Source organism: Streptomyces acidicola, from assembly GCF_009377235.1.
Taxonomy (GTDB): Bacteria; Actinomycetota; Actinomycetes; order Streptomycetales; family Streptomycetaceae; genus Streptomyces; species Streptomyces acidicola.
The window spans coordinates 1-55805 of sequence record NZ_VMNX01000006.1 but is presented as its reverse complement, the minus strand read 5'-3'; the positions used below and the strand labels follow the sequence as shown (position 1 = coordinate 55805).

52 protein-coding genes, 8 pseudogenes and 1 riboswitch (1 of these 61 running past the window's edge) are annotated in these 55805 nt (G+C 70.1%); of the genes and pseudogenes, 34 read left to right on the top strand and 26 right to left on the bottom strand.

Annotation, left to right across the window (positions count from 1 at the left end):
* From FPZ41_RS04075 to FPZ41_RS04065, 3 genes and pseudogenes are all read left to right on the top strand, one after another.
* Positions 1-279, top strand: partial view of an ABC transporter ATP-binding protein gene (locus FPZ41_RS04075; RefSeq protein ID WP_152859159.1) — the end only. Its footprint begins 432 nt before the window's first position; the window shows 279 of its 711 coding nt (coding positions 433-711); its start codon lies off the left edge, out of view; it ends in the stop codon at positions 277-279.
* The gene (locus FPZ41_RS04070) at positions 276-1556 is read left to right on the top strand and encodes an ABC transporter permease (protein WP_152859158.1); all 1281 of its coding nucleotides are present in this window, start codon (positions 276-278) and stop codon (positions 1554-1556) included. Before FPZ41_RS04075 ends, FPZ41_RS04070 begins: the two co-directional genes overlap by 4 nt.
* Positions 1557-1822: 266 nt before the next feature.
* A pseudogene (locus FPZ41_RS04065) lies at positions 1823-1951 on the top strand (IS5/IS1182 family transposase); the annotation flags it as partial.
* 114 nt (positions 1952-2065) lie between these two features.
* Here the strand turns inward: FPZ41_RS04065 and FPZ41_RS04060 are convergent.
* On the bottom strand, positions 2066-3106 hold the full coding sequence (locus tag FPZ41_RS04060; RefSeq protein ID WP_152859155.1) for an MFS transporter: 1041 nt from the start codon (positions 3104-3106) through the stop codon (positions 2066-2068).
* A gap of 20 nt (positions 3107-3126) precedes the next feature.
* Here FPZ41_RS04060 and FPZ41_RS04055 point away from each other — a divergent pair, with 20 nt between their 5' ends.
* A complete protein-coding gene (locus FPZ41_RS04055) occupies positions 3127-3336 on the top strand; it encodes a hypothetical protein (protein ID WP_152859152.1) in 210 nt (69 codons plus the stop codon).
* 345 nt (positions 3337-3681) lie between these two features.
* Here the strand turns inward: FPZ41_RS04055 and FPZ41_RS04050 are convergent, their stop codons facing one another.
* Positions 3682-4122 (bottom strand): MarR family winged helix-turn-helix transcriptional regulator, encoded by a 441-nt coding sequence (locus FPZ41_RS04050; RefSeq protein ID WP_322619802.1) that lies wholly within the window; start codon positions 4120-4122, stop codon positions 3682-3684.
* 294 nt (positions 4123-4416) lie between these two features.
* Here FPZ41_RS04050 and FPZ41_RS04045 point away from each other — a divergent pair, with 294 nt between their 5' ends.
* The 5 genes and pseudogenes from FPZ41_RS04045 to FPZ41_RS47895 form a co-directional block, all read left to right on the top strand.
* Positions 4417-5073, top strand: a complete 657-nt coding sequence (locus tag FPZ41_RS04045; RefSeq protein ID WP_152859150.1) for an NAD(P)-dependent oxidoreductase — start codon at positions 4417-4419, stop codon at positions 5071-5073.
* A gap of 7 nt (positions 5074-5080) precedes the next feature.
* A complete protein-coding gene (locus FPZ41_RS04040; RefSeq protein WP_152859148.1) occupies positions 5081-5908 on the top strand; it encodes an SDR family NAD(P)-dependent oxidoreductase in 828 nt (275 codons plus the stop codon).
* A gap of 138 nt (positions 5909-6046) precedes the next feature.
* Positions 6047-6658 (top strand): annotated as a pseudogene (locus tag FPZ41_RS04035) (LuxR C-terminal-related transcriptional regulator).
* 77 nt (positions 6659-6735) lie between these two features.
* The gene (locus tag FPZ41_RS04030) at positions 6736-7692 is read left to right on the top strand and encodes a CPBP family intramembrane glutamic endopeptidase (protein WP_152859146.1); all 957 of its coding nucleotides are present in this window, start codon (positions 6736-6738) and stop codon (positions 7690-7692) included.
* 94 nt (positions 7693-7786) lie between these two features.
* Positions 7787-7933 (top strand): annotated as a pseudogene (locus FPZ41_RS47895) (aldo/keto reductase); the annotation flags it as partial.
* Positions 7934-8467: 534 nt separating this feature from the next.
* Here FPZ41_RS47895 and FPZ41_RS04020 read toward each other — a convergent pair.
* Positions 8468-9418 (bottom strand): alpha/beta hydrolase, encoded by a 951-nt coding sequence (locus FPZ41_RS04020; RefSeq protein ID WP_152859144.1) that lies wholly within the window; start codon positions 9416-9418, stop codon positions 8468-8470.
* Between the two features lie 404 nt (positions 9419-9822).
* Between FPZ41_RS04020 and FPZ41_RS04015 the strand changes: the two genes are divergently transcribed.
* The 4 genes from FPZ41_RS04015 (at position 9823) to FPZ41_RS04000 (ending at position 14404) form a co-directional block, all read left to right on the top strand.
* Positions 9823-10890 (top strand): alpha/beta hydrolase, encoded by a 1068-nt coding sequence (locus tag FPZ41_RS04015; RefSeq protein ID WP_152859142.1) that lies wholly within the window; start codon positions 9823-9825, stop codon positions 10888-10890.
* A 91-nt stretch (positions 10891-10981) separates the two neighbouring features.
* Positions 10982-11632: a DJ-1/PfpI family protein gene (locus FPZ41_RS04010; protein WP_152859141.1), complete on the top strand. Its 651-nt coding sequence runs from the start codon at positions 10982-10984 to the stop codon at positions 11630-11632.
* 171 nt (positions 11633-11803) lie between these two features.
* Positions 11804-13246 carry a DHA2 family efflux MFS transporter permease subunit gene (locus FPZ41_RS04005; protein WP_322619801.1) on the top strand — a complete coding sequence of 481 codons (1443 nt, stop codon included), beginning with the start codon at positions 11804-11806 and terminating at the stop codon, positions 13244-13246.
* A gap of 165 nt (positions 13247-13411) precedes the next feature.
* Entirely contained in the window at positions 13412-14404 is a 993-nt protein-coding gene (locus FPZ41_RS04000) for a threonine ammonia-lyase (protein ID WP_152859140.1), read from the top strand.
* On the opposite strand, the gene FPZ41_RS03995 is transcribed toward FPZ41_RS04000, so the two are convergent.
* A complete protein-coding gene (locus FPZ41_RS03995; RefSeq protein ID WP_407698746.1) occupies positions 14401-14616 on the bottom strand; it encodes a hypothetical protein in 216 nt (71 codons plus the stop codon). The two genes, FPZ41_RS04000 and FPZ41_RS03995, sit on opposite strands and share 4 nt — an antisense overlap.
* A 64-nt stretch (positions 14617-14680) precedes the next feature.
* The gene (locus FPZ41_RS03990) at positions 14681-15661 is read right to left on the bottom strand and encodes a GlxA family transcriptional regulator (protein WP_152859139.1); all 981 of its coding nucleotides are present in this window, start codon (positions 15659-15661) and stop codon (positions 14681-14683) included.
* Positions 15662-15732: 71 nt separating this feature from the next.
* Here FPZ41_RS03990 and FPZ41_RS03985 point away from each other — a divergent pair, with 71 nt between their 5' ends.
* Positions 15733-16380: an HD domain-containing protein gene (locus tag FPZ41_RS03985; protein ID WP_152859138.1), complete on the top strand. Its 648-nt coding sequence runs from the start codon at positions 15733-15735 to the stop codon at positions 16378-16380.
* An 879-nt stretch (positions 16381-17259) separates the two neighbouring features.
* Here the strand turns inward: FPZ41_RS03985 and FPZ41_RS03975 are convergent.
* Positions 17260-18141 (bottom strand): SDR family NAD(P)-dependent oxidoreductase, encoded by an 882-nt coding sequence (locus FPZ41_RS03975; RefSeq protein ID WP_152859137.1) that lies wholly within the window; start codon positions 18139-18141, stop codon positions 17260-17262.
* 419 nt (positions 18142-18560) lie between these two features.
* Between FPZ41_RS03975 and FPZ41_RS47890 the strand changes: the two genes are divergently transcribed.
* Positions 18561-18701, top strand: a complete 141-nt coding sequence (locus FPZ41_RS47890) for a hypothetical protein (RefSeq protein ID WP_228022435.1) — start codon at positions 18561-18563, stop codon at positions 18699-18701.
* A 30-nt stretch (positions 18702-18731) separates the two neighbouring features.
* Positions 18732-18977 (top strand): annotated as a pseudogene (locus FPZ41_RS50160) (alpha/beta hydrolase fold domain-containing protein); the annotation flags it as partial.
* 62 nt (positions 18978-19039) lie between these two features.
* Here FPZ41_RS50160 and FPZ41_RS03965 read toward each other — a convergent pair.
* Positions 19040-19390 carry a rhodanese-like domain-containing protein gene (locus tag FPZ41_RS03965; protein WP_152859136.1) on the bottom strand — a complete coding sequence of 117 codons (351 nt, stop codon included), beginning with the start codon at positions 19388-19390 and terminating at the stop codon, positions 19040-19042.
* Positions 19391-20313: 923 nt separating this feature from the next.
* On the opposite strand from FPZ41_RS03965, the gene FPZ41_RS50155 reads away from it, so the two are divergent.
* Together FPZ41_RS50155 and FPZ41_RS03955 are read left to right on the top strand one after the other, a co-directional pair.
* Positions 20314-20664: a transposase gene (locus FPZ41_RS50155; protein WP_152859135.1), complete on the top strand. Its 351-nt coding sequence runs from the start codon at positions 20314-20316 to the stop codon at positions 20662-20664.
* On the top strand, positions 20661-21227 hold the full coding sequence (locus FPZ41_RS03955; RefSeq protein WP_322619800.1) for an SMI1/KNR4 family protein: 567 nt from the start codon (positions 20661-20663) through the stop codon (positions 21225-21227). Before FPZ41_RS50155 ends, FPZ41_RS03955 begins: the two co-directional genes overlap by 4 nt.
* A 151-nt stretch (positions 21228-21378) precedes the next feature.
* Here FPZ41_RS03955 and FPZ41_RS03950 read toward each other — a convergent pair whose 3' ends face one another.
* The 7 genes and pseudogenes from FPZ41_RS03950 to FPZ41_RS03920 all read right to left on the bottom strand — a co-directional run.
* Entirely contained in the window at positions 21379-22005 is a 627-nt protein-coding gene (locus FPZ41_RS03950) for a YigZ family protein (RefSeq protein ID WP_152859134.1), read from the bottom strand.
* Between the two features lie 187 nt (positions 22006-22192).
* The gene (locus FPZ41_RS03945; RefSeq protein ID WP_322619812.1) at positions 22193-22414 is read right to left on the bottom strand and encodes a hypothetical protein; all 222 of its coding nucleotides are present in this window, start codon (positions 22412-22414) and stop codon (positions 22193-22195) included.
* Positions 22415-22578: 164 nt separating this feature from the next.
* Positions 22579-23142 carry a SixA phosphatase family protein gene (locus tag FPZ41_RS03940; protein ID WP_152859133.1) on the bottom strand — a complete coding sequence of 188 codons (564 nt, stop codon included), beginning with the start codon at positions 23140-23142 and terminating at the stop codon, positions 22579-22581.
* Positions 23139-23810, bottom strand: coding sequence for a hypothetical protein (locus tag FPZ41_RS03935; RefSeq protein WP_322619799.1), 672 nt, complete (start codon positions 23808-23810; stop codon positions 23139-23141). Before FPZ41_RS03935 ends, FPZ41_RS03940 begins: the two co-directional genes overlap by 4 nt.
* Positions 23811-23993: 183 nt before the next feature.
* A pseudogene (locus FPZ41_RS03930) lies at positions 23994-24347 on the bottom strand (ABC transporter ATP-binding protein); the annotation flags it as partial.
* Positions 24346-24930 (bottom strand): annotated as a pseudogene (locus tag FPZ41_RS03925) (iron chelate uptake ABC transporter family permease subunit); the annotation flags it as partial. The pseudogenes FPZ41_RS03930 and FPZ41_RS03925, both read right to left, overlap by 2 nt.
* Positions 24927-25295 (bottom strand): annotated as a pseudogene (locus FPZ41_RS03920) (ABC transporter substrate-binding protein); the annotation flags it as partial. The pseudogenes FPZ41_RS03920 and FPZ41_RS03925, both read right to left, overlap by 4 nt.
* A 26-nt stretch (positions 25296-25321) precedes the next feature.
* Positions 25322-25507: riboswitch (cobalamin riboswitch) on the bottom strand.
* 222 nt (positions 25508-25729) lie between these two features.
* Here FPZ41_RS03920 and FPZ41_RS03915 point away from each other — a divergent pair.
* From FPZ41_RS03915 to FPZ41_RS47880, 7 genes and pseudogenes are all read left to right on the top strand, one after another.
* A complete protein-coding gene (locus FPZ41_RS03915) occupies positions 25730-26680 on the top strand; it encodes a TIM barrel protein (RefSeq protein ID WP_152859131.1) in 951 nt (316 codons plus the stop codon).
* A 9-nt stretch (positions 26681-26689) separates the two neighbouring features.
* Positions 26690-28132: a sugar porter family MFS transporter gene (locus tag FPZ41_RS03910; RefSeq protein ID WP_152859130.1), complete on the top strand. Its 1443-nt coding sequence runs from the start codon at positions 26690-26692 to the stop codon at positions 28130-28132.
* A 353-nt stretch (positions 28133-28485) separates the two neighbouring features.
* Positions 28486-29505 (top strand): Gfo/Idh/MocA family oxidoreductase, encoded by a 1020-nt coding sequence (locus FPZ41_RS03905; protein ID WP_152859128.1) that lies wholly within the window; start codon positions 28486-28488, stop codon positions 29503-29505.
* Positions 29502-30371 carry a sugar phosphate isomerase/epimerase family protein gene (locus FPZ41_RS03900; RefSeq protein ID WP_322619798.1) on the top strand — a complete coding sequence of 290 codons (870 nt, stop codon included), beginning with the start codon at positions 29502-29504 and terminating at the stop codon, positions 30369-30371. The genes FPZ41_RS03905 and FPZ41_RS03900 overlap by 4 nt, the downstream gene beginning before the upstream one ends.
* Positions 30372-30532: 161 nt before the next feature.
* Positions 30533-30940: a CoA-binding protein gene (locus tag FPZ41_RS03895; RefSeq protein WP_322619797.1), complete on the top strand. Its 408-nt coding sequence runs from the start codon at positions 30533-30535 to the stop codon at positions 30938-30940.
* 365 nt (positions 30941-31305) lie between these two features.
* A pseudogene (locus FPZ41_RS50150) lies at positions 31306-31545 on the top strand (ATP-dependent DNA ligase); the annotation flags it as partial.
* A gap of 82 nt (positions 31546-31627) precedes the next feature.
* A complete protein-coding gene (locus FPZ41_RS47880; RefSeq protein ID WP_228022449.1) occupies positions 31628-32059 on the top strand; it encodes a hypothetical protein in 432 nt (143 codons plus the stop codon).
* Between the two features lie 270 nt (positions 32060-32329).
* On the opposite strand, the gene FPZ41_RS03885 is transcribed toward FPZ41_RS47880, so the two are convergent.
* From FPZ41_RS03885 to FPZ41_RS03870, 4 genes are read right to left on the bottom strand one after another with little or no spacing between them, the layout of a single operon-like run.
* A complete protein-coding gene (locus FPZ41_RS03885; RefSeq protein WP_152859126.1) occupies positions 32330-33148 on the bottom strand; it encodes a fumarylacetoacetate hydrolase family protein in 819 nt (272 codons plus the stop codon).
* On the bottom strand, positions 33145-34680 hold the full coding sequence (locus tag FPZ41_RS03880) for an aldehyde dehydrogenase (NADP(+)) (RefSeq protein ID WP_152859124.1): 1536 nt from the start codon (positions 34678-34680) through the stop codon (positions 33145-33147). The genes FPZ41_RS03885 and FPZ41_RS03880 overlap by 4 nt, the downstream gene beginning before the upstream one ends.
* A gap of 34 nt (positions 34681-34714) precedes the next feature.
* Entirely contained in the window at positions 34715-35212 is a 498-nt protein-coding gene (locus tag FPZ41_RS03875) for a nuclear transport factor 2 family protein (protein ID WP_152859123.1), read from the bottom strand.
* A complete protein-coding gene (locus FPZ41_RS03870; protein ID WP_322619796.1) occupies positions 35209-36003 on the bottom strand; it encodes an RraA family protein in 795 nt (264 codons plus the stop codon). Before FPZ41_RS03870 ends, FPZ41_RS03875 begins: the two co-directional genes overlap by 4 nt.
* 228 nt (positions 36004-36231) lie before the next feature.
* Between FPZ41_RS03870 and FPZ41_RS03865 the strand changes: the two genes are divergently transcribed.
* The 3 genes from FPZ41_RS03865 to FPZ41_RS03855 all read left to right on the top strand — a co-directional run bounded on the left by FPZ41_RS03865 (position 36232) and on the right by FPZ41_RS03855 (position 39791).
* On the top strand, positions 36232-37641 hold the full coding sequence (locus FPZ41_RS03865; protein WP_194235976.1) for an MFS transporter: 1410 nt from the start codon (positions 36232-36234) through the stop codon (positions 37639-37641).
* A 119-nt stretch (positions 37642-37760) separates the two neighbouring features.
* Positions 37761-38894: an L-talarate/galactarate dehydratase gene (locus FPZ41_RS03860; RefSeq protein ID WP_152859259.1), complete on the top strand. Its 1134-nt coding sequence runs from the start codon at positions 37761-37763 to the stop codon at positions 38892-38894.
* Between the two features lie 126 nt (positions 38895-39020).
* A complete protein-coding gene (locus FPZ41_RS03855; RefSeq protein WP_194235975.1) occupies positions 39021-39791 on the top strand; it encodes an IclR family transcriptional regulator in 771 nt (256 codons plus the stop codon).
* 401 nt (positions 39792-40192) lie between these two features.
* Here FPZ41_RS03855 and FPZ41_RS03845 read toward each other — a convergent pair whose 3' ends face one another.
* The 3 genes from FPZ41_RS03845 to FPZ41_RS03835 are packed head-to-tail and all read right to left on the bottom strand — an operon-like array spanning position 40193 to position 43210.
* Positions 40193-41689: a tripartite tricarboxylate transporter permease gene (locus FPZ41_RS03845; RefSeq protein WP_152859116.1), complete on the bottom strand. Its 1497-nt coding sequence runs from the start codon at positions 41687-41689 to the stop codon at positions 40193-40195.
* 1 nt (position 41690) lies between these two features.
* Positions 41691-42230: a tripartite tricarboxylate transporter TctB family protein gene (locus FPZ41_RS03840; RefSeq protein WP_322619795.1), complete on the bottom strand. Its 540-nt coding sequence runs from the start codon at positions 42228-42230 to the stop codon at positions 41691-41693.
* Positions 42227-43210, bottom strand: coding sequence for a Bug family tripartite tricarboxylate transporter substrate binding protein (locus tag FPZ41_RS03835; protein ID WP_322619811.1), 984 nt, complete (start codon positions 43208-43210; stop codon positions 42227-42229). Before FPZ41_RS03835 ends, FPZ41_RS03840 begins: the two co-directional genes overlap by 4 nt.
* Before the next feature lie 292 nt (positions 43211-43502).
* On the opposite strand from FPZ41_RS03835, the gene FPZ41_RS03830 reads away from it, so the two are divergent.
* Positions 43503-45155, top strand: coding sequence for a sensor histidine kinase (locus tag FPZ41_RS03830; RefSeq protein WP_322619794.1), 1653 nt, complete (start codon positions 43503-43505; stop codon positions 45153-45155).
* Positions 45156-45178: 23 nt separating this feature from the next.
* On the top strand, positions 45179-45898 hold the full coding sequence (locus FPZ41_RS03825; RefSeq protein WP_407698748.1) for a response regulator: 720 nt from the start codon (positions 45179-45181) through the stop codon (positions 45896-45898).
* A gap of 33 nt (positions 45899-45931) precedes the next feature.
* Here FPZ41_RS03825 and FPZ41_RS03820 read toward each other — a convergent pair whose 3' ends face one another.
* Positions 45932-48319, bottom strand: a complete 2388-nt coding sequence (locus FPZ41_RS03820) for a phosphoketolase family protein (protein WP_152859110.1) — start codon at positions 48317-48319, stop codon at positions 45932-45934.
* Between the two features lie 39 nt (positions 48320-48358).
* Positions 48359-49264, bottom strand: a complete 906-nt coding sequence (locus FPZ41_RS03815; RefSeq protein ID WP_152859108.1) for a universal stress protein — start codon at positions 49262-49264, stop codon at positions 48359-48361.
* 191 nt (positions 49265-49455) lie between these two features.
* Between FPZ41_RS03815 and FPZ41_RS03810 the strand changes: the two genes are divergently transcribed.
* Together FPZ41_RS03810 and FPZ41_RS03805 are read left to right on the top strand one after the other, a co-directional pair.
* Positions 49456-49914 (top strand): cyclic nucleotide-binding domain-containing protein, encoded by a 459-nt coding sequence (locus tag FPZ41_RS03810; RefSeq protein WP_152859106.1) that lies wholly within the window; start codon positions 49456-49458, stop codon positions 49912-49914.
* A 43-nt stretch (positions 49915-49957) separates the two neighbouring features.
* Positions 49958-50623: a CBS domain-containing protein gene (locus FPZ41_RS03805; RefSeq protein ID WP_322619793.1), complete on the top strand. Its 666-nt coding sequence runs from the start codon at positions 49958-49960 to the stop codon at positions 50621-50623.
* A 30-nt stretch (positions 50624-50653) separates the two neighbouring features.
* Here the strand turns inward: FPZ41_RS03805 and FPZ41_RS03800 are convergent, their stop codons facing one another.
* The 3 genes from FPZ41_RS03800 to FPZ41_RS03790 all read right to left on the bottom strand — a co-directional run bounded on the left by FPZ41_RS03800 (position 50654) and on the right by FPZ41_RS03790 (position 53758).
* The gene (locus FPZ41_RS03800) at positions 50654-52096 is read right to left on the bottom strand and encodes a VWA domain-containing protein (RefSeq protein ID WP_152859104.1); all 1443 of its coding nucleotides are present in this window, start codon (positions 52094-52096) and stop codon (positions 50654-50656) included.
* Positions 52093-52986 carry an AAA family ATPase gene (locus FPZ41_RS03795; protein WP_152859101.1) on the bottom strand — a complete coding sequence of 298 codons (894 nt, stop codon included), beginning with the start codon at positions 52984-52986 and terminating at the stop codon, positions 52093-52095. Before FPZ41_RS03795 ends, FPZ41_RS03800 begins: the two co-directional genes overlap by 4 nt.
* A 115-nt stretch (positions 52987-53101) precedes the next feature.
* Entirely contained in the window at positions 53102-53758 is a 657-nt protein-coding gene (locus FPZ41_RS03790) for a TetR/AcrR family transcriptional regulator (RefSeq protein ID WP_152859100.1), read from the bottom strand.
* Positions 53759-53886: 128 nt separating this feature from the next.
* Here FPZ41_RS03790 and FPZ41_RS03785 point away from each other — a divergent pair, with 128 nt between their 5' ends.
* Positions 53887-54447 (top strand): NAD(P)H-dependent oxidoreductase, encoded by a 561-nt coding sequence (locus FPZ41_RS03785; protein WP_152859098.1) that lies wholly within the window; start codon positions 53887-53889, stop codon positions 54445-54447.
* A 254-nt stretch (positions 54448-54701) separates the two neighbouring features.
* Positions 54702-55775: a cation diffusion facilitator family transporter gene (locus FPZ41_RS03780; RefSeq protein ID WP_322619792.1), complete on the top strand. Its 1074-nt coding sequence runs from the start codon at positions 54702-54704 to the stop codon at positions 55773-55775.
* Positions 55776-55805: the final 30 nt, after the last annotated feature.

The window sequence follows — 55805 nt, the reverse complement described above, 5'->3', positions numbered from 1 at the left end:
GGGGAGCGGCAGCGGGTCGCCATCGCCCGCGCCCTGGTCAACGAGCCCGCACTCGTACTCGCCGACGAACCCACAGGGGCGCTCGACACCGCCAACGGAAACGCCGTCCTGGACCTGCTGACCAGGCTGAACCAGGAAGGCACCACCATCGCGATCATCACTCACGACCGGGACATCGCCGCACAACTGCCCCGCCGGGTGGAGATCCTCGACGGCCGCCTCGTCACGGACACCGCAGAGCATGCCGTCACCGCCGTCCGGACGGGAACCCCGCGATGAACCACCGGTCCTCCCACTCCCGCCCCCACGCAACAGGCACGGCCCACCCCACCGGGAAAACCGTCGGCGGCGGCGCGGCGAGCATCAGGCCGGTCCGCCTGGCACCCGGTGATCTCCTCCGCCTGGGCCTGCTGGGCATCCGTACCCGCAAACTGCGCGCCGCCCTGTCGGCGCTCGGCATCTCCATCGGCATCGCCACGATGATCGTGGTGACCGGCATCCCGGCTTCCAGCCACAAGGCACTGATGGACGAGATGTCCGCGCTCGGCACCAACATGCTGCGTGCGGAACCCATCCCCGACCAGCAGTCCCCCGTACTGCTGCCCGAGGAGTCGATCGGCATGGTGCGCCGTATCGGCCCGGTCTCCAAGGTGAGCGCGGTCGCCAACACCCATGCCGTCGTCCGCCGCTCCGACCGCATCGACGGCCGCGACTTCTCAGGTCTGACCGTTCTGGCCGCCCAGCGCGACCTGCTGGACGCGGTCACCGGCGCCGTGGCCTCGGGCCGGTTCTTCAGCCGTGCCGACGAGCGGTTCCCCACCGCGGTGCTGGGCTCCCGGGCCGCCACCCGCCTCGGGTTCGGCGAGATCGCCCCCGGAGAACCGGCTCCGCAGATCTACATCAACAAGCGATGGTTCACCGTGATCGGCATCCTCGACCCTCTCCCCCTGGCACAGGACCTCGACCAGACCGTCCTCGTGGGCTGGTCCGCGGCTCGAAAGCTGCTGAGGTTCGACGGTCACCCCACCGTGATCTACGTCCGGGCGCAGGAATCCAAACTGGAGGCCGTCCGAGAGGTGCTCGCGGCCACGGTCCACCCCGAACTGCCCGGACAGGTCACCGTCAGCCGCCCCTCCGATGCGCTGGCCGCCAAACGCGCCACCCAGAACTCGTACTCCTCGCTCTTCCTGGGGCTGGCCGCGGTCGCCCTGCTCGTCGGCGGGATCGGCGTCGCCAACACCATGTTCATCTCGGTGCTGGAGCGCCGCCGCGAGATCGGGCTGCGCCGCGCGCTGGGGGCCAGCCGGGGACAGATCCGAGGCCAGTTCCTCACCGAGTCCGCGGCCCTGTCCGGCCTGGGCGGCCTGGCCGGAACCCTGCTGGGCATCCTCGCCACGGTCGGCTACGCCACCTACCAGGGCTGGTCTCCGGTCGTGCCCCTCCTCGCCGTGGCGGGCGGCTGCTTCGGCGCGCTCTTGGTCGGCATCGCGGCGGGCGTCTATCCCTCCGTGCGAGCTTCCCGGATGACCCCGACCGAAGCCCTGGCGTCGACGTAGTCCGGGCGGGCCGCCGTCGAAGCCCGTCTCGGCACAGGCCCGAGACCCGACATCGCCCCACCCAGACCAGGACCCGTACCAGCCGCCTTCGGACGGCCTCGAGTCCGGCGGCTGACAGGACATCTGCTCGTACGCCCGACCCGGCGCGCCCTCGCGGACGGCGCACCGGCACGACGAGCCCGGTGCACCACTCCTTGCAGAAAGATCTTGTTGCGGCACGGTGGAGATGTACGTGATCCCGTGCCTCGTGGGTGTGACCATGACGGTTTGGTTCCGGGCCTACGTGCCGGCGGCGGCTGGCCGAATGGCAGGAGGCCGGTGTGTGGGAGGAACTCCAGCAGGTGCTGCTGGACCGGTTGCGGGCGGCGGACCGCCTGGACTTCGACCGCGTGACCGCATCAGGAACTGGCCGCATTCGCCCGTACGTGGTGGGGACGATCAGGTGTACAACGACATCCGGGTTGCTGGCCGTTCGTGTGCGGTGGGGTTGTGGGCGTTCGGTAGGAAGGTCAGTGGTCGTGGAGACGGCCTGATCGCAGGATCGCGAAGGACAGGATGGCTGCCAGGGCGACGAGTGCTGCGGCCCAGGTGAAGGCGGTGGTGTAGCCGTGGATCAGGGCCGCGTCGGTTTGGGCGCCGGGGTGGTGTGCGGTGGAGGTGTGGGTGGCGCCGGCGGCGATGGTGGGCAGGAGTGCGGTGCCGATGGCGCCGCCGACCTGCTGGGAGGTGTTGATCATCGCGGAAGCGACACCGGCGTCCTCGTCCTTGACGCCGTGCGGGGCCAGTGCCATGGCGAGCATGGTGGCGGTGCCCAGGCCGAGTCCGACCACGGTCATGGCGGGCAGGATGAGGGCGGTGCAGGAGCTGTCTTCGCTGATCGCGGTCAGTGAGGCGATACCGGAGGCGGTGGCGAGAAGGCTGAGGGCCATCAGCGTCCGGGCCGGCACGCGCAGCATGAGGCGGGCGCCGATCTGCGTGGAGCCGATCATCATGCCGGCCACCAGGGGGAGGAAGGCCAGGCCACTCAGGACGGGGCTGTAGCCGCGGACTGTCTGCAGGTAGTAGGTCATGAACAGGAACAGGCCGAACATGCCGATGGTGGCCAGACCGAGGGCGAGGTAGACGCCGCCGCGGGTGCGGTCCCACACGACGCGTGGGGGCAACAGGGGGTTTCGGTGACGGGTCTCGACGGCAGCGAAGGCGATCAGCAGGGCTACGGCCAGGGCCAGGGCGGCGATGGTGATCGGGGAGGTCCAGCCGTTGGTCTCGGCCGAGGAGAAGCCGTAGACCAGCCCGACCAGGCCGAAAGTGGCCAGAACGGCCCCGGGGATGTTTAGGCTCATGGTGCTGTGGGCCGTGCGGCGGGTGTGCACGGTCTTCCAGGCGCCCAGGGCTGCGAGAGCGGCGATGGGGACGTTGATGAAGAACGTCCAGCGCCAGTTGAGGTATTCGGTCAGCAGGCCGCCGAGAACCAGGGCCGTGCCCCGCCGAGCCGGGGGACTACTTCGAACTGTTCGCGGAGGTGGACCTGCTGATCGCAGCCTCCACATGCCCTGGCGGGGATCTGAGCGTGCCCTTGTGGGGACCGGGCGCCGGAGCCGCGCCGACCTGCCACCCGATCCTCGTCCAGGTCTACGACCTCGACGACGACCTGCTCGCCGACTGGACGCCACCCGCGCGTGCCCGCTACCAGGGCGCCTCCGGCGTCCGCCACGGCTACCTGCCGTCACAGACCCCGCCGCCTCCCCTCACCCACGCTGTCGCTGTCGCCAACCGATGACCGGCCAGACCGCAGACGACCGCACACCGTGTGCTGCGAGCGAGCCGCCCCGCCCTGGACACACGCCGCCGGCCCCGGCCGGCGACCACTTGTCCAGGGCAACGTGATCCCTCCCGGTGGTCCTCTACGCCTGCGACAACGGCAGGTTCGGCAGGGGCCGCCCCGGCGAGCGGGCCTGGACCGTAGCGGCCGACTGCGACCGTCGACCGCTACGGTCCCGGCCGCCATCTGTGGACTGCAGCCCCCGACGCCCTCATGGCCGCCGCACCCATAGCCGCCCGGCAAGCCCGCGACGCGGCCGCTCACCCTGACCGAACGGGCAGAACGGGGGTGGTTCGCCCTCGCTCAGTCCTTCCCTGAAGAGCCTCCGGGCAACGCCGACAGGAGAAGTCCCGTGAGGTCTTGGCGTCGTTGCTTCCCGAGCACGCGTTCCAGGGCGGCATCCACGTCGGCGTAGGCATCTCGCCCCGCTCGCAGGAGTTCCTGGCCGGTTGCCGTGACGTGGAGTTCTGCGGTGCGGCCTCGTCCGGGGTCGGTGCGGCGCTCGACGGCACCGCGCTCTTCCAGTTGCCGGACGGTGGCTTGGGCGCTCTGTGCGGTGATCCCTGCCCTGCGGCCCAGTTCGCTGTAGGACATTCCCGGTTCCCTCAAAAGGTGACCCAGGGCTGAGAGGTGGCGCAGCGTGTAACCGGTCGGCTTGAGTGCCCGTTCGACGTCCTGGCGTGCTCGCCGTCCCAGGGCGGCGAGCAGGAAGGCGGTGCTGGTGGGCGGGGGCTTGGCGGTCACGACTCCTCGTTCCTCCTCGGAAAGTTTCAGTTTGACTTTAACTGGAGTTCCAGGCAGGCTCCAGTCCCAGCGGGCGCGACGCAGGACTGGGCCCCGAGTTTCAGGCCAGCTGAAACGCGAGTGGAGTGGACCTTGCAGTGACCCCTGCACCCCGGGGAGACCGAAACTGTTGGTGATTCCCGATGGGTCGATCATGAGCAGCACACTGCCGGGGCGACGAGCACCAGGACTGTCCCCGAGCGACAACACCCCAGGACGATCACCGCAGATGCCTGGTGATCCAGATGAAGTGAGATGACGGAGATGAAGCTCCTCGTGGTCGGCGCCAACGGAGGCCTGGGCAGGCAGGTGGTCACCCACTCCCTGGAGCACGGACACCAGGTGACCGTACTCGTACGACGGGGTGCAGGGCAGGAGGAGACGCCGGGGGTGCGCATCGTGGAGGGTGCTGTGGGCGACGACCTGGCCGCCGTACGCCGCGCTGTCGACGGGCAGGACGCGATCGTCAGCGCACTGGGCAATCCGCTCTGGCTCAAGGCACGTACCGGCTCCGCGGTGATGGCCCGGGCCACCGCACATCTGGTGGCCGCCATGCATCTGCATCAGGTACGGCGTATCGCCATGCCACTGGCCTGGGGAAGCGGCGACTCACGACAGCACACCGCGTGGCCGCTCAAGGCGCTGACCCGGCTGCTCATCCGCCGCGACTACCAGGACTTCGACACCGCGGAGGCGATCCTTGCCGCCTCGGGGCTCGACTTCACCATCGCCTACTTCGGCTCGCTGACCGACCAGCCCGCCTCCCGTGCCTGGTCCGCCCACCCCGGCATCAAAACCCCCTCGCCCCTGGCGATCAGCCGCTCCGACCTGGCCCAGTGCCTGCTGGACGCCGTCGAATCCCCCAGCCCCACCGCCGACCGCCTCTCGGTCAGCGGCGCGCCGAAAGGATGACGCTCCCATGAACCTCACGGGCAAGACCATTGTGCTGACAGGGGCGAGCTCGGGTCTGGGCGCCGAGGCCGCCCGCCTCCTCAGCGCCCGAGGCGCCGCGCTGCACCTCGTGGGCCGCGACGAGAAGCGCACAAGGGCCATCGGCGAGGAACTGCACGCGCCCACCTACACGGCCGACTTCACCAGCCTGTCCCAGACCCGCAGTCTGGCCGCGCAGTTGGCCCACGCCGTGCCGAACATCGACGTACTGGCCCTCAACGCCGGAGGCGTCATGCCCTCACGCCTCACCGACGACGGGATCGACGCCTCCTTCCAGGCCAACGCCCTGGCGCCGTGGCTGCTGATGACACAGCTGGCCGGGAAGCTCGGTACCGGCCGCGTAATTCTGACCAACTCCCCGTCCCACAGCAACGCCGTCCTTTCCCCGCACAACCTCGCCGCCGCCCTCGCGGGAGAGCCGCGTGTGTCGGGCCACCGCACCTACGCCCGTGCCAAGCTCGCCGCAGGAGTGCTGCTACGCGAGTTCCACCGCCGCAACCCGGGCGTGGACGCCGGCGACTTCCACCCCGGCATCATGGCCTCGGACTTCGGCCGGTACATGGGCCGCACCGGCAGCCTCCTGAAGACCGCCGCCCGCCCGTTCATCGGCACCCCTCGCCAAGGCGCCGAACGGCTGGTTGAACTGGCCACCCGTCAACAGGCCCTTGCCGGCGCCTACTTCGTCCACACCCGCCGAGCCAACGGTTCCGCCCAGCTCCACAGCCAGGAGCTCGGCACGGCCCTGTGGGAAGCCGCCAACCGCGCGACCACATCCGCCTCGAACTCGGCGGAGTAGTGGTTCATCACCACGACACATCCACGCCGCAACCGGTAGGAGCGGGTGTTCTGTGCGCGGGCCGTCGAACGCCTGGGTGAGGTCGGGGTGGCCCGGCTGCTGGCGCTGGTCGCGGAGGGCGACGAGGACAGCGCCGCGGTGCCGGCGCCGCTCAAGCGTGACCCGGGCGCGGTTGGCCCGGCCACCGGGACGGCCGAGGAGGTCCTGGACGCCATCGAGGAGCACAAGCCGGACGTCGCGATCCTTGACGTAGGGATGCCGCCCACCGACGAGGGCATCCGCTGCGGTGGAGGCCCGGCGCCGGCGGCCCGACCTCGCCGTGCTCGTACTGTCCGGGTACGTCGAGCAGAGCTTCGCCACCGAGCTACTCACGGGCGGGGGGGCGGACTCGGTTATCTGCTGGACCGGGTTATCTGCTCAAGGAACGGGTCGGCCGGGTCGAGGAGTTCCTCGACACGCTGCACCGGGTATACGGCCATCGACCCCGAGGTGGTCGGCCAGCCGTTTACCCGCTCCCGCCAGGACACCCGGCTGGAACGACTCGGCCCGCGCGGACGGGACGTCCTCGCCCTGATGGCCGACGGCCTCGGCAACAGCGCGATCGCGGAGCGGCTGGTGGTCACGGACGGCACGGTCCACAAGCACATCCGCAGCATCTTCGCCAAGCTCGACCTGTCCCCGGCCGACCAGGTGGACCGCCGGGTGGCGGCGGTCCTGCACTACCTGGAGGACGCCAGGCGACGAGGGTAGTAAGGGGGTGGTACAGCCTGCTGTACCCGGGGTTGGGGTGTGCGCCGCAGTGATCGGGGGTCTCAGCGCTGGTGTGCTTGAGGTATCGCAAGGGCGGCGCTCGAAGGCCGCTCAGCCGCCGCCGAGCCACCGCTCGACCTCCCCGAAGGGACACCCGGGAGACGATCACCAGCCTCCCCCAGCAGGCCTCGGCACCAGGCCACTCCGCCATCCGCCGCCGCCCGCTCACCTGGTTCTTCGCGCTGGCCCTGGGGCTGAGCTGGCTGGCCTGGACGCCGTACATCCTCTCCGAGAACGGTGTCGGCCTGTGGCACTGGACCTTCCCCGGCGGCGCGCTCGGCAGCCAGCTGCTCGGCGTCCTGCCCGGTGCCTACCTCGGCCCGATCGGCTCGGCGCTGCTGGTCACCGCCATCACGGAGGGACGCGCCGGACTGCGGGCGTGGCGGGGCCGGATGACGAAGCTGAGGGTGAGCTGGCGCTGGTTCCTGGTCGTGGCGCTCTCGGTACCGGCCGCGCTGACGATCACCAGCGCCGCGCTGACCGGCCAGGCCCCGGCGATGCCGCCGGTCGCCGTGCTCGCCGCGTACGTCCCCGGCCTGATCATGCAGATGATCACCACGGGTCTGGCCGAGGAGCCGGGGTGGCGCGAGTTCGCGATGCCGCACATGCAGCGCCGCTTCGGTCCGCTGGTCGCCACCCTGGTCGTGGGTGTGTTGTGGGGCTCCTGGCACCTGCCGCTGTTCCTCACCGAGTGGGACGGCGGCCCGGACGTCGACCCCTCCCGCCCGCTCGCCTTCATGGGGACGACGCTCGCGTTCAGCTTCGTGATGACCTGGGTGTTCAACCGCTCCCGCGAGAGCATGCCGCTGGTCATGCTGCTGCACACCAGCGTGAACAACTTCTTCTCCGTTGCGTGGTCGGACATGTTCCCGTCAGCGGAGATCGAGACCACCGAGTACGCCTTCCTGATCGCGTCGGCGCTGGCGGCGGCGGTGATCCTGGCGGCGACGCGGGGGCGGCTGGGCCTGCGCTGACCTGATACGGCGACGACCGAAGTCACCGAGGCCTCCTCACCACGAGGAGGCTTTTTTCATGACCTCACCCTCACTCTCATCCCCATCCACATGGCAGCTCGGCGATCCGACCGTCAACCTCGTCAGCCTCCGCATCCCGCCGAGCCGCGGGTGCGGCGGCTCGATCGCCGAACACTTCGGCGCGTTGGCCGAGTTGCGTACGGCGGGCCTGATCCGCCACCTCGGCATCTCCAACGCCACGCCGGCCCACCCCGCCACACGAGCCGCGGACAACTGTGTCGGCTCATATCAACGTGCGCGCCCCAAAGCTGCCGGGCATCTGGTCGACGGCAATGATCGTGGGGCTGCGCATGGGGTCGCGCAGAACGCTGCCGATGGCGACAAGGTAGGCAGCGGCCGTGGATGGGACCCGCCAAGGAAGCCGCGGCGGGACAGTGAACGGTGACCAGGTTGGCGAGGAGGACGGCCAGGGAGATGAGTTCGACCAGGGCGGCGATCTTGAGGGGGTGCGGTTGCGGTTCATGGTCATGCTCCTGCGGTCGAGCCGGGCTGGGGGATCGTCAGGAAGGTGAATGCCGTCCACAGTGGATTGAAGGAAAGGGTGGGCATGGCGAATTGGGCGGTGAGTGATCGGTTCGTGGCGTTCAGCGCGGCGAGTGGCCGAGGAGTTCGTCCTGGCGCCGCAAGAGGAACACGACAAGCGTCGGCCGCGGTATCGGGAAAGAGGCACTCGGACCCGAACAGGCTCCCGGTGTGAAGAGCCGGTGGCCGGCCCTCACAGGGCGCCCAGTGCCCTTACGCGATTGTCGAGCGCGCGGCGGCTGACGGCTGCTGCGGGGTCGAAGGTGTCGAAGGCATGGGGTACGGCGGGGTACTGGATCAGCTCGACGGGTACTCCGGCGCGGCTGAGCCGTTGTGCGTAGGCGATGTTCTCATCTCGGAAGAGGTCGAGCTGGCCTGTTTCGATGTATGCGGGTGGAAGCGCGCCCAGGTTGTCGGCACGGGCGGGGGCGGCATAGGCGGGGGTGTCAGGGCCGCCTGCCGTCTCACCCAACAGACAGCGCCAGCCGGTGAGGTTGTCCGCCGCACTCCAGGTTGCCGTGTCGGCCAGGTCGGGCTGGGCGACGATGGTCCGGTCGTCGAGCATGGGGTAGATCAGGATCTGGGCTGCCAGGGCAGGGCCGCGGCGGTCCCGGGAGAGAAGGGCCACGGCGGCTGCGAGGCCACCACCGGCGCTGTCTCCCATGATCGCGATGCGAGCGGGGTCGATGCCGAGGTCGGCGGCGTTCACCGCGGCCCAGCGCAGAGCGGCGTAGCAGTCCTCTACGGGGACCGGGTGCGGATGCTCGGGGGCGAGGCGGTAGCCGACCGAAAGCAACGCGACGCCGGAGAGGTGTGTATAGATGCGGCATTGTGTGTCGTGGGTGTCAAGGCTGCCGAGGAACATCCCTCCGCCGTGAAGGTAGACGGCCAGTGACGCACCCTGGGCATCCTGCCGCTGGTACAGGCGCAAGGGGATCGCGGCCCCGTCGCCGGCCGTGGCCGAGCAGGGTGTCACCGTGACGCCGGGAGGGACGTTGAGCTCTGCGGCCTGAGCGGCTATTGCCGTGCCGAACACCTCCCGCCGGGTCTGCCAGTCACCGGGCGCCAGCGGGGGAGCAGCCTCCGCCGCCGCAATGATCGGGGACAGCGCGGCCGCGATTTCGGTGTCCATGGGTACCGTCATCGGTTCCTCTTTCTTCCTGTCGCTGCGTAAGGGCCGCGCCGGAGATGCACCGAGCCGCTCGTCGGCTCGCACGCCGCGCGATGGCAGCATCCGTGTCGACGATCACCGCTTGCCTGGCCTGCCGGGAGCCACGGCGCCGGTAACCCACCTCGGGCACGCCCGGCGCCGTCAGCCGGATCGTGTCCCGCAGGCTTTGCGGTGTCCCCAGCCCGGTGGGCGAACTCGCAGGAGATACCGGCTTGGCGACGCAGGTGTCCGAGTGCCGCGAGATGGCCCAGGCGGTCCAGCGCAGTCGGCAAGGCTCCGGGGCGCGTTGGCACTCACTGGCGCGGCCCTCTTCGTTGAGTTACAGTCTGCCTGAAACATTCTTTCAGTCAAGCTGTAACTCAGTGGGAGGGGTCGGCATGGCCAGGGATACCTCGGTGCCGATGGGGGTGCGGGCGCAGGAGGTGATGGTCGGACTGCTGGGCCGCCTGCCGGATCGGGTGCGGTCGGCGCTGGCGGGACCGGAGATCATCGTGGATGGTGAAGCACTGGCCGTCGACGTCCGCTTGCTGATCCGCTCCCTCGGCGACAAGGAGTCGGCTCTGGTGGTCGAGGACTCACCGGAGCTGTCCCGCGCGGCGCTGGAGCGCAACGCACCGATGCTCCGTGCCGGCCGGCGGCCGACGCCGGCGGTGACGGTGTCCGAGGTATGCCTGAAGGGCGGGCAGAACGCTCTGGAAGCAACCTTGTACGAATCCTCGTCCTGTTCAGGAGCGTCGGGGGCGCTGGTGTTCTTCCACGGCGGAGGCTGGGTGATCGGCAGCCGCGCCGGATATGACCACGTGGGACGCTTTCTCGCCGAACACTCAGGCCACCGAGTGCTGTCGGTGGACTACCGGCTCGCACCCGAGGACCCGTTCCCCGCCGCGGTGGACGACGCACTGGCAGCATTCGACGACACCGTTGCGCGGGCTGAGGAATTCGGCATCGCCCCGGACAGGGTCGTGGTCGGTGGGGACAGCGCGGGGGCCACGCTCGCCGCGGTGACCGCCCGTCGTGCCGCCGGGCGGAAGCACGGCCCCGTCCCGGCGGGGCAGTGGTTGCTGTATCCCGCCACGGACCTGGCCAATCGTCACCCGTCCCGGGACACATACGGCGAGGGATTCCTGCTGACCGACGACGACATCCTCTGGTTCTATGACCACTACCTTCCCCCTGGAGTGGACCGTACGGATCCGGATGTGTCGGTCCTCCACGGCGAGGTCGCCCCGGACACGCCGCCGACGCACCTCGTCACGGCGGGATTCGATCCGCTGCGTGATGAAGGCGAGTCCTACGCCGACAAGCTTCGCTCCGCGGGTGTCCCGGTCACAGCCGTCCGCGAAGCAGACCTGCCGCACGGCTTCCTGCCGTTCGTCCATCTCGGCCCCCGGTTCAACGAGGCCGTCACCGCAAGTGCTCATGCGCTGCGCCGGATGCTGGGCTGACCGGTTTCCCCTAACTCCTTTACCTCCTTTACCTCCGGCGCTGTTTCACCGACCGCTCTTCCTGACCATGACGAGACAAAGGACTTGTGTCATGCACGTACAGATCGCGCTCTACGACGGCTTCGACCCCCTCGACGTCCTTGGACCCTTCGAAGTCTTCCACTCCGCAGGCGAGTTCTCCGGCGGAGGCGTCTCCACCGAGTTCGTCAGTGCCGAAGGCGCACGGGAAGTGGTCAGTGGATTCCCGTCGATCAAGCTCACCGCGACCTCCGCCGTGAACGTGAACAAGAAAAGCGTGATCGTCGTCCCCGGCGCCGCGGGAAGCCTCTCGATGGATCCCGGCGTCGCCGGCAGCATCGGCTGGATCCTCGGCCAGGCGGGGTCCACGGATCTGCCGGGCCGGCTGCGCGAGGCGCTGGCCCGCCCGGACATGACCGTTGCCACCGTCTGCGGGGGTTCCATCCTCCTCGCCCACGCCGGACTGGCGGACGGCCGGCCGCTGGTCACTCACGAGCGGGGCCAGGACCTCGCCGGAACGAAGGCTGTCCCGGTGGAGGCCCGCATGGTCGACGACGGCAACCTGCTCAGCTCCGGCAACGTCACCTCGGGCATCGACCTCGCGCTGTACCTGGTCGAACGCGAGGTCGGACCCCGCATTGCCCACGCCGTCTCGGAACTCATCCGGCACGAACGGCGCGGCACCGTCTGGAGCGCCACCGGCGCCCCGGTTTCACTGGCGTGACGGCGATTCACCCCATCCCATGTACATGCCGTGCGCGGGCTTCGGCCCCAGCGCAAAGGTGACCGACACGCGCGGCCTGAACACTGTTCAGGCCGCGCCCGGCGGCGCCGGGGACCTGGTACTCCGAGATGGCCATGCCGTAAACGGCCTGCGCGAACGGGTGGCGCAGCGGTGAGCAGCATAAGCGCGGCTACGACACCGCCAGCACGACAGGAGGACCGAACCGGACTGCTCATCGGTGTGCTCGTGGTGGCAGCGTTCGTGATGTTCCTCAACGAGACAGTTTTCAGCGTGGCGTTGCCCTCGCTCACCCGAGACCTGCGCCTGACCACGGCAACCGTGCAGTGGGTGATCAGTGGGTATCTCGTGGCGATGGCGATCGTGCTGCCCGTCACCGGATACCTGCTTGACCGGTTCTCCGTGCGGCGTATCTTCATCGGCTCATTGACCGTCTTCAGCACGGGAGCGCTGATCGGCGCGCTCGCCCCGGGATTCGGTCTGCTCCTGACCGCACGGATCGTGCAGGCGGGGGGAACCGCGACGATGGTGCCCCTTTTGATGACGTCGGTGATGCGATACGTGCCCGCGCACCGCCGTGGCGCGACCATGGGCGCCACGTCGATCGTCGTCGCCGTCGCACCCGCCCTGGGCCCCGCACTCGGCGGCGCGGTGATAGACAATCTCGGCTGGCGCTGGATCTTCTGGATCACGCTCCCTCTCGCGCTGGCTGCCCTCGCGGTGGGAGCCGCCGTCGTGCGGGCGCCCTCCCCACTGCGCGTCGTATCGCTGGATCTGTCCAGCCTCGCCCTGTCCGTGATCGGGTTCGGTGGGATCCTCTACGGTCTGTCCGCCCTGGGAGAACGACGCACAGCCATACCGTTCGGCGTATGGGGGCCGACGGCAGCCGGAGCAGGCGCACTGCTGCTCTTCGTGGTGCGGCAACGGAGCCTGCAACGCGCCGATCGTGCCCTGCTCGACCTTCGCCCGTTGGCACTCCGTCGATTCTCGGTGGCTCTGGTGCTCGCGGCGTTGATGTTCCTGACACTCATCGTGGCGGGTTCCGTGCTGCTCCCGCTCTACCTCCAGACAGTGCTGGGCCGCACCAGCTTCGCCGCCGGGCTGGCACTGCTGCCTGGCGGACTGATGCTCGGCATCCTCGGCCGCCCCGCCGGAGCGCTCTATGACCGCGTCGGCGCTCGCTCCGTAGTGGTTCCCGGGGCGATCACGATCGCCACAGCCCTGGCCGTGTTCACAACCTTCGGCAGCGGCACCGGTTTGGCCGCAGCCATCGGCGTCCACGTGCTGTTCATGACCGGGGTCGCCTTCCTCATGACGCCGCTGATCACCGAAGCGCTGTCCGCGCTGCCGGAGCACCTCTACAGCCATGGCAGCGCCATTCTCAACACCCTGCAACAAGTCGCAGCCGGATTCGGCACTGCCGCATCCGTCACGATCGCCACCCTCGCCTCAGCCGGTACTGCTCCGGACTCAACCGGACTGGCAGTCGCCTTCACGTGTACCGCCGGCGTCGGCCTGGTACTGGCCGGGCTGGCACCCCTCACCCGAACACACAAGGCACACATGGCACACAGGACGGAGAGGGCAAAACCCTGAGGACGGGACCGCACTGGCCGCGGAGGCCTGCCCCACACGGGGCCGTGGCGGACCCGCTCGGCCGGCATGGCCCGCCCGGCCTCGCGTTTCGTCGACTCCAACGGCCGGCGGGACCACTTGCAGAACCACGCCTCCGACACGCCGAGTGCCGACTTAAGGTGAGTCATGACCGTAACCCGTTTGTCTCCTGACGGCATCGACGAGGCCACCCGTCTCATCGACCCCGCCTTCCTCCACACTCCCCAGTTCTCGGACCCCTCGCTCTCCCGCGCACTCGGCCGGGACACCGTGGTCAAGGTGGAGTCACTGAACCCGCTCCGGTCCTTCAAGGGCCGCGGAGTGGACCTCTTTCTGCGGCAAGCGGCGGTCGCGCGGCATGTCGTCTGCGCCTCGGCCGGCAACTTCGGTCAGGCCATGGCGTATGTCGGGCGGGCCCGCGGTATACCGGTGACAGTGTTCGCCGCCCATGACGCCAACCCCAACAAGGTGGCTCGAATGCGGGAACTGGGCGCCGAAGTCGTGCTGTCGGGCGCCGACTTCGACGCCGCCAAGGACGCGGCCCGGGCGTACGCCGGCACCCGCCCGGAGTGCGTCTTCGTCGAGGACGGCGACGAGCCGCTCATCGCGGAGGGAGCCGGCACCATCGCCGTGGAACTGGCCCCGCTCGAGCTCGACGCGATCGTGGTCCCGGTCGGCAACGGCGCACTCATCAGCGGCATCGGTTGCTGGACGAAGGCCCGCTCACCTCGTACCCGGATCATCGGGGTGTGCGCGGCGGGCGCCCCCGCCATGGCGACGAGTTGGCGCACCGGCGTGCCCGAGGCCACGGGCCCGGTGGGCACCATGGCGGACGGCATCGCCGTACGGGTACCGGTGCCCGCGGCGGTGGCCTGGATGCGCGAGGTCGTCGACGAGGTCCTCCTCGTCGAGGAGGAGGACATCCGACGGGCGCTGCGGTTGGTGCGGGACACTCTGGGCCTGATCCTGGAACCCTCGGGCGCGGTTGGCATCGCCGCAGCACTGCGTCACGACCTCGGTGTCGCTTCCCTGGCCACGATCCTCACCGGTGGCAATTTCTCCCCCGGCCTCCTGCGAGAGCTCGCCCCCGACCCGGCACGCACGGACCACACGGCTTCCCCGGAGGGGGCGGCCCACTAGGTCCTGTCGTCACACTCCCGTCGTCCGCCCGAAGCGTCTGCCGCGCCGCCCTGGCCGACCCTGCGCGGCAGTCGCACGCTGAGGGCGATCGTCAGGGCCACGCCCGCGAGTTGGGCCAGGAGTGTCCGGACCAGGGCGTCGCGCATGCCCATGTCCGGGACCAGGGACAGGAACAGAAAGAGGAACAGGAACAGGGTGCCCCGGGTGGCCACGCCCGGGGCGAGGACCGACTGCCCTCCCCCAGCGCGGCCTGACCTGCCGACTCGCCCGTGAACGTCAACGACCACGAGACGTCGGCTGCTCCGGCGACGCCGGTCTGTCACCGCCGCCGGAGTACATGTTGCGGTATGCCGAAGGGGGCAGTCCGCAGTGCTGGGTGAAGTGTGTGCGGAAGTTGGCTGCCGTGCCGAGACCGCTGAGACGGGCGATCGTGTCAATTGTCGCGTCGCTGCGTTCGAGCAGCTGCTTGGCGTGGTCGATCCGTGCCAGTTGGAGCCATTTCATCGGGGGGAGCCCGGTCTCGGCGATGAAGCGGCGGATGAAGGTGCGCTCGGACAGGTGCGCGTGGTCGGCGAGGTCGCGGAGCAGGAGAGGTTCGGCCAGGTGCTTCAACGCCCAGGTGCGGGTGTCGGCAAGGGACGTACCGACGGCGTCGGGGAGATGATGCTCGATGAACTGCGCCTGTCCGCCGTCGCGGTGGGGTGCGGCCACCGTGTTGCGCGCGGCCTGGTTGGCGGTGGCCGCTCCGAAGTCCTTGCGGACCAGGTGCAGGCAGAGGTCGATTCCGGCGGAGGTGCCGGCGGCGGTGAGCACGGTCCCCTCGTCGACGAAGAGCACGTCGCGGTCGACGGTGATGTCCGGGTGCTCCCGGGCGAGGCGCTCCGTCTGGATCCAGTGGGTCGTCGCCCTTCGTCCCGTGAGGAGGCCGGACTGGGCGAGCGCGAAGGCGCCCACACAGAGTGAGACCACCCGCTTGGACCGCTCGTGGCAGGTGCGCAGCGCCTCGGCGACGTCCTCCGGGATGCCGCGTTCGAACGCGTAGGCGGGGACAATGACGGTGTCCGCTGTCGCCAACTCCGTCAGCGAACCGGCCGAGGAGAGTCGCAGTCCGCTGTCCGTGGTGACACCTGCTTCGGTCGGTGTCACCACGGACACCGAGTAGAGGTCACCCAGGGACTGAAGGATCGTGAGCGGCATACCGAGTTCGAAGGAGAGCACCCCGTCGAGAGCGAGGATCGAGACGCGATGACCTGTCATGTCAAGAATCTATCGCTGAATGGCAGTCCTGCCAGTCGTCGAACCATGCCAGGGTCAGCCACTGTGGCTGCATGACCATCAGTAACGCATCAGGGCTGTCCCTTCCGGACCTCGCCTCCTCTCCCCTCCGCCAAGCCGTCGTCGAGCATGTCCTTGAGCTCGAAGCCCCCTCCATCGCGCATCACAGCCTCCGTAGCTATTTCTTCGCTCTCAAGGTTGCCGACTTCCGCCGACTGCGCCGGGACGTCGATTACGACGACGACGCGCTGTTCTTCGCGGCGGTGCTGCATGACCTCGGGCTGTCGGACCAGGGCGAGGCCCGGCCGGACCGTTTCGAGGTCGCCGGCGCCGACATGGCCGTGGAACTCCTGGCCCGCCATGGGGTTCCGTCCGAGGTGAGGGACGTCGTCTGGGACGCGATCGCGCTCCACACCAGCCCTGGCATCACACAACGCCGCGGTATCGTCTGCGACCTCGCGAGCGCCGGCACCGGGGTCGACTTCGGATACGAGTCCGACTTCCTCTCCGACGAGGAGGCCGCTGTGATCAATGAAGCGTTCCCCCGGCTGGACATCAACACGGCCATCGGCCAGTTGATCATCGAACAGGCGGAGCGCAACCGCCCCGTCAAGGCGCCGCATCTGTCGACCGCGGACTACTTCTACCGTTCCGTTCACGGGTTCGACCTGAGTTTCGTGTCCCGGTGGGGCGCGGTCTGAGGTTGCGTGATCGGCAGGGCATCTCCCGGCTCGAAAGAACTCATCGGCCGGGGGATTCCCCCTGCGGCGGATACCGAGCGACCGCCGGTCGGCATTATCGCCACCGGTTGACCCGGTGGCGCCATTCGCAGACTTCTCCGTACTGAGTTGTCCGAGACCTGACCGCGTTTCGAGGTCGACGGCGCTGACGCCGCACGTCGGCTCTTGACGGAACAGCGCATGGCGGATGACCGAGCGACGGTCCGGCCTGGGCGGCCTGGCGGCACGTTGTGGGGCATCCTCGCCACGGCCGGGTACGCCCCTACGGGGGCCGACCCCGTGTCGTCCCCCTCGTCTCGGTGGCGGGTGGACACCTGGGCGCCTTGACGGTGGGCATGGCGGCCGGCGTCCATCCCTCCGTCCGCGCATCCCTGCTGACTCCGGCCGAAGCCCTGGCAGCCACCTGATCATTGACGCTTTCGCGCTGGCAGCCGACGAGTTTGCCCAGGTGCCGGGGCGGAATGAGCGACGGAATCCCGTTGGAGCAGGTACTCGGCCAAGGCTGCCACTCACGGAACTCGGCGTCGGCGCAGAGCACGACGCTCTTGAGCTGGTTGACGGCCTGTTGATGGCCTGGGGCCTGCACTTGATCGCAGGCCCCTTGACCAGTGTGAACAGTCGCAGCGTCTCCACCGGGCCATCGATCGTCTTCGCCGTGGCGGTGGCCCGACGCAAGGACCATTCGGTCACCCCAGTCCTCAGCACTCCTGCAGAGCGCCAAGTGTGTCCTCTACGAGATGGTGTGGCGGACGTGGTGGCTCAGCTCCACGGCGAGACGGGGACTCGTGGTGCCCGGTGACGTGCCAGGCACGGCCACATGTCAGCGGGCCAGGGCTGCCATCAGTCTCCGTCCGTCGGCGGCGCGAGGCGTCGGCTGAGTGTGCGGACGGCCTCGGCCAGGCGGGGGTCGGTCGCACGGCGCGGTGGCGAGAGCGGCAGGCCGTCAGGGCCGACGACGAGTCCCGGCCGGCCGGCGAGGGCGGGGTCGGTCGCGGCGGCGACCGACGAGCGGGCGGCCTGCGCCGGTGTCCCGGACGTGGTGCGCTGGAAGGCCTTGTGGACCAGCGGCCAGAAGGGCCGCAGCCAGGGGGCGACAACTCGGGACGAGGACATGGTCCCGGTGGTCATGGTGGTGACCGCGCCGCCGGGATCGGCGGCGAACACGGAGATGCCGTCGCCCTTCAGGCGCTGCGCCAGGTCCAGGGTGTAGGCGAGGTTGGCGAGCTTTGCGCGGCCGTACGCGTGGAGGCCGTAGTACCCGCCTTGCTGCTCGGCGGTGTCGATGCGGCCAGTGGGGATGCGGACCGAGCCCGAGGTGACGTTCACGACGCGGCTGGGAGCGCCGGCGCGCAGGGCGGGGAGCAGCAACTCCGTCAGCAGGTAGGGGCTGAGATGATTGAGGGCGAAGCTCGCCTCGATGCCGTCGGGCGTCACGCGCCGGTCGTCGAACATCGCTCCGACATTGTTGACCAGCACGCTCAGGGCACCGTCCGCCGTCACACGGTCGGCAAGATCCCGTACCTCCGACAGGGATGCGAGATCAGCGGTGACGAACCGGGCCTCCGTGGCGGTGCCGACGGCGTTGATGCGCTCGACGGCGCTGCCGCCCCGCACCGCATCGCGGCCGACCACGGTCACCCCGTATCCGGCCGCGGCGAGGCCCACCGCGGTCTCCAGACCGATTCCGCCAGTTCCCGCTGTGACGAGCGCGCGCCGGTTCATTGTTCCTCTTTCTCCCTGTCACTACGACGGGGCACACTCCGGGATGCAACAAGCTGTGTCCGATGACCTTCTGTGGCACGTCGGGGCCCTCGTACGATCGGCCCACGGGAGCGGTGACAGCAACGTGATCGTCGAGAGGGCCGGAGCCCCAGTGCCCGCACCGAGGCAGCGCACGTTGATGGCGCGCCACATCGGTGGTCGTCGATGTGGTGGACACCGTTGAGCGCCACCTGGTGCGCCGACACCCGGGGCGCGTGGTTCGGTGCAGGCGACGTGGCCCTGGCCGTGTGGGTATGTGCCGACATGGTTCTCCCCTGACGAGTTACAGTCTGCATGAAACTTGGTTACAGTCAAACTTCAACTTCGGAAAAGAGAAACAAGGTGGCCAGTGGTAAGCCGGTGCCGCTGGCGGTGCCTCCTTGGCGGGCCGCGATTCGATCCTGGTCGTCGACGACCCACTGGAGCCGTACCGCGCGACGCTGGAGCACAACGCGCCGATGCTGCGCGCCGGAAGGCGGCCGACATGGGCCGTGACGGCGTCCGGCAGGCCTGAGAAGTGAACCCAACGCCCTGGAGGCAACCTCCTCCACGTGGGACCGTTTTCTCACCGAGCACTCGGGGCACCGCATGCTGTCGACCGGCTACCGGCTCGCCACCGACGACCCGTTCCCTACTGGGGTGGACGACGCGCTGTCCGCGTTCAACAACGCTGTCACACGCGGGCCGAGGAGTTCGGCATCGTTCCGCACAGGATCGTGGTCGGCGGCAACAGTGCGGGGGCCATGCTCGCCGCCGTGACCGCCCGCCGCGCTACGGAGAGCGAGAACGGCCCGGTCCCGGCGGGGCAGCGGCCGCCAACCTTGCCGGTATCGACCACCATGCGGCCGCTTGAAGAAGTTCACGGAGGCGGATGCCTCTCGCCGGCGATGAGGGGCCCACCGGCGGTGCGCCAGTCGACGAGGCCGCGGCTCATGTTGACCGCGTCGAAGCCATTCTCCACCAGCAGGTTCGCTGCACCGGCGGAGCGGATACCGCCGGTGCAGAAGGTGATGAGCAGGCGGTCGTCGGGCAGTTCCAGGCAGCGTTCGGGCAGCACTTCGAGCGGCATGTGCACGGCACCCGGGATGTGCACACGGTTCCACTCGAACGCGCGGCGGACGTCCACGACGAGCGCGCCGTCCGCGACAAGGCGGACCGCCTCGGCGGCGGTGACGGCCGGTGGCCGTCGGAAGTAGTGCCGGAGACTCATGCGCCCCGTGCCTCCCGTCGTACGCGGTCACCGCGAGTGGCCCGCTCAGCACAGGATTGGAGAGCATGCCCGCCATGACACGGATGGGCCGCGGCTTCCGCCCGGCACGCTGAGAGTACGCACCGGACGCCGCTTCTTCTCCGACAGAAATCCATCAGAAGGACCCTGGTGCGGCGAACAGGAAGGCGGCACCAGTGGGCCGGGGTGAGACGGTCACGGCACCTCACTCGGTCACGAATATTTCAGTCTGACTGTAACTCACGCGTGGGGTGCACTCCACTCCCGCCAGCAGGCTGCGACGCAATCACACCTTCCGTGTTTCAGTCTGGCTTGAAACGGTGCGACGAACCGCCCCTGCCCGGACAGACCGAGGGCCGAACTTGTGCGTCGACGCGGGCGGTGGCACGGGCTCGGTCCCAGCCTCGTGGCGTTCGCTTCCGTACGGAGGCTGGTGAGGCGGCACGATCGGAAGCTGCGTCGGCCACCCGCGAGTTGACCGCTGTGGAGCTGCAGAGACGCGCCGCATTGTCAGACCTCTCCGACAGAGGGGCTCGGCGCCCGCCTGCCGGAGCGCCGATCTCGACCTGTCGCGGCGCACTGGCACGACTTGCTTCGCCTTGCCGGGCCGCTGAAGTACGGGCACACGGGCTGTCGCGGGAGGCGATGAGCCTGATGATGGTGCCGTCCGGGCCTCCTGGGGCGGTCGCTCTCCGGGGCGACCGAGGCCCACCAGCCGCACCCTCCGCCCGTCAGGGTCCCCTTCGACCTCGGTCCCTCACCCCGCTCCATCAGCGGCATGGGTCTGCGTTGGGATCGGCGGCGGAGGCAACAGCACCACCTCGACCTGTCCCCGGCAGCTCACCTGGCCGGCATCGTGTGAGCGGTGCCGGGGGCTGATATCCGTGTGACCTGGCTGACGAGCAGTGGGCGTTGGTAGAGCCGTTGCTGCCGCCGGCGAGGGTGGGGCCGAAGGGGGCACCGGGAGAAGCAAGCACCCGCCAAGGCAGATCGTGGACGCGATCTTCTACGTTGTGCGGACCGGGTGCGCCTGGCGGCAGCTGCCTAAGGACTTCGCTCCGCGTCCGACGGTGTATTGGCACTTCACCTGGTGGCACGACAATGGGACCGTCGAGCGGATCCATGGCACCCTTCGCAGCCGGCTCCGTGAGGCCGACGGCCGCAGTTCCGAATCCTCCGCCGGCCTCCCGGCAAGGCCCCAAGACGCTTGTCCAGGCGCTATGACGCGTCAGAACGCCAGTACTGTGCCAGCGTGAACCGTGACGACTCCGATGCAGGCAGCGCCTGGGACGGCGCTCGGGTCCGTGCCCGTGTCGCCGCCATGGCCCAAGAGGACCCCGAACATCAGCGCTTCGGGTCCTCACACCATGGATATCGGCTTCGGCCTCCCCTGGCGGAGGAGACGATCCGGTCGTTCGAGCAGCGGCACGGCGTCAAGCTCCCCGACTCCTACCGAAGCTTCCTCAAGGATGTCGCTGACGGAGGAGCAGGACCGGCCTATGGACTCCTGGGCCTCACAGAGGAAGTAGACGGCGAAGAGGCTCTGCACGACCTTCGAGAGGAGAGCCGACGCACGGACTTCCTGGCAACGCCGTTTCCGCACACCAGGGCGTGGTCCGGGCCGGGGAGGAACGGCAACGCCAGCTACTCGGTGAAGGGGAGTTTGGTGATTGGGGAGTGCGGCTGCGGCACGTTCTCCCGTCTGGTCATCACAGGCAGGAACGTGGGCCATGTGTGGTTCGACGATCCTGGCTGGGGCGGACTGACTCCAGGACCCGACTTCCGAGACTGGTACTCGGCATGGCTGGCTGCAGCCTGAGCCCTGCCCATCCGCACTACGGCACCAGGCCCGACCCCGCACGAAATTTGTGCAGTAGCCTCATGCTCCCCGAGACTAACGGCCGGGTCGGACAGCACGGGCAGCTACTCCGGTAACGCCCCCTTTTGTGGTGGCTCCGGCCGACGGCTCGTCACCCGTCCCCGTACGCCTCTCCCCCGAGCTCGAACCGCGCCGTGCCCGCGGTCGCGTCGGCGAGCCAGGCGCGGAAGGATTCGACGTCGGCGTCCGGCAGGCCGATCTCGATCGTGACGGCCTCCCCGTACCGCACGTCGCGCACCTCGCGCCCGGTGGACCGCAGGTCGTTCTGCACCTTGCCGGCGCGCTGGTGGTCCACGGTCACGGTCGCCAGGCGGAAACGTCTGCGGGTGATGGTCCCGAGGGTGTCCAGGGACTCGCCCACCGCGCCCCCGTACGCCCTGATGAGCCCGCCCGCGCCCAGTTTGACCCCGCCGTAGTAGCGGGTGACGACGGCGACGACGTACCGCATGTCCCGCCGCAGCAGCATCTGGAGCATGGGGACGCCCGCGGTGCCGCCCGGTTCCCCGTCGTCGTTGGCCTTCTGGACGGCCGCGTCGGCGCCGATGACGTACGCGTAGCAGTTGTGCGTGGCGTCGGCGTGCTCCTTGCGGACGCGTGCGACGAAGTCCTGGGCCTCCCGCTCGGTGGCGGCCGGGGCGAGCGCGCACAGGAAGCGGGAGCGGTTGACCTCGGTCTCGTGCACGCCCACGCGGGCGACGGTGCGGTACTCGTCCTGCATCGGGCCAGCCTAATCCGTAGTTGAGGGCGTCCCGACGGAGCAGATGCGCCAGGCGGGACGTTCGAGTACGGGACTGCGACGCCTCGGGCCAGCCGGGTCTACTGAGACTGACGAAACCGTGGCCTTCCCGGCTCTGTCCGACACCGCCGAATCAGTTTTCACGTGATCACAGCCGGCGGAGTCGCCCTCATTCAGGGACGACCAGTCCCCGCTCACGCAGTTGTGGCAAACAGATCTCAAGGCAGGACTCCACCGAAGCGGCATCGGTACGCACGAGCAAGCCCTCGTGGAAGGGGAGACCGTTCGCGACAAACGTCCACGGCTTCACTCCGTCACGCATGCGTTCTGCATCCGCCTTGAACAGCACCGTGACGCCCTGCTCAGCCAGCGCCTCCATGACACGCACCACGTCGACCAACGTTCCACCCCACCTGTTCGATCGGCGGGTCACGCTACAGGGGTCCGCCAGTTTGAGTTGACGGCATAGCAACGTGAGGTGTCTATGCGCACCACCGGGGCGTCTTCCCCGGGCTCCTCCCAGGGTGCTTCCCAGGGCTCTGCCCAGGGCTGCTCCTAGGAGTGCTTCTTGCCCCTCGGCACGGTCATCGTGGTCAGCAGCGCCGTGCCGGGGGCGAGGTCCTTCCAGGAGTGGCCGTGCCAGTCGAGGACCGCGATCGCGGAGGTGGGGAACTTCGTGCGGACGGCGTCCAGCGCGTCGTCGACGTCGTCCCCGGCCAGTTCCAGGACGAGTTCCTCCAGGCCCGGGTTGTGCCCGACGAGCAGCAGTGTCGTCACCTCGTCGGGGGCCGCGCGCACGGCCGCCAGCAGCTCCGGCACATCGGCCGCGTACAGCCGCCGCTCGTGTCGTACAGGCGGTGCAGTGCCCCACTGGGCGGCGGCGAGCTCCCAGGTCCGGCGGGCGCGCTCGGCGGTGGAGCAGAGGGCCAGGTCGGGCAGGCGGCCGGTCGTGGCGAGGGCGCGTCCGGCGGCGGGGGCGTCGCGCAGGCCACGGGGGGCGAGCGGGCGGTCGTGGTCGGGGACGCCCGCGGGCCAGGCGGACTTGGCGTGCCGCAGGACGACGAGTCTGCGCGGCGTGCCCGCCGCGGTGCGCGGGGGTGCGCCGGTCGTGTCGGTCATGGCGCGGCTCCGATGTCGCGGGTGAGGTCGAGGCCGAGGAGGCGGTCGGCGTAGGCGTACGTCTCGAAGCGGGCGCCGTCGGGCAGGTCCTCGGCGCGCTCGACGCGGCGAAGGACATCGAGCACTGCGGGCACGTCCAGATCGTTCTCCCAGGCGGTGCGAAGGTCGTGTCGTACGGGCTCGGGGACGGGCCGGGAGGGGCGGTTGGCCCAGGTGGCGACGGCCTTGCGCCAGCGTGCGAGGGTGGCGCGGGCCTCGTCGGCGGTCGCGCCCGGGTCGGCGGGTTCGGTGCGGGGAACGGCCAGCAAGGCGAACCGCAGGACGGAGTCGTCCGCCGTGCCCGCTGCCGGGGCGACCCGGATGTGGATGCCGCCCTCCGGTGCGGGGGTGTCCGGTCCGGCCACGTGCAGGGTGCGGCCGGTGACCGGGGCGGCGCTCCCGGCCGGTCGGATACCGAGGGCCTCGGCGCGTCTCCGGAGGTCAGGGGGCGGGTCGGCGATGGTGAGGGCGGGGATGCGGTCCAGTTCCAGGGCCCGTGCGAGCACGTCGGCGACGAGTAGTACGCGCAGCGCCGAGGTGCCGGCCCCGGTCACGTGCGCCTGGACGCGGGTGAGGGTCCGGCGGACCTCGGTGGGTGCGCCGGTGCGGGCGTCGGTGATACGCAGCACGGGGTGAGCGTAGGACGGAACGGCCCTCGGCGCAGGATCGCGGCAGGCGCGGACCCGGTAAGGTGGTCCGGGCATCTTGCCGGGTCTTCCGGGTTTTTGGCCGGGTCTTCCCGGTGTCTGTCCGGGACTTCCGCACACGGCCCGGTCTCCGTGGCACCCGTTCGGGTCTGCCACGTCACCCGGTCAGCGAAGGGTCCCCAGGTACCGCACGTGCGGCCGGTCCCCCGGGCAGGTGACGGCCGCCCTCACCCCGTGCACCTCGGCGATCAGTTCCTCGGTGAGCACGTCGCGCGGTGTGCCCCGGGCCATGACACGCCCTTCGCGGAGCACGAGCAACGCGTCGCAGTACTGGGCCGCGAGATTGAGGTCGTGCAAGGCGATCACACTGGTGACCGGGAGGCCGGTGACGAGGTTCAGCAGCTCCAGTTGGTGCTGGATGTCGAGGTGGTTGGTCGGCTCGTCCAGGAGGAGTTCCCGTGGCTGCTGAGCGAGGGCGCGGGCGATCTGCACGCGCTGGCGCTCGCCGCCCGACAGGGCCCGCACCCCCGAGCGAGCCGAGCAGCCAGAACAGCACCCCGCGTGTGGTCTCGGCGGCGGCCGCGGTCAGCACGACGAACGAGGTCAGCGCGGAGAAGAGGGGCATCGACGCCACCCCCGAGAGCACCACCCGGTCGGTGGTGCCGTCGAGCGTGTGACTGAGCAGCAGCACCAGCGCGAACGACAGCAGCGCGCCCAGGAAGGCACCCGCCGACAGCGACAGGGCCCCGCCGCCGACCCCCAGCACGAACACGGCGACCGCTCCGGTTGACGCCCCGGACGACACCCCGAGCACGAACGGGTCGGCGAGCGGGTTGCGCAGCAGGGACTGCATGACCACCCCGCAGACCGCGAGCCCGGCCCCGCACACGGCGGCCAGCAGGGTGCGCGGCAGCCGCAGCTGCCACACGATCCCGTCCCTGACGGGGCTCAGTCCGGTGCTCCCCCAGCCAAGGTGCGCGGCGACGACCGACCACACGTCACCGACGCGGATGTCGGCCGGCCCGATGGTGATCGCCACGGCGAGGGACCCGCAGAGCAGAGCGACCCCGGTCACTCCGAGGACCAGCCCGCGCGTTGTCACCCGGCGAGCCCGAACTCGCGCAGTCCGGCCGCCGCTTGCTCCACACCCTCCACCGTGCGGATGGTCGGGTTCATGGCCTGCCCGCTGAGCAGTACATACCTTTTGTTCGTCACGGCCGTCATGTTCCTGGTGACCGGGTTGGACTCCAGGAACGCGATCTTCCGCTCGGCGGACTCGGCGGACTCCGAGTCGCGCGTCAGGTCGCCGATGACGAGCACGTCGGGATCGCGGTCGGCGACGGTCTCCCAGTTGATCTGGGGCCATTCCTCATGCGTGTCGTCGAAGACGTTCTTCGCACCCAGGGCCCGGGTGATGATGCCGGGTGCGCCGCAGCAGCCCACCATGCAGGAGGACTCGGAGTTCGCGGCGCTGCACGCCGCGCTCAGTCGTACGACCACGGAGGCCGCCAGCAGGTCTTCGGACTCGGGATCACCCGGACGGAACGCCTTCCCGGACCGCGACACGGTCCAGTGGCCGATGCCCCGCCCGTCCCCCTCACCGCTGCGCGTCAGCTCCGGATTCGCACCGGATTCCCTGACCCACGCACGTGGGTTCGACTGGCGTCGGCAGGCCATCACGCCGTCGGCACACCGGACTGACGGGCGGTGCCGAAATCTCCCGGCAACAAGCTATTGACATGACATTCGGACAGAGGTCATCGTACTCGCACACTAGAGCGCGCTACTAGAGCGCAGCAGCCACACCCTCCCCGCAACCGTCCAGCACCCCGACAGCATCCGCTTCTCCACCCGCCCCAACGTCGTCACCACCCCCAGTCCCCTTTCGAAGGACGTACACCATGGCAACGACGCCATCCCCCCTCCGCACCGTCGGGGGCAACCTGTGTCTCGGCTCCGCCCCCGACTCCTGGGGCGTCTGGTTCCCCGAGGACGAGCACCAGGTCCCGTACACCCGCTTCCTCGACGAGCTGGCCGAGGCCGGCTACAAGTGGCTCGAACTCGGCCCGTACGGCTACCTCCCCACCGACCCGCGGCGGCTGAGGGAGGAGCTGGACGCCCGTGGGCTGAAGGTCTCCGGCGGGACCGCGTTCGGCGCGCTGCACCGCCCGGAGGCGTGGGACGAGATGCTCGCCCATGTCCGGCAGGTGGCCGCCCTGACCGCCGCCGCGGGCGCCCACCACCTCGTCCTCATCCCGCCGATGTACCGGGACGAGAAGACCGGCGCGTTCACCGAGCCGCCGGAGCTGACCGCCGCGCAGTGGGCGGGCTTCGGACGGGCCGCCGACCGGCTCGGCACCCTGCTCCTCGACGAGTACGACGTACGGCTCGTCATCCACCCGCACGCCGACAGCCACATCCAGACGCAGCCGGAGATCGAGCGGCTGCTGAACGAGTCCGACTCCCGCTACACGAACCTCTGCCTGGACACCGGGCACGTCGCCTACGGCGGCGGCGACAATCTCGACCTGATCCGCCGTTTCGGCGAGCGCGTCGGCTACGTCCACATCAAGCAGATGGACCCCGAGATCCTCGCCCAGGTCGCCGCCGAGAACCTCTCGTTCGGCGAGGCCGTCAAACGCGGGGTGTGCGTGACGCCTCCGGCGGGCGTGCCCAAGCCCGCCGATGTGGTGGCCGAACTCGCCGGGCTGGACGCCGAGTTGTTCGTGATCGTCGAGCAGGACCTGTACCCGTGCGCCCCCGAGGTGCCGTTGCCCATCGCCGTCCGCACGCGTGAGCACCTGGCCGGCTGCGGCCTGACCGGTACCCGGCGCCCCGCCGTGGACAAGTAGGAGGTGGCCATGGACGTCAGCAAGGACACGCCCCAGGCCGCCGCTCCCGCCACCACCGGCGCCGCCGTCCCGGACGACGCCCCTCCCGCGGTCTCCCGGCGGCTGCGGCTCATCACCCTGGTCGCCACCTTCGGCGGACTCCTGTTCGGCTACGACACGGGCGTCATCAACGGCGCCCTGCCGTACATGACCGACGACCTCGGTCTGACCCCGGTCACCGAGGGCATGGTCACCAGCTCGCTCCTCCTCGGTGCCGCGCTGGGCGCGGTGACCGGCGGGCGGCTGTCGGACGCACGCGGACGGCGCAGGACCATCCTCGTCCTCGCCGTGCTGTTCTTCGTCGGCGCGCTCGGCTGCACCCTCGCCCCGACCACGGCGGTGATGGTCGTGGCCCGGTTCGTGCTCGGCCTCGCGGTGGGTGGCGCGTCGGTGACCGTGCCGGTCTACCTCGCGGAGGTCTCGCCCGCCGAGCGGCGTGGCGCGCTGGTCACCCGCAACGAACTCATGATTGTCACCGGGCAGTTGCTCGCCTTCACCTCCAACGCGATCATCGCGCGGGTGGGCGGCGAGTCCGGCGGGGTCTGGCGCTGGATGCTGGTGGTGGCCACGCTGCCGGCGGTCGTGCTGTGGTTCGGCATGCTGGTGATGCCGGAGAGCCCGCGCTGGCTGGCCTCCCAGGGCCGTTTCGGCGACGCCCTTGAGGTCCTCAGGCAGGTTCGCTCGCGACAGCGGGCCGAGGCCGAGCTGAGCGAGGCGTCCGCGCTCGCCGTGAAGGACGAGCAGCAGAAGCTCGGCGGCTGGCAGGACATCAGGAGCACGCCGTGGGTGCGCAAGCTGATGTTCGTCGGGTTCGGCATCGCCGTCGTGCAGCAGATCACGGGCGTCAACACGATCATGTACTACGGCACGCAGATCCTCACCGACGCCGGTTTCGCCGCCGACAGCGCGCTCACCGCGAACATCGCAAACGGCGTGATCTCGGTGCTGGCCACCTTCGTCGGCATCTGGCTGCTGGGCCGGGTCAAGCGCCGCCCCATGCTGATGACCGGCCAGGCGGGCACGACGGTGGCCCTGTTGCTGATCGGTGTCTTCTCCCTGGTGCTGCCCTCCGGTGACGGCCGGGCGTACGCGGTGCTGGCGATGACGGTCACCTTCCTCGCCTTCCAGCAGGGTGCGATCTCGCCGGTGACCTGGCTGATGCTGTCGGAGATCTTCCCGATGCGGATGCGCGGCTTCGGGATGGGCGTCGCGGCCGTGGTGCTGTGGCTGACCAACTTCGTGATCGGCCTGGTCTTCCCCTCCCTGATCTCCGGGATCGGGATCTCCAGCACCTTCTTCCTGTTCGTGGTGGCGGGAGTCCTCTCGCTCGCCTTCGTGAAGCTCTACGTCCCCGAGACCAAGGGCCGCACGCTCGAAAGCCTCGAAGCGGAACTCAAGGCCCGCTTTTCCTGACCTCCTCCCCTGTGGGCCGGGAGCACATGGGCTCCGGCCCCCAGCGGCAGCGTTCGAAAGGAACGGCCTTGACCTCCTCCTCCACCGTGAACGATGGGGATTCCTTCCCTCGCGGGTCGGGCTTTCTGCTTCGCAGCCCGCTGCCGCCTGGAGTTACCAGCGAAGGGACGGTTCGCCGCCCACGGTCTTACGCAGGCTCCGCAGACCTGACTTCCCGCCGGCCCGGCGGTAGACCCGACGGCTTTGTTATCGCTACCGAGCACGACACATCGCAGCGCAACGCGGGCGCTCCGCATCCGGCGAGTCCGTTTCTTCCCGGCCTGCAGACCGGAGTTTCCACACAAGGAGTTTTCATGACCGTACGTGTAGGTGTCATCGGCACCGGAATGATCGGCCAGGACCACATACGACGCCTCACCGACGTCGTCACCGGGGCCGCCGTCACCGCCGTGACCGACCTCGACGCCGCCCGCGCCGCCGAAGTCGCCGCCCGCGTCGGCGCCACCGCGCTGCCCACCGGCGCCGACCTGATCAACTCCCCCGAGGTGGACGCCGTCCTCGTCACCTCCTGGGGTCCCACCCACGCCGAGCACGTCCTGAACGCCATCGCGGCCGGGAAGCCCGTGTTCTGCGAGAAGCCCCTCGCGACGACCGCCGAGGACTGTCTGCGCGTCGTCGAGGCCGAGCAGTCCCACGGCCGCCGTCTCGTCCAGGTCGGCTTCATGCGTCGCTTCGACGCCGGCTATCGCCAGATGAAGGAGGTCGTCGCCTCCGGCTCCCTCGGCGCGCCGCTGATCGTGCACTGTGCGCACCGCAACCCGACCGTGCCCGACGCGTACCACTCCGCGATGGCCGCCCAGGACACGGCCGTGCACGAGATCGACGTACTGCGCTGGCTGCTCGACGACGAGATCGTCTCCGCCCAGGTGATCACCCCACGCGCCACGAGCAAGCGGTTCGCGCATCTGAAGGACCCGCAGATCATGCTCTTCGAGACCGCGGGCGGCGTCCGTATCGACCTGGAGGTCTTCGTCAACTGCCAGTACGGCTACGACATCCAGTGCGAGGCCGTCGGCGAGGAGGGCCTGGTCCGGCTGCCCGACCCGGCCGCCGTCGCCGTCCGCACCGCCGGGCGGCACAGCACCGCGGTCCTTCAGGACTGGAAGGCCCGCTTCGCCGAGGCCTTCGACACCGAGTTCCGTGAGTGGGTGGGCGCCGTCGCGGCCGGTGCCGAACCCACCGGCCCGTCCGCCTGGGACGGCTACGCCGCCACGGTCATCACGGACGCCGCCGTCCGTTCCCTCCAGACCGACGGCACCGTTGTCACCGTCGGCATGAAGCCCCGACCCGCGTTCTACGGAGGCACCGCGTGAAGATCGCCCTCGACCCCTACATGTTCCGCGCTCTGCCGCTCGACGACATGGTGCGCACGGTCGCCGAACTCGGCTACGAGTACATCGAGCTGTCCCCGCGCGAGGACTTCATGCCGTTCTTCCTGCACCCGCGGGCCGACGACGAACGCATCGCCACACTCAAGAAGTCCCTGCGGGCCCACGGCGTCCAGCTGTCCTCCGTGCTGCCGCTGTACAAGTGGTCCTCGCCCGACGAGACCGAGCGGCAGGCCGCCGTCCGCTACTGGAAGCGGATGATCGAGATCACCGCGGACCTCGGATGCACGCTGATGAACTCGGAGTTCAACGGCCGCCCCGAGCACGCCGCCGAGAGCGAGGCCGCCTTCTGGCGCTCCCTGGAGGAGCTGCTGCCCCTCCTCGAGCGGGAGGGCATCGCCCTGAACCTGGAGGCCCACCCGGACGACTTCTGCGAGGAGAACACCCCCGCGGTCGACCTCGTCCGCGCGATCAACAAACCCTGGGTGAACTACCTCTACTGCGCCCCGCACACCTTCCACCTCTCGGGCCCCGCGCAGGCAGGAGCGGACATCGCGTCGATGATGCGCTACGCCGGCGACAAGCTGAGGCACGTGCACATCGCGGACTCCTTCAACCACAAGGGATCCTCGGGCCTGCGCTACATCCTCAACCCGCCCGGCACCCCGGCCCGCATCCACCAGCACCTGGACGTCGGCCAGGGCGAGGTCGACTGGGACGTCTTCTTCACCACCCTGCGCGAGATGGACTTCGACGGGGTCGCCACGGCGTGCGTCTTCGCCTGGGAGGAACGCGCCCGCGAATCCTCCGCGTTCATGCTCGACCGCATCACCAGGGAGCTCGCCGCCTGAGTCCGGCCGGGGCGTGTCCGGTCCCCTCCAAACTCCGTGCACAGAGCCCTGCCGGGCGCCGACAGCCGCCCGGCAGGGTACGCGGCGCGAGGGAATCACCGCCCGCCGCCTGCTGTTGTCTGCCAGAGCAGGCACCGAAAGAAGCCCAAGGGAGGCCGACCGTGTACGGCGACTCAGCAACGATCCGCAAGATCCTGACCGAGCTCGGCGACACGTGGGCGATCGTCGGCCTCTCGTCGAACCAGCACCGCGCGGCATACCGTGTCGCCGAGGTCCTCCAGCGCTTCGGCAAGCGCGTCGTCCCCGTCCATCCGAAGGCCGAGACCGTCCACGGAGAGACGGGGTACCCGTCCCTCGACGCGATCCCCTTCGAAGTCGACGTGGTCGACGTCTTCGTCAACAGCGAGCTCGCCGGACCGGTCGCCGACGAGGCCGCCGCCATCGGCGCCAAGGCCGTCTGGTTCCAGCTGGGCGTCGTCGACGAGCAGGCGTACGAGCGCACCCGCGCGGCCGGCCTGGACATGGTCATGGACCGTTGCCCGGCGATTGAACTAAATTCACTACGTTAGCGAGGCTCAGCGAGCGGTTCCAACCCGCCTGCAGAGCTTTGATCGACTGCACGGCATACCGAGACGCCATGCACAACTGGAACACTCCCAACCGCTGCGCGAGCTCGCGCGCCAGCTCTTCGGTCCTGACCTCGACATTCCAACCCGTCGACATGGCTGGCCGACCGTCCACGACATAGGCCGATTTGAAGGCACCGACCGGCCCAAAATCCCGGGGTGCCGTCGAACCGATTCGCCGCTGCTCCGTCGGCGCGTCGCTGGGCGCCGACGGAGGGTTGGCAGGCTCGCGAGGCTCAGCCGACGGCGTGGTGGGCTCCCAACCCGGCCGCGACGAGGTCATTCACGTTCTCAGGTACTTGTCGGTCATGGTGGTGTTGACCTGGGGCATGGTGTGGATGGTCATGCCGGTGGGTGTCCGGCAGCTGCCCGGCGACATCGTGCTGGACGGGGAACTGGTGGTGCGGGAGAACGGGCGCCTGGCCTTCGAGCGCCTCCAGCAGCGCGCCCACCGTACGGCCGCGTCCGCGGCCCGGGCCGCGCAGCAGTGGCCCGCCCACTTCGTAGCCTTCGACCTACTGCACCAGGGAGACGATGACCTGACCTCCCGTCCGTGCAGACCCGCCGAGAGGCGCTGGAACGGCTCTTCGCGGATCAGGATCTTAGCCGCCGTGGACGCTGCGTCCGTCGATGACCGACCCGCGGCAGGCCGCCGACTGGCTCCAGTGGCCGGCGGCCGGTACGGAGGGGCTGGCCTTCAAGCGGCTGGACCAGCGCTACGTCCCGAACGGACGGGGATGGCTCAAGTACCGGATACGGCACACCGCCGAGGCCGTCGTCGGTGCGGTGTCCGGTACGACGGGCGCGCCCGTCACCGCCCTGCTCGGGCGCTTCGACTCCGGTGGCTGCCTCCACTACGCCGGCCGCACCACCGTGCTCCCCGCCACCGTACGGCGCGCCCTCGCCGCCGCTCTCCGGCGCGCGGGAACCGGCCACCCCTGGGCCAGGCGGACCTTCAGCGTGTCCTGGGGGTCGCGCGAGCGTCTGACGGTGCAGCTGGTCGAACCGGACGCTGTCGCAGAGGTAGCCGTGGACATCTCCCGGTGCCCCTCCGCCCGATGACGCCACCCGGTCCGGCTGCTACGAGTAGGTACCGACATGGAACCCGCGACGTCCCCCTGTTCGGCCAGCCTCAGTGAGTGCCCGTTTCCCAGCCGTATCCGGTGCAGATGCTGACGTGACAGCAAATGGCAAGCATCTCAAACTGACCACGTGAGCCCCGGTCTCAGCCTCCGTCTCCAGCGGTCCGGGCAGCTTCCCGTACCGCTGAGGACAGTCAGCGGCGTACCGAGACGACGGCGACCTGCACACGCAGCTTGGCCGCGCTTTCACTCAGAGCTCGTGTGGTGCAGGAGCCGAAATGTTGGAGTGCTGGCGGCCGAGTCCGGCGACCTCGACCTCGATGACGTCACCCGGTCGCAGGGCCACAGCCGGAGACCTGAAGTCACCGCAGCCTGCCGGTGTCCCGCTGAGGATGACATCCCCCGGTGCCAAGGTGAAGAACGACGAGCAGTAGGAGACGAGTTCGGCGATGCTGAAGATCATCGAGGCTGTGGACCCGTTCTGCATCAGCTGACCGTTGACCCACGTCCGGATCGCGACCTGTTGCGGGTCCGGCACCTCGTCCTTTGTGAGAATCCAGGGCCCAAGAGGGCAGAAGGTGTCGAGTCCTTTGCCGCGCACCCACTGGCCGTCCTGCTCCTGCAGATCGCGGGCGGAGAGGTCATTGGCCGCGACGTAACCGGCGACGTAGGACATCGCCTCGTTGACGGGCACGGACTTGGCGGGACGGCCTATGACGACGCCAAGTTCCGCTTCCCAGTCTGCTCGGGCGGTCAGTGCCAGGTCCACCACGATGTCGTCACGGGGACCGCATGCAGAGGACGAGAGTTTCGGAAAGAGGTAGGGGGCCGTCGGGGTCTTCCACCCCATCTCGGCCACGGTGTCGGCGTAGTTGAGGCCGATGCCGTGGATCGTCGGGGGCCGGTACGGCAGCAGGTACTCCAGCTGCTCTTCGGCGACCTGGTCGCCGGGCCCGGCGTCGGCCCCGGTGACAACGTCGAGGGCGGGCACCCGGCTGGTGCGCCACCCCTGGCCGCTGTCGACGACTGTTGTGACGACCCCGTCGACGCGGGCGGTGGCAATCCTCATCGCACATCCTCCTGGCCGGCTGGGGAGGGGACGACGAGTCGCCCGTCGACCCGGCGCGGAATGGACGTGTACGCGTCGTGCAGCTCGTGGGGTAGCACCTCCACCGGGGCCGACTGCCAGGTCACCGGGCGCAGGAAGCGCCTGATCGCAGTGGTGCCGACCGACGTGTGCTGGCTGTTGGTCGCCGGCCACGGGCCACCGTGGTGCTGGGCCCATGAGACCGACACGCCGGTGGGGAACCCGTTGAACAGCAGCCGCCCGGCTTTGGGCAGCAGCGCACGGACGATGGCGCGAATGTCTTCGCTCGGCTCGGAGTGGATCGTGGCGGTGAGGGAACCCGGCAGGCTGACAATGATGCCGGCAAGGTCCGCTTCGGCATACCGGACGATGACGGTGGTGGGGCCGAAGCACTCACCAACCTGTGACCCGACCAGGTCACGCGCTTCCACGGCCAGCAGCCGCGGCGCTACGGCGAAGCCACTGCCGGACGGCCTTTCTCCCTCGGCCACCACGCGGAAGCCGGGGATGCGCCGCAGTTCCGCGCTGGTCTCCTCGTATCCGTCGCGGATGCCCTCGTTGAGGAGGGTAGCCGCGGGCCGGTCGGCGATGAGGTTGCCGGCCGTGTTGACCAGGGCGTCACCGGCGGGACCCTGGGGTACCAGCACGAGCCCCGGCTTGGTGCACAGCTGGCCGCCTGAGCCGGTGAGCGACAGGACGAGGTCTTCGGCGATCGTTGTTCCCCGCGCCGCGGCTGCCGCCTGCGTGACAACGACCGGGTTGAGGCTGGCGAGCTCACCGAAGAAAGGGATCGGCGTCTGGCGCTGCTCGATCAGCCGCATCAGTGCCCGACCACCGTCCAACGACCCCGTGAACCCCACGGCGCTGATGGCGGGGTGCTGCACCAGCCGCGCGCCGGCCTCGCGGCCGTGCACGAGCCCGATCGTCCCGGCGGGCGCCCCGGCGTCGTACGCCGCTGCGCTCAGGATGCCGTGCATCATCACCGACAGGGCCGGGTGGGAATCGTGGGCCTTGACCACGACCGGGCAGCCCGCCGCCAGGGCGGACATGGTGTCGCCGCCGGGCACGGAGAAGGCGAGTGGGAAGTTGCTGGCGCCGAACACCGCGACCGGTCCTGTCGGGACCAGCATCCGGCGCAGGTCGGGCCTTGGACCCATGGGTGTGTCACCGGCGTGGTCGATCGTGACCTCGAGGTGGCCGCCTTCGTCGACGACGTCGGCGAACAGGCGGGCCTGGTACACGGTGCGGGTGAGTTCGCCTTCGAGGCGGGCGCGGGGCAGCCCGGTCTCACGGACGCCCAGCGACACAATGTCCGCGCGCCGGGCTGCCATGGCGTCCGCCATGGTTCGCAAGAGCTCCCCGGGGAAGGCGCGATCACGCTCTGCGAGCTGCACGAACGCCGCCGCGGCAGAGCGGCACACCTCCTCGAGCTCCTCGTACGATGTGGCGGTGGCGACTTCCTCGACTTCGGTTCCGGTGGCGGGGTTGATACTGACGATGGTCTCGGCAGTCATGCTGCTCCTGGGGCGTTGGCAGAGGCGCGACGCTTCAGCGGGCGGGCGCGTCCGGGTGGGGGCGGTCGACCGGCGGGACGAGCTGGTAGCCCTCCGCCTCGTAGTCGAAACCTTCGAGCGTGACCTCGTCGCGGCCGTCGGAAGCGGCGGCGTAGAAGGCCCTGATCTCGGTGATCAGTCCGGTCTCGGGGTCGAAGCGGTACCACTCGTCACCGCGCAGGTATCCACCGATCGCGGTCTTCCAGTGGGTCCACTCGATGACCGCCTGCAGTGACTCGGGTTCGGCGATCAGACGCTCGATATTCCAGGCCGAACCGATGCGCATGACGAGCGCGCGCCAGTTCTCCGCGATGGTGCGGGCACCCCGCCACGGGCCGTCGAGTCCGGGCGGGAAGTAATGGACGGCCTCGGGGTGGAATGTCGCGGCCATGCCCTCGACGTCCGCGTCGTTGCAGCCCTGGAAGTAGGTCCGGATGGTGGCCTCCATCCGGGTGCGCTGCTCGTCGCGCGGGAGGTCGGCGAAGCGGGTCATCGCGCGGCCTCCGCCCCGGTTGCAGCGGCGGACGTCTGGAGGACTACAGAGGTGCCGTCCACGGGGTGCGCCGACCGCCAGGCCTGATAGGAGGCTATGGTCTCCTCGCTGGGCGGATAGGTGCCCCACAGTGGCTCCCCCGCCTTGACCCTGTCGTGGAGGTAGGACTCGAGCCGTTCCTGCTCGGCCGCAGGACCGGCAATCTCGGCCGCCAGGGCGCGGGGCACGACGATGACGCCGTCGCGGTCACCGACGAGGATGTCACCCGGGTAGACCGCGACTCCCGCGCAGCCGATCGGGACGTCGAGGTCCGCAACGTGGAAGGAGGCCGGTCGCGTCGTGGCGGTGATCGCCCGCGAGTAGGTCGGGAAGCCCAACTCGGCGAGCGCGGCCCCGTCGCGGAAGGCGCCGTCGGTCACGAAGGCCGCGGCGCCCCGCTTCATCGCCCGGGTCACGAGCATGTCACCCGCCGAGGCCGCGGTGACGTCGCTGCGCGAGTCCACGACCAGGACATCGCCGGAGCCGAGCCGTTCGACCGCTTCCCACTGGAGGACGTTGCCTGTGCGGTAGGGGTCGTCCATCGGATCCACGTCCTCGCGGGCAGGGACGAAGCGCATGGTGCGCGCCTGTCCTACGAAGCCGTCGAAGTGCGTGCCCACAGGGGTGAGGCCGACGAGGAACGGTTGACGGATCCCTCGCCGGTAGAGCTGGGTCGCCAGCGTCGCGGTGCTGGCGCGGCCCAGATCAGCCAGCACGTCCGGGGGAACAGGGGGAAGATCCAGCGCTGTCACGGTCCACCTTCCTCAGGGACTGGGATGAACGATCCCAACCCTAGACGACATCCCATTCAGCGAACAACCATCCCATTAATCGGGCCCCACTCCTTGACTTGCCCCAAGACGGCCGCCTAGCGTCCCCACGTCGGTATACCAATGAGCGATAAATCGTCCCGATGAATGGGATGCCCATCGTCTGCCGACAGGTATCCGAGGCGCAGCGTTGCGAGAGGATCGAGACATATGTCCGCCGCCATTGCAGACGAACACCCGGCAGTCGCTACCGCCAGCCGGAAGATCTACCGGCGCATCATCGTGCTGTTCGCGCTGATGATGATGCTCAACCAGATCGACCGCTCGAACATCGGCTTCGTCCAGGAGGACCTGGATGCCCACTTCGGCATCGGGGCAGCCGCATACGGCCTCGGCGCCGGCCTGTTCTTCGTGGGCTACTTCCTGTTCGAGGTGCCCAGCAACGCACTGATGCAGAAGGTGGGGGCGAAGCTGTGGATCACCCGCATCTGCGTCACCTGGGGCGCCGTCTCGGCTGCGATGATCTTCGTCCGCGGTGAGACCAGCTTCTACATACTCCGCTTCCTGCTCGGAGTGGCCGAGGCCGGGTTCGTTCCAGCGGTGCTGTTCTACATCGCCTCCTGGCTCCCCAACCGCTACCAGGGCAGGGCCACCGGCACCTGGGCGGTGGGCGCCCTCTTCGCCTACTCCGCCGGCAGTCTGGTCTCAGGACCGCTGCTCTCGTTGCACGGCTTCCTCGGCCTTGACGGCTGGCAGTGGCTGTTCCTCATCGAGGGCCTGGTCACCGTCGGACTCGGCATCGTCGGCTATTTCCTGCTCGACTCCAGGATCAGTGAGGCGAAATGGCTCACCGAGGAGGAGCGCACACAGCTCAGCCTGCAGATCGCCGCGGAACGGACCTCCGACGCCGAGCAGGGCTCGACCATGCAGACCATCAAGAAACTGCTGCGCAGTCCGGTGATCCATCTCTTCATGTGGATCTACTTCGCCGTGCAGATGTCCATCTACTCCACAACGTTCTGGCTGCCGAGCGTGGTGCGCGACATCGGGGTCAGCAGTGACAACATGGTCGGGCTGTTCTCCGCCCTTCCTTGGCTCTGCACCATCCCGTACCTGTACTTCGTCTCCAGGCGCGGCGACCGTCACCCCGAGCAGCGCTCCACCTTGATGACCACGTCGTTCGTGCTGGCCGCGGCCGGAACCCTGGCGGCGGCCCTCACGGGCTCGTGGCTGGGCCTGGTGTTCATCATCCTGGCCACCCTCGGATTCAAGACCGTCGCACCGGTCTTCTGGCCGCTGCTGCGCGAGCGCACCGACCCCCTGACCGCGGCGACCGCGATCGCCCTGGTCAACTCCGTCGCCAACCTCGGTGGCTTCGTCGCACCGTACGGCTTCGGCCTGGTCAAGGATTCGACCGGCAGCACCAGTCTGGCGATGCTCGGACTCGGAGTGATCATCGCGATCGCGGCCGGGGCCACACTCCTGGTACGCCGCATCCCCCGCCGACCGGTGGCCGACCAATCGGCCATCGACCGGACCGACCTCGACCAAGTCGGTCTCCAGACACCGCAGGCCATGACGAGTGCCGGTCTCGACGGGCCCACCTCTGATCCGCGCTGAAGCGCAAGGCGCCATTTCCCCGTACAACGAAGAAAGGACACCCGTCCGTGAGCACTACTTTCCTCAACCGGACCAGCGCCACAGTCACCAGCAAGACCAACGAACGCCACTTCGCGGCGCTGGAGCGCGGCGAAGCCAGCACCGATGCCATCGCCTCGGTCACGCTCTCCCTCGTCAGCCTGCCGCTGGCCGCACCCATCAGTGACGCCAAGGTACTGACCGGCCGCCAGAAGCCCCTCACCGAGATCGCCTTCCTCTTCGCCGAGATCCGCACCGAGGCGGGATTCGAGGGCGTGGGCTACAGCTACTCCAAGCGCGCCGGCGGGCCCGCCCAGTACGTCCACGCGAAGGAGATCGCACCTGAGCTGATCGGCGAGGACCCCAACGACATTCAGCGGATCTGGACCAAGCTCGTCTGGGCCGGTGCCTCCGTCGGCCGCAGCGGGCTGTCGACCCAGGCGATCGCCGCCATCGACATTGCCCTGTGGGACCTCAAGGCCAAGCGCGCCCAGCTCCCCCTCGCGAAGCTGCTCGGCGCCCACCGCGACTCGGTGCAGTGTTACAACACCTCCGGCGGCTATCTGTCCATGTCCATCGAGCAGGTGGTGGAGAACACCCGGGCATCCGTCGAGCGCGGCATCGGCGGCATCAAGATCAAGGTCGGCCAGCCCGACACGAACATCGACCTCCAGCGGGTCGCGGCCATCCGCGAGCAGCTGGGCGACGGCTTCCCGATGATGGTCGACGCCAACCAGCAGTGGAACCGCAGTACGGCGATCCGCATGGGCCGGAAACTGGAGGCGTTCGGCCTGACCTGGATCGAGGAGCCGCTCGACGCGTACGACGCTGAAGGCCACGCCGCTCTCGCCGCGGAGCTCGCCACCCCGATCGCCACCGGCGAGATGCTCACCAGCGTCGCCGAGCACGCCGAACTGGTCCGTCACCGCTCGGTCGACTTCCTCCAGCCGGACGCGCCACGGGTGGGCGGCATCACCCCGTTCCTGAAGATCATGGCCATGGGCGAGCAGGCGAAGATGCGGATGGCACCGCACTTCGCCATGGAGATCCACCTGCACCTCGCCGCGGCGTACGAGATCGACCCGTGGGTGGAGCACTTCGAGTGGCTCGAGCCGATGTTCAACGAACGCCTCGAGATCCGCGACGGCCGGATGATCGTGCCCAACCGCCCCGGACTGGGCTTCAGCCTGAGCGAGCAGGCTCGTGCCTGGACCCAGGAGACCGTCACGGTCTGAGACCATCTGCTCCCAGCCCGCCCACGGCAACGTCGTCCCGGAGGGCTGAGAGACTGGCAGCGGACATCACCCGCCCGACCAATGCGGGCGGGCCCACCGCGACCGGCCAAGCAGAGGAACGGGAACGTGACCGAGCAGGACGAAGGCCGCAAAGGCGCACTCGACCGAGGACTCAGCATCCTGAGCCACCTCGCCGACGCGCGAGAGGCGTCCACGGCGGAACTGGCAGCCGCCGCCGACATCAGCCGCAGCGCCGCGTACCGCATCGTCGAAAAGCTCAGCCAGTACGACTTCCTCCACGCCACCTCGAACGGCCGCTGGCGCCTGGGCCCGGCCGCCGCCCGTCTCGCCATGGCCGCCGTTCACTCCACCGACGTGTCCGACGTCGCTCCCGAACTGCTCCGGGTCCTGGTCCAGCAGACCCGCGAAACCGTCAGCCTCGGCGTCCTCAGCGGCGACGAAATGGTGTTCATCTACCGCGAACGCGGCCCCCAGTCTGTCAGCGTCAACGCTGACCTCGGCGCCCGCAGGCCCCTGCACGCCACCTCGGTCGGCAAGGCCTACCTCGCAGGACTGAACCCCCGCGAGAGAGCAGACCTGCTCCGCACCCTCACACTGACAGCCTTCACCCCGCAGACACTCACCACCACCGACGCCCTCGAACGCGACATCACCACGGCCCAGGCCCGGGGCTGGACCGAGGAGCACGGCGAGTTCGATCTCGCCAGCGCCTGCTGCGGCGCCCCCATCTTCGATCACACCGGCCATGTCGTGGCCGCCATCAGCGTCGCCGGCCTCAAGGACCGCGTCGAACCCGCCCTCGACCGCCTCGGCCCTCTGACAGTCGCCACAGCAGACGCCATCTCGCGCCGGCTCGGACACAACCCGGGGCTGTAAGACGTTCGGTGTGACTCCAGATCATGGAAGATGCGTCGATGCCCAGTGAGAACGTGTCCGCTTCCAGGCCGCCGAGCCCACGACGGCTGTGTCGGCGAAGGCCGTGGACGACCAGTTGATCGATGAGTTGGTGGGCCGCGCCCAGGCCGAGGGCCTGCGACTGACCGGCGGGGCGGACCGCTGCAGCAACTGACCAAGCGGCTGCTGGAGTCCGCCTGTCCGTCTTCGGGACGCTGTCCGTCTTCGGCACGTGCCTTACCCGCCGCATGTGCCTCATGCGCTCACACGTGCCTCACCCGCCGCACGGGCACGGCGCCGGGAGACTCCCGGGCCGTGCACCGTGGCGGCGGGTGAGGTGTGGGTCGGCCTGGTGGCGTCTCGCCGGCCGGGGCAGCGCCGTGTCAGGGGTTCGCCAAGCGGTTGCGCGTGACCGCCTTCTTCAGCAGGGGCCAGGCCAGCAGCAACACGATCACCGCGTACACGGTCACCGAGAAGGGCGTGTTGATCAGTCCCCTGACACTGCCGTCGCTGATCTGCAGGGCGCGCCGCAGCTGTTGTTCGGCGTTGGGGCCGAGGATCACACCGATGACGGCCGGGAGCACGGGCAGCCCGTAGCGCCGCATGCCGAAGCCGATCAGGCCGATGATCAGCAGGATGATCAGGTCGATCACCTCGCCGCCGACCGCGTACGCCCCGACCGCCGCGAAGAACATGATCCCGGCGTACAGGTACGGCCGCGGGATGCGCAGCAGCTTCGCCCACAGCGGCGCCAGCGGCAGGTTGAGCGCGAGCAGCAGCACCATGCCGACGAACAGGGAGGCGATCAGGCCCCACACCAGCTCGGGTTCACGCTCGAACAGCAGCGGGCCGGGCTGGATGCCGTACTGCTGGAAGGCGGCCAGCATCACGGCCGCGACCGCGGTGGTGGGCAGGCCGAGGGTCAGCATGGACACCAGCGTGCCCGCCGCCGAGGCCGACGCCGCCGACTCCGGTCCCGCCACGCCCTCGATGGCGCCCTTGCCCCACTCGTCCTTGTGCTTCGACAGGCGCTTCTCCGTGACGTAGGAGAGGAACGTGGGGATCTCCGCGCCGCCCGCCGGGATCGCGCCGAACGGGAAGCCGATGAACGGGCCGCGCAGCCAGGACTTCCAGGTCCGCTTCACATCGCCGCGGCCGAGCCACGGGCGGCCCACCGGGATCGCCTCGCCCGTCGTGCGCCGCAGGTGGGCGGCCACCCACAGGGCCTCACCGATCGCGAACAGGCCGACCGCGACGATCACCACGTCGATGCCGTCGGCGAGCTGGAGCGAACCGAAGGTGAGGCGCTGCTGCCCGGTCATCTGGTCGAGGCCGACGAGGCCGATCGTCAGGCCGATGAGCAGGGACGCGAGGCCGCGGATGCGCGACGAGCCCAGTACCGAGGTCACGGCGATGAACGCGAGCACCATGATGGCGAAGTAGTCGGGCGCGCCGATGTCCACCGCCAGGTCGGCGACCGTCGGTGCGAGCGCGACCAGCAGGATCGTGCCGATCATGCCGCCCGCGAAGTGGCCGATGGCGGCGGCCGCGAGCGCCTGTGCGCCGCGCCCCGACTTGGCCATGGGGTTGCCCTCCATGGCCGCGACCACGGCCGCGCTCTCCCCCGGGGTGTTGAGGAGGATGGAGGTGGTCGAGCCACCGAACATCGCGCCGTAGTAGATGCCCGCGAACATGATGAACGCGGCGACCGGGTTGAGCCCGTAGGTCACCGGCAGCAGCAGCGCGACCGCCATCGCGGGGCCGATGCCGGGCAGGACACCGATCGCGGTGCCGAGCAGCACGCCGAGGGCCGCCCACAGCAGGTTGACCGGACTGAGGGCAGTGCCGAAGCCGTCCAGGAGGGAGTTGAGGGCATCCATGTCACAGCACTCCCATCAGGGGACCGCCTGGCAGCGGCACTCCGAGCAGGTTGTTGAAGGCGGCGTAGGTGGCCAGGGAGAGGACCGCCGCAATGAGCGGATCGCGGTCGAAGCGGCGGCTGCCGAGAGCGAACGCCGCTCCCCAGAACAGCAGCGCTCCCGCCACGGGGAAGCCGAGGGGGTTGATGAGGACGGCCGCGCCGAGGAAGACCCCGGTGAGCAGGGCCACGGTGCGCCAGTCGGCGGGTTCGGACAGGTCGACGTCCTCACCGGACTCGGCCTGGCCGCGTCCGCCACGCAGCACGTCCACGGCGAGCAGGGCGGCGATGACCAGCAGTCCGGTGCCGACCACGATGGGCACGGTGCGTGGTCCGACCGGACCGCGCTGGGCGATGTCGACGTCCATGGTGAGCGCGTCGGTGAGGACGAGCACGCCGAGGGCCAGCAGCAGGACCGAGACGCCGAGTTCGGAGTGGTCGCGCAGCCAGGAGCGGCGCTCGGTCGCGGGTGCCGGGGAGGTGCCGGTCGATGGCGTCGTCACAGCCCGAGCTCCTTCAGCACCGAAACCACACGCTTGTCCTGGGCCTCCAGGAATTCGCCGAACTTGTCACCGGTGAGGAACGCGTCGTCCCAGCCGTTCTGCTTCATGGACTTCTGCCACTCGGGCGAGTCGTGGAGTTCCTCTATCAGCCGGGTGAGCTTGTCGCGCTCGCTGTCGGTGAGGCCGGGCGGGGCGACGATGCCGCGCCAGTTGGTGAAGTTCACGTCGTAGCCCGCCTCTTGGAGCGTGGGCGCGTCGAGACCGTCGACGCGTTCGGGGCCGGTGACCGCGAGGAGGCGCAGCTCACCCGCCTTGATCTGGTCGAGGTACTCGCCGACGCCCGAGACGCCGAAGGCGACCTTGTTGCCGAGGATCGAGGCGAGCAGTTCGCCACCGCCGTCGAAGGGGACGTAGTTGACGTCCTTCGGCGCGATCCCGGCGGCCTGCGCCATCAGCATCGGTGCGAGGTGGTCGGGCCCACCGGGCGACGAACCGCCTCCCACCGGGAGCTTGCCGGGCTTCTCCTTCCAGGCGCCGATGAGGTCGTCGATCGTCTTGTACGGGGAGTCCTTGGCGACCACGACGACGTCCTGCTCCTCGGTGAGCCGGGCGATCGGAGTGGTGTCGGCGAGGGTGCTCGGCGCGTCGTTGGAGCGGACGGCGCCGACGACGCCGAGGCCCATGGACATCGCGAGTTTGCCGTTGCCGTGCTCGCTGACCAGCCGGGTCAGACCGACGGTGCCGCCGGCGCCGGGCAGGTTGAACACCTCGATGTTGTGGGTGAGCCCGGCGTCCTCGGCGTTCTTCGCTGCCGTACGGGCCGTGATGTCGTAACCACCGCCGGGTGTGTTGGGGACCATGAAGCGCAGGCCGGGGATCTGCGTGCCGGTCTCGGAGCCGCTGCCCGTGGTCAGCAGCGGCGGACCTACGAGTACCAGCACGGCGGCCCCGACCAGGGCGAGAGGGGCGCGCAGGCGCACTAATGCCACCACCTGTCTGAAATTGTTGTTGCGGGTACGGGACCCCTGTGGGGGGAGGGTGATGTGCGCCACATCGTGCCCGCACGTCGGTGGCCTGTCTCTCTTGCGGAACCAACGGAGGTTGTGTTCTTTGCGGTCGGGACGTGCGGCCGTGGGGCGGCAGGTTACCGGGGGCGTGCGTGCCGGAACAGTCCCCGCAAGTCTCTTTCCTCCACCGCAGGCGAGGGCCATGATGGGGCGACTCGGCAGATGAGCCGCCCGGGTCGTGTCAGTGGTGGAGATTGAGTCAACTGTGGTCGCCACGTTTCGTCGCCATACCCTCGCGGGCCAGATGCTGGTGCTGCAGCTCGCCATCGTCGTGGTGGTGCTGTTCGCCGTCGCCGCGGTCTCGCTCGCGCAGTCGGAGGCCACCTTCAACCGGGTCGAGGGCCGCCGGGTCGCCGCGCTGGCCGAACAGCTGGCCGCCAATCCCCTCGTACGGAGCCAGCTCACGCAGCCGGGTCCGCGGGAGGCACTGGACGCGCTGGTGGAGTCCACCCGGGTGCAGTCCGGGGTCACATCCGTCACCGTGGCCGTCACGGACGGCCGTATCGTCAGCTCGACGAATCCCACGGTGGTCGGCGACCGGATTCCGCTGGGGGCCGGAGTCGCCACGGGCCGTGGCTGGTCCGGCTCGCTCACCTGGGACGACAGCCATGAGCTGGTGGCGCAGGTGCCGGTGCTCGGGGCGCTGGAGGAGAACCTCGGGCAGAACCTGGGCACCGTCATGATCGGCGAGGCGTCCCCGACGGTGTGGCAGCGGCTCAGCGGGGCGTCCTCGTATCTGCTGGCCTATCTCGGCATCGCCAGCGGGCTGGGCCTCGCCGGCTCCTGGATGCTGTCACGGCACGTCAAGCGGCAGACCCTGGGTCTGGAGCCACGCGAGATCGCCGGTCTCGCCGAGCACCGGGAGGCGATGCTGTACGGCATCGCGGAGGGCGTGATCGCCCTGGACCCGGGGTCCCGGCTCACCCTGGTGAACGACATGGGCCGGCGCCTGCTGGACCTGCCCGAGGACTGTGTGGGCAAGAGCCTGTCCGACCTCGGTATCGAGGGGCGCCTGCGGGACGTCCTGGTCGGCGCCCGCGACAAGTCGGCGGATCCGCGGGACGCGGTGGTCATACGGCACGGGCGGGTGCTCGTGATGAACCGGATGACCGTCACCAAGGACGGCCGCCTGCTCGGCTCGGTCACCACGCTGCGGGACCGTACGGAACTGGCGCGGCTGGAACGGGAGATCGGCTCCTTCCGCAGCTCCTCCGAGCTGCTGCGCGCCCAGGCCCACGAGTTCGCCAACCAGTTGCACACCATCTCCGGGCTGATCCAGATCGGCGAGCAGGACGAGGTGGTGCGCTACATCCGCGCGCTGAACCAGCACCGCCAGTCGCTCGACATGACGCTGACCCGCCGGGTGCGGGACACCGCCGTCGCCGCCCTCCTGATGGCGAAGACGTCCCTCGCGGCCGAGCGGAAGGTCACCCTGCGCATCTCGGACGACACCGCCCTCGGCCGGCTGGCACCGGAGGACGCCGCCGACGTGGCGACCGTGGTCGGCAACCTGGTCGACAACGCCGTCGACGCGGCCACCGGGGGCGAGTACGCCGACGGGGAGGCGGCCTGGGTGGAGGTCGAGCTGCGGCAGGACGCCGCCAGCGTGGAGATCGTGGTCCGCGACTCCGGCCCCGGCATCGCACCCGAACTCGCCCACGAGGTCTTCGTGCACGGCTTCACCACCAAGGCGGCCGAGGAGGGCGAGCGCGGTATCGGCCTCGCCCTCACCCGGCTCGTCTGCAAACGCCGCGGCGGGGAGATCGCCGTGGCCAACACACCCGACGGAGCCATGTTCACCGCCCGCATGTCCGTGAGCCACCCGGCCGGCGCGGTGGCGGAAGGAGCGCCCCGATGAGCTCGTTGCCCGCGACGATTCCGATGATCGGCACGAACCACATGAACAGCACGAACACCGCGAACAACGCCATCGATGTGCTCGTCGTCGACGACGACTTCATGGTGAACCGGGTCCACCGCACCTTCGTCGAACGCGTCCAGCCGTTCCGCGTGGTCGGCACGGCCGGCACCGGCGAGCAGGCCATCGCCGCGGTCGACGACCTCCGCCCCGACCTGGTCCTGCTCGACCTCTACCTCCCGGACATCTTCGGCCTGGACGTCATCCCCCGGCTGCGCACCGCCGGGCACGACTGCGACGTCATGGTCATCAGTGCCGCCCGCGAGGCCGACGCGGTGCGCGGCGCCGTCCGGCACGGGGTGGTGGACTACCTCCTCAAGCCCTTCGAGTACGAGGACCTGCGCGTCCGCCTGGAACGGTACGCCGCGCAGCGCGGCCGGCTGCTCACCACCGTCGTCCGGGGCCAGGCCGACGTGGACCGTGTCCTGGCCGGAGCGTTGGCGCCGAGCCCCGGCAACGCCCTGCCCAAGGGACTCAGCGTGGAGACCGCCGACCTCATCGAACGCGCCCTCCGCGACACCGACAGCACCCTCTCCGCCACCGAGTGCGCGACCGCCACGGGCATCTCCCGCGTGAGCGCCCGCCGCTATCTGGAGTACTTCCACGCGGCCGGCAGCGCCGACGTGTCCCTGCGCTACGGGGCGGCCGGCCGCCCCGAGCGGCGGTACAGCTGGCGCGGGTGAGAAGCCACGGAAGCATCCGGCCGGGCGCCGGGTTCAGCCGGCCCACGTCCACTCCGCCACCTCCGGCAGGTCCGTGCCGTGCTCGCGGATCCAGGCGTGGTGCCGGGTGCGGGCGTCGGCCATACGCTGGCGTACGACGGCGGCGCGGACACCGAGGCCGGGGACCCGGTCGATCACGTCCATGACCAGGCGGTAGCGGTCGAGGTCGTTGCGGACGACCATGTCGAACGGGGTGGTCGTGGTGCCCATCTCCCGGTAACCGCGCACATGCATGTTGCGATGGCCGGTGCGGCGGTAGGCGAGGCGGTGGATCAGCCAGGGGTAGCCGTGGTAGGCGAAGATCACCGGCTGGTCGGTGGTGAACAGTCCGTCGTACTCGAAGTCGGGCATCCCGTGCGGGTGGTCCTCGCGCGGCAGCAGCCGGGTCATGTCGACGACGTTCACCACGCGCACGGCCAGTTCCGGGAGGTGGCGCCGCAGCAGGTCGGACGCGGCCAGCACCTCCTGGGTGGGCACGTCGCCCGCGCAGGCCAGGACCACGTCGGGGTCGCCGTCGCCGTTCTCGGTGCCCGCCCAGTCCCAGATCCCTGCGCCGCGGGCGCAGTGGGCGCGGGCCTGGTCCAGGGACAACCAGTCGAAGCAGGGCTGCTTGCCCGCCACGATCACGTTCACGTAGTCCCGGCTGCGCAGTGCGTGGTCCGTCACGGACAGCAGGGTGTTGGCGTCCGGCGGCAGGTAGACGCGTACGACCTCGGGGCTCTTGTTGAGGACGTGGTCGACGAAGCCGGGGTCCTGGTGGGAGAAGCCGTTGTGGTCCTGGCGCCAGACGTGGGAGGTGAGCAGGTAGTTGAGCGAGGGGACCGGGGCGCGCCACGGCAGCTCCCGTGATGTCTTGAGCCACTTGATGTGCTGGCTGACCATGGAGTCGACGATGTGCACGAACGCCTCGTAGCAGGAGAACAGCCCGTGCCGTCCGGTGAGCAGATACCCCTCCAGCCAGCCCTGGCAGAGGTGTTCGGAGAGGACCTCCATGACCCGGCCGTGCCGGTCCAGGTGCTCGTCGACCTGGATCGTCTGGGCCTGCCATGCCTTGCCGCTGGCGGCGAAGACCGCGTCCAGCCGGTTGGAGGCGGTCTCGTCGGGGCCGACCAGGCGGAAGTCGCGGCGGGTGGCGGTGTCCCGCATGATCTGCGCGAGGAAGCCGCCGAGGACCCGGGTCGGTTCGTGCAGGGTCACGCCGGGCTTGTCGGCGGGGACGGCGAAGTCGTCGAGGGGCGGCAGCGGCAGTTCACGGGTCCGCAGACCTCCGTTGGCGTACGGGGTGGCGCCGAGGCGCCTCGCGCCCTCGGGGATGCAGGCGAGCACGTCCGCGGTGGGTCGGCCCTCGGCGTCGAAGAGCTCCTCGGGGCGGTACGAGCGCAGCCAGGCCTCCAGTTGCCTCCGGTGCTCCGGTTTCTCGCGGACACCGGCGAGCGGCACCTGGTGGGAGCGCCAGGTGCCCGCCACCGGCTCCCCGTCCACCCAGGCGGGTCCGGTCCAGCCCTTCGGTGTGCGCAGCACGATGACGGGCCAGTGCGGGCGCTCGTTCCCCCGTTCCTGACGTGCCGTGCGCTGCAGCAGCGCGATGCGGTCCAGCGACCGGTCGAAGGCCTCGGCCAGGGCGCGGTGGATCTGGACGGGGTCGTCGCCGGTGACGTGGATGGGCGCGTGGCCGTATCCCTTGAGGAGTTCGTCGAGTTCGGGCTCCGGGAGCCGGGCCAGCACGGCCGGGTTGGCGATCTTGTAGCCGTTGAGGTGGAGGATCGGCAGGACGGCGCCGTCGTACACGGGGTCGAGGAACTTGTTCGCGTGCCAGGAGGCGGCCAGCGGCCCGGTCTCGGCCTCGCCGTCGCCGATGACACAGGCGACCAGCAGGTCCGGGTGGTCGAGGGCGGCGCCGTACGCGTGCGCGAGCGAGTAGCCGAGTTCGCCGCCCTCATGGATCGAGCCCGGCGTCTGGGGCGCGATGTGGCTGGGCACCCCGCCGGGGAACGAGAACTGCCCAAAGAGCCGCGCCATGCCCTCGACGTCACGGGTCACGTCCGGGTACGTCTCGCTGTAGCTGCCCTCCAGCCAGGAGTTCGCGAGGACGGCGGGGCCGCCGTGGCCGGGTCCCCACACGCAGAGCGCGTCGAGACCGCGGGCCTTGATCACCCGGTTGAGGTGCGTGTACACGAGGTTGAGCCCCGGTGACGTGCCCCAGTGACCGAGGAGCCGCGGCTTGATGTGGGCTCCGGTGAGGGGCTCGGTCAGCAGCGGGTTGGCCAGCAGGTAGATCTGTCCGGCGGTGAGGTAGTTGGCGGCCCGCCAGTGGGCGTCCAGGGCACGCAGTTCCCCGTTGGTCAGGGTGGTTCGGCGGTCCTGGTGCGGGGTCTTCGGCATGGGTGACTCCCTGGGGCGTCGACGGGTCCTCGGACGGGGTCAGCCGTGCGCGACGACGGCGACGGGGGCGGTGGCGTGGTGCAGGACGGCGTGGGTGACGGGCCCGATGTGGGCGCCGATCGGGGAACGGCGGACACGGCGGCCGACGACCACGAGGGACGCCTCCCGGGACGCGTCGACGAGGTGGTGGGCCGGTTTGCCGGGCCGGGAGTCCTCGACGACCTCGACGGAGGGCAGCTTCTGCCGCCAGGGGCGCAGCACGTCGGTCAGCGCGACGGCCTCCCACTGGCCCCGCTCGGCTTCGAGCCCCGGGCGCTCGGGGATGCCGTGCGCGAAGTGGGGCGGCGGACTCCAGCCGTGGACGACCTTCAGGGCCGTGTCGCGCCGGGCCGCCGCGTCGAAGGCGAACCCGATCAGTGTGTCGTCCGGGCTGTCGGTGTCGAGGCCGAGGACGACCGGCCGGTACGGGGTGTCGGCGGACGGGTCGCCCCCCGGGTCCCTCAGGTGCTCGTCGGTGGCCTGTTCCCCGGCCCGTACGAGCACGACGGGCACCTCCGAGTGCGCGACGACGGACTGGCCGACGGAGCCGAGCAGAAAACCGCCGATGCCGCCCAGCCCGCGGGATCCGAGGACCAGCAGCTCGGCGTCCTTCGTCTCCTCGGTCAGCACCTCGGTGGCCGCGCCGAAGAACTGTCCGACGACCACCTCGACCCCCGGGTGGCGCCCCCGGATGCCGTCCGCCGCCTTACGAGGGACGCGATCCCTCCACTCGTGCTCGACGTCCGCGCCCAGCAGGGGGGCCCGCCCCATGGGTTCCGGCACCGGTTCCCAGACGTTGACCAGCCGCAGCGGCACCCCTCTGAGCCCGGCCTCACGCGCCGCCCACTCGGCGGCGGCCAGGCTCTCGGGCGACCCGTCGAGCCCGACGGTGACAGTGCGTGACATGGCGCGCACCTCCCGGTTCGGAGGACTGGTTCCAGCATCGCCGAGGGCGAGTACCCGCGCTCCGCGCGACAAGCCACGATGCGTCCGGAGCCGGGAAAGGGCCCAGGTTGGGGCCGGAAGCCCATGGCAAGGACGGGGGCGCGGAGCGACGCTGGAGGTGGCAGGTTCTTACGCTCCGTGGAGGCACCGCCATGAACGCTCCCCCCGCCACCCCCATGTTCCGCGCACTCCCCGCCGAGCACCGCCGGCGCCTGTTGGCCATGGCCAAGCAGGTGTCGTTTCCGCAGGGCGCCCGGCTCTTCGAGGAGGAGGGTCGCGCGGACCGGTTCTGGGTCATCCGCACCGGCACGGTTGACCTCGACATGCGCGTGCCGGGACGTCGCGCGGCGGTGATCGAGACCCTGGGCATCAACGACCTGGTCGGCTGGTCCTGGCTGTTCGCCCCGCACACCTGGCACCTGGGCGCCGAAGCGACGAGCCCGGTCCGGGCGTACGAGTTCGACGCCGTGGGCGTGCGCGCCCTGTGCCGGGAGGATCCCGCGTTCGGGCTGGCCGTCTCCGAGTGGATCGGCAGCATCCTCGCCCACCGGCTGCGATCGGCGCGGACCCGGCTGCTGGACCTGTACGCCCCCTACGGCAGCGGCCGCTGACCGCGACAGCTCGCACCACCTGAAACGCGTACTGGGAGTCACCGTGCACAGCACCCCCCGCATCGTGAGCGACGTGATGACCCACACGGTCGCGGCCGTCGGCCGTGGGGCGGGCTTCAAGGAGATCGTCCGGCTGCTGGAGCAGTGGAAGGTCAGCGCGCTGCCCGTCCTGGAGGGCGAGGGCCGGGTCGTCGGGGTCGTCTCCCAGGCGGACCTGCTGCCCAAGGAGGAGTTCCGCGACAGCGAACCGGACCGGCCTGTCGGGTTCGGCCGGCTGGCCGACCTGGTCAAGGCCCGGGCGGTGACGGCCGGGGAGCTGATGACCAGTCCGGCTGTCACCGTCCACGCCGACGCGACGCTCGCGGCGGCGGCCCGCACCATGGCGCACGCGAGGGTGAAACGGCTCCCCGTCGTCGACGACCACGGCATGCTGCAGGGCATCGTCAGCCGTGCGGACCTGCTCAAGGTGTTCCTCCGGGACGACGAGGACATCGCCGCGGAGGTGCGGGACGAGGTGGTCTCGTATCTCTTCCCGGCCCCGTTGACTCCGGTCCATGTGGCCGTCCACGACGGCGTCGTCCGAGTCACCGGTCGTGTCAGGGACATCGCGCTGATCCCCGTGGCGGTGCGTATGGTCCGCGCCGTCGAGGGCGTGGTGGACGTCGAGTGCGATCTGACGGGCCCGCAGCGCACCCCCGAGGCGTACTGACCGCGGCGGTGCCCGTCGGTCGGCCCTCTGTCACACGGGCAGCAACCGGGTCACCAGTTCCCCGAGACGCCGGGCGTTGCGGCATGCGTGCATGTCGACGACCTCGGCGTAGGCGTGGGCCGCGGAGTCGCCGGTCCCCCAGTGTGCGGGTCCTTCGGGGTTGAGCCAGTGGACGCGGCGGGCGCGGGCGGCGATGCGGCGCAGGGCGGGCACGTTCGGGTCGAAGCCGTTCGTGCGGGCGTCGCCCAGGACGAGCACGGAGGTGCGCGGGCCGACCGCGTCGAGGTGGCGCTCGGCGAACTCGCCCAGCGCGGAGCCGTAGTCGCTGCTGCCGTGCCAGCCGGACACGGTGGCCTCGGTGGCGATCCTGTGGCCGAGTCCGGCCGGGTCGGCGCCGCCCGTGGTGATGAGGCGGGTGACCTCGTCGACACGGTTGACGAACGCGTACACGCGGACCCGGCTGAACTGGTCGCGCATCGCCTGGACGAGCAGCATCGTGAAGTTCGCGAACCCGGCGGCCGAGCCGGACACGTCACACAGGAGCACGATCTCCGGGCGGGCGGGCCGGTGCCTGCGGTGGGCCGGGCGCAGGGGCACGCCGCCGGTGGACAGGGAGCGGCGCAGCGTACGGCGTATGTCGATCTGGCCGCGGGCCGCCCTGCGCCGGCGGGCGGTCAGCCGGGTGGCGAGCTTGCGGGCGAGCGGCTGGAGGGTGCGGCGCAGTTCGGCGAGCTGCTCACGGTTCGCGACGAGGAAGTCGACCTGGTCGGCGCTCGGGGCGACGCCCCGCCGGGCGATCTCGTCGGTGCCCCGGCGCTCGGCGACGCGTCGGCGCGCCTCGCCGCGCACCCGGCCGCGGAAGTCCTCGATGCGGCGGCGGATCTCGTCGGCTTCGAGCCGCTCGGTGAAGCCCCCGGATGCACCTGATCCACCCGATGCACCTGATCCATCGGTTCCACCCGATCCGCCTGTGCGGCCGGACGCGAGGACACGGGCCAGGAGCGTCTGAGGGCGTAGCCGGTCGAGTGTCTGGTGGGCCGACCAGCCGCCCGTGCCGGTCGGGCCGCTCGATCCGGTCGGGCCGTATCCGCCGAGCATGTCCACGGCCTCGCCCGCGAGCTGGGTCAGCGCGGACGCGTCGTTCGCGGCCAGGGCCTCGGCGAGGCGGTCGCGCAACTCGGTCAGGTCCGCGGCGGGTGCGGCGCGCGTGGCCGCCAGCTCGCCCGTGCCGAGCGGGAAGTACAGGTCGAAGGTGGCGTCGAACACGGTGCGCTGCCGGTCGGCACGCAGCAGCGCCGCCGCCAGACCCTCGCGGATCCGCTCCCGGTCGGCCAGGCCCAGCACCTGAAGGACGGCCGCCGCGTCCACGGTCTCGGCCGGACCGACCCGTATCCCGTGGCCGCGCAACGCCCGTACGAAGGCGGTGAGCCGCTCGGGCAGCACGGTGCTCGCCGGGGCGTCCTGCGTGCTCATAGCAAGGTCAGCCCCTGGGCGGCCTTGGCGATGTCGTCCTGGTGTTTGAGGACGACGCCCAGACTGTCGCGTACGACCGACTCGTCGAGGGTGTCCGCGCCGAGCGCCAGCAGGGTGCGTGCCCAGTCGATCGTCTCGGCCACCGAGGGAGCCTTGCGCAGCTCCATCGCGCGCAGGGCGGCGATCACGCGGACGAGCGAGTCGGCGAGCACGGCGTCCAGGCCGGGCACCTTCAGCCGTACGATCCGCTGCTCCAGCTCGGCGTCGGGGAAGTCGAGATGGAGGAACAGGCAGCGGCGGCGCAGGGCCTCGGAGAGCTCGCGGGTCGCGTTCGAGGTGAGGACCGTGAAGGGCCGCCGGGTCGCGGTGATCGTGCCCAGCTCCGGGACGGTGACCTGGAAGTCGCTCAGCACCTCCAGGAGGAGGCCCTCCACTTCGACGTCCGCCTTGTCGGTCTCGTCGATGAGCAGCACGGTCGGCTCGTCGCCGCGGATGGCGGTGAGCAGGGGCCGGGTGAGCAGGAACTCGTCGCTGAAGATGTCGGTGCGGGTGTCGTCCCAGCTCTCGTCGCGGCCGGCGGTGATGCGCAGGAGTTGTTTGGCGTGGTTCCACTCGTACAGGGCGCGGGACTCGTCGATGCCCTCGTAGCACTGGAGCCGGACCAGCCGGGCGCCGCCGACCCGGGCCACCGCCTTGGCCAGCTCGGTCTTGCCGACGCCCGCCGGTCCCTCCACCAGCAGGGGCTTGCCGAGCCGGTCGGCCAGGAACACCGTGGTGGCGACGGCGGTGGAAGCGAGGTACCCCACCTCCGCCAGCCGTCCGACGACATCGTCCACGGAGGAGAAGAACCCGGTTCCGTCGCCCCCCGGGCGGTCTTCCTGCTCGGCCATGTGCCCAACTCCCCCTCGCCCGGCGTGCGGTGCGTCGTCCAGCCCTGCGTGCGCTACGTACGCAAGTTACCAAGCGGTCACTTCTGGCGCGCCCCCGGCGGACCGAACGGCGCCGTCACTCCACCGCCACCAGACGCCCGACGAGGTCGCTCCACCCGGCTTCCAGTCGCTCCAGCGTCATCCCGCGGCGCGACATCAGGTGATCGACGAGGGTGATGTCCAGGTACCCCAGCAGCGTCTGCGCCAGGAGCTCGATGTCGCCCCGCGCCCCGGCCCGGCGCAGGAGCATGCAGATGTGGCTCAGCCGGAGGAGGGTCGCCGGACTGGTGTGGTGGCGTGAGGCGTCCGCGCGGGCCGCCAGATACAGGTCGCGGTGGGCGTGGTCGTGCCGGACCACGGCCGCACCGAAGGCCTTCAGCCGCTCGGTGGGGGGCGCGTCCGGGCCGAGGGGCGGCGGTCCGGCCAGGAACGCGCTCTGCAGCTCCCGCTCATGGTGGTCGAGGAGGGCGATGAGCAGCCCGGTGCGGTCGCCGAACCGACGGAAGACCGTCCCCTTGCCGACCTCGGCGGCCGTGGCGACACCGTCCATGGTCAGGTTGGCGGCCCCGCACTCCCCCGCCAGCCGCGCAGCCACCTCCAGCAGCCTGGTGCGGTTGCGCGCTGCGTCGGCCCGCAGTCGTGGTGGGTCGTCCGGGGTCGGTATGAGCTCCATGAGCCCGTCGAGGGGGTCGCGCTCCTGAGACACGGGAAGGTGCGGCAGCGGCTCTGTCATGGAGTGAGAGTAACGCTCACCACAGACAAGTGGACCGCGGTCCGAATAGGTGGTACAAATTTCAACGGACCCCGGTCCGCTTAACCAGCCCCGCCCAGTCTCTCATTGCTTTTGCTAGGAGTCAGCTCATGTCCGTTCGCATCCTCGCGCTCGTCGGCAGCCTCCGCGCCGGTTCGCACAACCGCCAGCTCGCCGAGGCCGCCACCAAGCACGCTCCCGAAGGCGTCGAGATCGAACTGTTCGCGGGCCTCGCCGACGTGCCGTTCTACAACGAGGACATCGACGTCGAGGGCAGCGTCCCCGCCGCCGCGGCCCGCCTGCGCGAGGTCGCCGGCCAGGCCGACGGCTTCCTGCTCTTCTCCCCCGAGTACAACGGCACGATCCCGGCCGTCCTGAAGAACGCCATCGACTGGCTGTCCCGCCCGTACGGCGCCGGCGCGCTGTCCGGCAAGCCGGCCGCCGTGGTGGGCACCGCGTTCGGCCAGTTCGGCGGCGTGTGGGCACAGGACGAGGCCCGCAAGGCCCTCGGCATCGCCGGCGGCACGGTCCTGGAGGACGCCAAGCTCTCCATCCCCGGCTCCGTGACCCGCTTCGCGGAGACCCACCCGGCCGACGACGCCGAGGTCGTCACCGGCCTGACCCAGGTGCTGAAGCAGCTCACGGAGTCCACGAGCACCGCGGCTGCCTGATTCGACCACGGCCGCGTGATGCACCCGGCCGTGACCCGCGAACGGTTCCGGGCGGAGGCGCGCACCCTCCGCCCGGAACCGTTTTCCGTTGTCCGGTGAGCGACGCGGCACCAGGTCGAGTCAGCCGTCGACCCCGCCCTCACTGTGCGGCTGCACATCATGCGCAGGTGACAGGTGCATGCATGCGCTCATACGCACATAATGGCCGTAGGGGCACGAGCACGTCCACTCCCGCACACCGGAAGGGGAACGACGTGACCGACCACCGGAACGAACACGCCCGCGACCTCGGGTACGGGGACGGTCATGCCCACCCCCGCGGGCACGACCACCGCCACTCCCCCGGCCCTCTCACCCGCCTCCGCCATCTCCTCACCTCCCACTCCCACGAGACCGCCGACAAGCTCGACTCCGCGCTGGAGTCCTCCGCTCGTGGCATGAGAGCGCTGTGGGTCTCGCTGACCGTGCTCGGGATGACGGCGGCGATCCAGGCGGTCGTGGTCGTGCTGTCGGGCTCGGTCGCGCTCCTGGGCGACACGGTGCACAACACGGCCGACGCCCTGACCGCCGTTCCGCTGGGCATCGCCTTCGTTCTGGGCCGCCGCGCGGCGACGCGCCGGTTCACGTACGGCTACGGGCGTGCCGAGGACCTGGCGGGCATCGCGATCGTGCTGACGATCGCGGCCTCCGCGGTCTTCGCGGGCTGGACGGCGGTCGAGCGGCTGATCGCCCCGCGCCCGATGGACCACGTCCCGGTCGTCGCCGCGGCCGCGGTCATCGGCTTCCTGGGCAACGAGTGGGTGGCCCGCTACCGCATCCGCGTCGGCCGCGCGATCGGCTCGGGCGCACTCGTAGCGGACGGACTGCACGCGCGGACGGACGGCTACACATCACTGGCGGTCCTGGTGAGCGCGGGCGGCGCCGCGCTCGGCTGGCACCTCGCCGACCCGCTGGTGGGCCTGGCGATCACGGCCGCCATCCTGCTGGTGCTGCGCGACGCCGCGCGCGAGGTGTTCGGGCGCGTGCTGGACGCCGTCGATCCGGCGCTGGTGGACCGCGCCGAGCAGGCACTGCGGGACGTGCCGGGTGTACGGGAGGTGGGCGAGCTGCGGCTGCGCTGGGTCGGCCACCGGCTGCGGGCCGAGGTCGCGGTCGTCGTCGACGGCGACGTGACCGCACGTGAGGCGCACCGCACCGCCGTCGAGGCGGAGCACGCCCTGCTGCACGCGGTTCCTGGACTCACCGCGGCCCTGGTCCACGCGGACCCCGCACCGGCACCGGGCGAGGCGGACCCGCACCTCGCGCTGGCCCACCACACGGCGCCGTAGGTCCCCGGCCCTCGCTCCCGTCCCCGCCCC

Bases quoted from the DNA above. Each gene is read 5' to 3' on its own strand.
- FPZ41_RS04070 (WP_152859158.1), top strand. From the start codon at position 276: ATGAACCACCGGTCCTCCCACTCCCGCCCCCACGCAACAGGCACGGCC.
- FPZ41_RS04060 (WP_152859155.1), bottom strand. From the start codon at position 3,106: ATGTGGAGGCTGCGATCAGCAGGTCCACCTCCGCGAACAGTTCGAAGT.
- FPZ41_RS04045 (WP_152859150.1), top strand. From the start codon at position 4,417: ATGACGGAGATGAAGCTCCTCGTGGTCGGCGCCAACGGAGGCCTGGGC.
- FPZ41_RS04040 (WP_152859148.1), top strand. From the start codon at position 5,081: ATGAACCTCACGGGCAAGACCATTGTGCTGACAGGGGCGAGCTCGGGT.
- FPZ41_RS04020 (WP_152859144.1), bottom strand. From the start codon at position 9,418: ATGACGGTACCCATGGACACCGAAATCGCGGCCGCGCTGTCCCCGATC.
- FPZ41_RS04015 (WP_152859142.1), top strand. From the start codon at position 9,823: ATGGCCAGGGATACCTCGGTGCCGATGGGGGTGCGGGCGCAGGAGGTG.
- FPZ41_RS04010 (WP_152859141.1), top strand. From the start codon at position 10,982: ATGCACGTACAGATCGCGCTCTACGACGGCTTCGACCCCCTCGACGTC.
- FPZ41_RS04000 (WP_152859140.1), top strand. From the start codon at position 13,412: ATGACCGTAACCCGTTTGTCTCCTGACGGCATCGACGAGGCCACCCGT.
- FPZ41_RS03990 (WP_152859139.1), bottom strand. From the start codon at position 15,661: ATGACAGGTCATCGCGTCTCGATCCTCGCTCTCGACGGGGTGCTCTCC.
- FPZ41_RS03985 (WP_152859138.1), top strand. From the start codon at position 15,733: ATGACCATCAGTAACGCATCAGGGCTGTCCCTTCCGGACCTCGCCTCC.
- FPZ41_RS03975 (WP_152859137.1), bottom strand. From the start codon at position 18,141: ATGAACCGGCGCGCGCTCGTCACAGCGGGAACTGGCGGAATCGGTCTG.
- FPZ41_RS03965 (WP_152859136.1), bottom strand. From the start codon at position 19,390: ATGAGTCTCCGGCACTACTTCCGACGGCCACCGGCCGTCACCGCCGCC.
- FPZ41_RS03950 (WP_152859134.1), bottom strand. From the start codon at position 22,005: ATGCAGGACGAGTACCGCACCGTCGCCCGCGTGGGCGTGCACGAGACC.
- FPZ41_RS03940 (WP_152859133.1), bottom strand. From the start codon at position 23,142: ATGACCGACACGACCGGCGCACCCCCGCGCACCGCGGCGGGCACGCCG.
- FPZ41_RS03915 (WP_152859131.1), top strand. From the start codon at position 25,730: ATGGCAACGACGCCATCCCCCCTCCGCACCGTCGGGGGCAACCTGTGT.
- FPZ41_RS03910 (WP_152859130.1), top strand. From the start codon at position 26,690: ATGGACGTCAGCAAGGACACGCCCCAGGCCGCCGCTCCCGCCACCACC.
- FPZ41_RS03905 (WP_152859128.1), top strand. From the start codon at position 28,486: ATGACCGTACGTGTAGGTGTCATCGGCACCGGAATGATCGGCCAGGAC.
- FPZ41_RS47880 (WP_228022449.1), top strand. From the start codon at position 31,628: ATGACCGACCCGCGGCAGGCCGCCGACTGGCTCCAGTGGCCGGCGGCC.
- FPZ41_RS03885 (WP_152859126.1), bottom strand. From the start codon at position 33,148: ATGAGGATTGCCACCGCCCGCGTCGACGGGGTCGTCACAACAGTCGTC.
- FPZ41_RS03880 (WP_152859124.1), bottom strand. From the start codon at position 34,680: ATGACTGCCGAGACCATCGTCAGTATCAACCCCGCCACCGGAACCGAA.
- FPZ41_RS03875 (WP_152859123.1), bottom strand. From the start codon at position 35,212: ATGACCCGCTTCGCCGACCTCCCGCGCGACGAGCAGCGCACCCGGATG.
- FPZ41_RS03865 (WP_194235976.1), top strand. From the start codon at position 36,232: ATGTCCGCCGCCATTGCAGACGAACACCCGGCAGTCGCTACCGCCAGC.
- FPZ41_RS03845 (WP_152859116.1), bottom strand. From the start codon at position 41,689: ATGGATGCCCTCAACTCCCTCCTGGACGGCTTCGGCACTGCCCTCAGT.
- FPZ41_RS03825 (WP_407698748.1), top strand. From the start codon at position 45,179: ATGATCGGCACGAACCACATGAACAGCACGAACACCGCGAACAACGCC.
- FPZ41_RS03820 (WP_152859110.1), bottom strand. From the start codon at position 48,319: ATGCCGAAGACCCCGCACCAGGACCGCCGAACCACCCTGACCAACGGG.
- FPZ41_RS03815 (WP_152859108.1), bottom strand. From the start codon at position 49,264: ATGTCACGCACTGTCACCGTCGGGCTCGACGGGTCGCCCGAGAGCCTG.
- FPZ41_RS03810 (WP_152859106.1), top strand. From the start codon at position 49,456: ATGAACGCTCCCCCCGCCACCCCCATGTTCCGCGCACTCCCCGCCGAG.
- FPZ41_RS03800 (WP_152859104.1), bottom strand. From the start codon at position 52,096: ATGAGCACGCAGGACGCCCCGGCGAGCACCGTGCTGCCCGAGCGGCTC.
- FPZ41_RS03795 (WP_152859101.1), bottom strand. From the start codon at position 52,986: ATGGCCGAGCAGGAAGACCGCCCGGGGGGCGACGGAACCGGGTTCTTC.
- FPZ41_RS03790 (WP_152859100.1), bottom strand. From the start codon at position 53,758: ATGACAGAGCCGCTGCCGCACCTTCCCGTGTCTCAGGAGCGCGACCCC.
- FPZ41_RS03785 (WP_152859098.1), top strand. From the start codon at position 53,887: ATGTCCGTTCGCATCCTCGCGCTCGTCGGCAGCCTCCGCGCCGGTTCG.